The following is a 55727-nucleotide window of genomic DNA, read 5'->3' on the forward strand; positions in this document are numbered from 1 at the left end:
AGCCCTCAATCCCGAGACCCGCAAGGACTCCGCCGTCCACGTTTCTCTTTCTTCATCTTCACTTGTCAAACAGCCCGCACTTGTTAGTTCGCGAACTCAGTCGCTCCGAACTAATTAGTGCACCTTCTTCGGTCTCTTTCGCCGTCGAAGTCTCCGTTGCCGGGGCGCTTCAAATAGCTGATTTTTCGAGACCGTCAAGAGCTTTTCTGAAGAAAAACTCAAGAGCCAGTCGGAAGAAGAAACATCAAGGAAAACAACGTTGGTCCCGGAAGTTCGGGGGCCTCAGTCATCAGTGATGTCCGGCTGGCGTGGTGGTGAGATAGTGCGATGCCGCATCCCGTGCAAGAACTTTTTGCGACGGCTGTGAAGAAATGTGGACAGCGCGGTCGCACCCCGCTCTGCGCGCTGTCACACACGGCTTCCGTTCCATTTTGAAACGGAACGCGCGCGCAAGCTCAAAAATTGCTCGCCTTGGATTGCACCAGCGCGCGATACGAGTGCGGCATGCGCATGCAGACGAGATCTTTGCGCCGGACGACGTTGGTCGGATAGACGCTGTCGAGATTGCTGGTGTCGATCTCGAGCGTCGCAATCCCCTCCCCGCGCTCGACCATCGCCTCGCGACGCGGAAACGCAAACGTATCTGGACCGAACACGCCGCTCAGCCCGCGATCCTCATTCGCGGCGTCGCACACATTCGCGAATGCGAAGTAGGCGTTGTTCTCGCCACCGCGAACGCGGAAGTGATGCCAATGATGCGCGTCGGCCCCGGTCGGGATCGGCGCCGGCTGCATCACCTCGGTCCCTGCATGCGCCGCACTGAAAGTCCCCTTCACCGCCGAAGGACACACGATCAGGTCGCAGCCGCGCAAGGCGAGCACCCGGCCCGCTTCCGGAAACGCCGCGTCATGGCCGATCAGGATGCCGATCCGCCCCATCGGGGTATCGACAACGGTCCAGTCGTCTCCCGCCGTGGCCCAGCTGCGCTCGGCCGTGGTGAGGTGCGTCTTGCGGTAGGTGGTGATTTTACCGTCGGGTGTGACCAGGACGGCCGAATTATAGATGGTGTTCCCGTCTCGTTCTGCAAGACCGCAGACCAGCGTGAGCCCCTGCTCCGCGGCGATCCCGGTCAGCGTCCCCGTGATCCGGCCCGGGATCGGCTCGGCGGTTTCGGCCGGATCGGTCAGCCCCGTTGCCGCAAGTTCCGGGAAGACCACCAGCTCGGCGCCCTCTCCCTTCGCCGCAGCCGCCAGTTCGGCGATACGGGCGAGATTGGCCGCGACGTCGGAGCTCGGCGCGAATTGCGCCGCGCTGATCCGGGAGCGCTTGCCCACCGGCCATGGCTGATGGCCATAGAGCCCGAAGAAGTCGCGCGGGTTCCAGCTGTAGGTATTGGTGAGCAGCTCGGGATACAGCTCCGGCCGGCGCTGCGCGAACACCGGCTCGCCGAGCACCTTGCGTGCCCGTGCCCATGCGAGATCGATCTCGGCGAAGGCAACGCCGTCGCCCTTGTCGATCACGGCCGGCAGGCTGCCATCGGGCGCGATGACGCAGCTGCCGCCGGAGAACTGCACGGTGCGCTCCAGCCCCCAGCGGTTGCTCTCGATCACGTAGCAGGAGTTCTCGAAGGCGCGGCTGATCCAGTACGGCGCCGGCGTCCGCTCGGCGAGCCAGTTCGAGATGTGGCAGATGATGTCGGCGCCGCCGAGCGCCATCAGCCGCGCCGTCTCGACGAAATGGATGTCCATGCAGATCAGGAGCGCGATGCGGCCGATCGGCGTCTCGAACACCTGGTTGTGCAGGTCGCCCGCGGCGGCCCATTTCGGCTCGGAGATGTAAGGGTGGGTCTTGCGGTGCCGGCCGATCACGCCGTCGGGGCCGATCAGCACCGCGCTGTTGTAGTAGATGTCGTCGTCATCGACCTCCGGCATGCCGATGACGATGTAGCAATCATGCCGTCTGGCCAGCGCCGCGAAGCGGTGCGTGGTCGAACCCGGCACCTTTTCGACATAAGGCGCCACTTCCGCGCGGTCGTACCAGCAATAGCCTGTCGTTCCCATCTCGGGCGTCACGATCAGCTTCGCGCCGGAGGACGCCGCCTGCTCACACAGCGCGAGCAGGCCTTCGATGTTGCGCTCCTTCTCGCCCAGTGTGGGCTCGAACTGAACGGTGGCAACCTTGTAGGTCAACGACATTGTCTGCTGCCTCAGACCAGGAAGTGCTTCTTGATGGACGCGCCGAGCGTGTATTTTGGATCGACCATGTTGCCGAGCCGGACGCGCCCGGCCTGCGTCAGCAGCATGTAGGCGTCGATCTCGTCGAAACCGTAATCGGCGGCCATCCAGCGGCACAGCTCGCGATAGGCGATACGCGCCGCGTCCTCCATCGGCCGGGCCGAGCCGATGGTCATGATGACATCCTTGGTCTCCAGCCGCGGCCAGGCGATGCTCCAGTTCTTGATCAGGTCGACCTGCACCGTCGTCACGGTCGGATGCTCGATCGCGACGCCGCACAATTCGCCGTCGCCCTGCGCGGCGTGGCAATCGCCGAGATAGAGCAGCGCGCCCTTGGTATTCACCGGCAAATAGATGATCGCACCGGTGCCGACATCCGGCAGATCCATGTTGCCGCCGTAATAGTCCGGCACGAGCGAGGAGATCGCCTCGATCTCGGGCGAGGTGCCGATGGTGCCGATGAACGGCTCATAGGGCAGCGTGATCTTGTCGTTCCAGACCGTGCCCTTCTCGGCCGTGATCTCCAACTTCTTCACGCGCTCGGGCAGCGCCGGGTTGAGCAACGCGGTATTCCCCGTTCCGACCAGCCCGCCGAACTCCGGCATGATCACGGTGGTGCCGCGTGGCTGCGGCCCGCGCGGGACGATGCTCTCGATGTACACCGCGAGCGTGTCGCCCTTCTCGGCACCATTGACATAGATCGGTCCGTTCTGCGGGTTGAGGAACGGGAAATTCAGGATCTTCGACGGGCTGTCGGTCTCATGCTTGATCGCCCCCTCGAACGCGTCATGCGTTTCGGCCGAGACGACGGCGCCGGGGTCGATGATCAGCACCGGATCGACATAGGGGCCGTAGACGTAGTGATACTTGCCCTGGTCCTGTTCGGTGATGAGATGGTGCGCGCCGCGCTCGCCCTTGGCCACGCCCTTGCGGGCCATGATCGATTCCGACTGCCAGGCCATGCTCGTTCTCCTTGTGCTCGTTTCAAGTTTCTTCAGACTGCGAGGTGGCGGCGCATCTCGGCGGCGTCGTCGAGCGCCTCGCGCGCGAGGCTCGCTGTGATGCGGCCCTTGTCGATGACGTAGGCGCGCTGCGCCATGGCGCGGATCATGTCGAGATTCTGCTCGACGAGGATGATGGTGACGCCGGTCCGGCGGTTGAGCTCGACCATGTTGCGGGCAATGTCCTGGACGATGTTGGGCTGGATGCCTTCCGACGGCTCGTCGAGCAGGATGAGATTGGGATCGGCGATCAGCACGCGGCCGATCGCGAGCTGCTGCTGCTGGCCGCCGGACATCGTGCCGGCGCGCTGGCTCCAGCGCTCCTGCAGGATCGGAAACGCGCCGATCACGCGCTGCTTCCCTTCCTCCGGAATGCCGCCGCCCTTGATCGCAGCGCCGACCGCGATGTTCTCGCCGACGGTCAGCCGCGGAAACACGTCGCGGCCCTGCGGCACATAGCCCATGCCGAGCCGTGCGCGCTTGTGCGCCGGCAGGTGCTCGACGGCCTCGCCGCGATAGACGATCGAACCGGACATCGCAGGCACCAGCCCGATCAGGCTCTTCATCAGGGTCGACTTGCCGACGCCGTTGCGGCCGATCACGGCGACGATCTCGCCCTCGCGAACCTCGATCTCCAGACCCTGCAGCACCGGCTTGCCGCCATAGCCGGCGCGAAGCCCGACGGTGGTGAGGATGACTTCCTTACGCATGCGCCTGCCCCAGATAGATCGCCGCGACGCGCTCGTCGGCCACGATCTCGTCGATCGAGCCCTGCGCGAACACCTGTCCGAGATGCAGCACAGTGACGCGCTGCGCGACCTGGCGCACGAACGCCATGTCGTGCTCGATGGCGAGCACGGTCATCCCGGCCGCGTTCAGCCGCCGCACCATCTCGCCGGTCATGTGCGTCTCCTCCGGCGACATGCCGGCGGTCGGCTCGTCGAGCAGCAGCAGCCGCGGCTTCAGCGCGATTGCCATGCCGATCTCCAGCCACTGCTTCTGGCCATGGCTGAGATTGCCGGCGAGCTGCGCCTGCTCGGCTTCGAGGTTGAGGAAGGCGAGCAGCCGGTCGATCTCCTCGTCGAGCGCAGGACCATGCAGCCGGCTCTGCAAGGCAATCTCCAGGTTCTGTCGGACCGAGAGACCCTTGAACACGCCCGGCACCTGGAACTTGACCGAGAGACCGCGGCGGATGCGGGCGAAGGATTTCAGCGCGGTGATGTCTTCGCCGGCGAAATAAATCTGGCCGCTGCCGGGATGATGCTCGCCGAGGATCAGCCGGAACAAGGTGCTCTTGCCGGCGCCGTTCGGCCCGATCAGGCAGTGGATCTCGCCCTGCTCCAGCACGAGATTGACGGAATTCGTCACGTGCAGACCGCCGAAATGCTTGTTGACATCGCGCAATTGCAACAGCGCCATCACGCGGCCTCCTGCTTGCGCCGGGTGACGAGCTTGGTGATCCCCTTGATCACCCCGAGCACGAGGCCATTGGGCGCGATCAGCACGGTCAGCACCAGCAACACGCCCATGAACACCAGCGCATATTGGCTGCCGTAGATCGTCAGCGCCTGGAAGCCGGACAGCACGACCAGCGTGCCGATCACGGTCGCGGTGAGATCGCTGCGGCCGCCGACGGCGACCCAGATCAGCGGCAGCGAGGCCGCCGTCATGCCCATGCTGGAGGGCGTGATGTACTGGCCCCACACCGTGTAGAGCACGCCGGAGAGGCCGGCGAGCGCGGCACCGATGACGAAGGTGATCAGCTGATATTTGCGGATGTCGTAGCCCAGCATTTCCGCGCGCTCTGGATTTTCCCTGATAGCGACGATGACGTTGCCGAACGAGGAGTTCATCAGGATGCGCAAGCCGAGATAGACCAGGACGAGCATGCCGAGCACGACGTAATAGAGCCCGACATCGGCGAACAGCACGATCGGGCCGCCGAACCAGGGAATCGTCAGCGGCGGCATCGCGCTCATGCCGTTGAAGCCGTTCAGCCGGGCGGCCCCGATGCGCCATTCGGGGCCGGCCGTCTGCGCCATGAAGCGTTCGAGCATCAAGGTCACGGCCAAGGTGACGATGCCGAGGAAGACGCCGGCGATGCGGCCGAAGAACATGAAATAGCCGAGCAGCGCGGCCACCAGCGCCGCCATGCCGATGGCCAGCAGCAGCGCGATCCAGGTGAAGCCGTAGGACGCGCCGAAATTGATGGTGAGGATGCCGTAGCCATAGCCGGCGATGCCGAAGAACGCAGTCTGGCCGAACGACAGCGAGCCTCCATAGCCCCAGATCAGGCTGAGGCTGAGCGCGATGAACACCCAGACGAAGAAGTACACGGTGTTGCCGACCGTATAGCCGTCGCTGAACAACGGGTACGCCATCGCGCCGGCGAGCACGAGCGCGAACAGCGCCCAGAACGCAGGCCCGCGGCCGAGCGTCTGCGGTCCTTCGAGACGGCGGAACAAGGACAAGAAACCGGTCATCGCGGCGCTCCTCAGGTCCGCTCGCGCAGCACGAAGCCGGAGATGCCCTTCGGCAGCACCCGGACGACGATGATGACGGCGATCAGGAGGCCGATCTGGCCGAACAGCTGGCCCTGCCACGAGGTCATGCCGGACTTCACGATGGCGAGGATGCCGCCGGCCGGCGCGGTGCCGAGGAAGACGTCGGCACCGCCGATCACGACCGTGACGAATGCCTCCATGATGAAGGTCGCGCCCATGGTCGGCACCAGGGTCATGGTCGGCGCGTAGAGCCCGCCAGCAAGGCCGGCGAGCCCTGCCCCGCAGGCGAAGGTCAGGCTGTAGATCAGCCTGGTGTCGACGCCGAGCGCGGCCGCCATATGCGGCACCTGGATGGTGGCGCGCGCGAGCACGCCGAACCGTGTCCAGTTGAACAAGGCATAGAGCGCGCCGAGCACCGCGAGCGCGGCGACGAACAACACAATGCGGTAGATCGAATAGGAATAGGCGCCGACCTGAAAACTGCCGAATGGCGTGCCGACACCGGCCATGGTCGAGCCGACCAGGATCAGGGTGCCCTGCGTCGCGATCAGGCTGAGTCCCCAGGTGGCGACGATGGTGTCGAGCGGCCGCTCATAGAGATGGCGGATCACCAGCAGTTCGACGAGGACGCCGACGAAGGCCGAGGCCAAGGTGCCGCAGAGAATGCCGAGCGGCAGCGGCAGGCCGGCATGCACGGTCGCCGCCGTGACATAGGCGCCGCACATGATGAACTCGCCATGAGCGAGATTGATCACGCCCATCATGCCGAAGATGACCGCGAGCCCGCAGGCCGAGAGCACCAGGAAGGCGAACGCGTCGCCGAACTGGTAGAGCGCAGAGAATGCCAGGGTTGCGATGTCCATGTCTTCGATCGATGTGGGGTTCGGATGCGTGAGGGGATGAAACAACGGGCCGCTCCGGCGTGAGGGGACGCCGGAGCGGCCGCGGCCGCCGATCAGGGCTTCGGCGGCGGATTCGACGGCGTGTACTGCGCCATCGGATCCTTCTTGGTCAGGTCACAGCCGGCCTCGCCGAGCCAATACGGCTTGATGTCCTCCCAGACCTTCGGAAACGAGATCGAGTGGTCGGCGCCGACCTTGGCGAGGTAGATGGTGTGCGACATGTGCTGGCTCTTGGGGTCGATGCAGACCTTGCCTTCCGGCGCGTCCATGCAGACGTCGCCCATCGCGATCACCTTGCGGATCTCGTCGCGGTTGGTCGACTTCGCCCGCTCCACCATCTGCTTGTAGAGATAGAGCGCGAGATAGGAGTTCTCGGCCTCCTGGTTCACATAGGGCTCGTTGGGGAACTTGGCCTTGAACTTGGCCAGGAACTCCTTGCTCTTCGGCGTATCGATTTCCTCGATGTAGTTGGTGGTGACGTACATATCCTTCAGGCTCGGCGGCTTGAAGCGCTTGTGCTCGTAGCCCTGGCCGACGTTGACGGACGAGGCCATCGGCAGGTTGACGTTGGCGGACGCCGCCTGCTCGTAGTAGGAGGCCTGCGCGGTGCCGACCAGCAGGGTCACGACGAAGTCGGGCTTGGCCTTCTGGATGTTCTGGATGCTCTGCGAGAACTGCGACACGCCGAGCGGGATGAACTCCTCGCCGGCCATCTCGCCGCCGTTCTCCTTGACGATCTTGCGCACCCATTCGGCCGAGATCTGGCCGAAATTGTAGTCGGCGGCCAAGGTGTAGACCTTCTTGCCGTAGGTCTGCATCATGTACGGGATCAGCGTCGAGAACTGCTGCTCCGGCACCGCGCCCGTCACCACCATGTGGCCGTCGCAGACGCCGCCTTCATACTGGTTGTTGTAGAAGGCGAAGCCGTTGAACTGGTCGACGATCGGGCGGTAGGCCTCGCGGGAGGCCGAGGAGAAGCCGGCGAACACGACGTCGACCTTGTCCCGCTGCAGCACGCGGCGCATGAACTCCTGGTAGCGGGTGTTGTCCGACTGAGTGTCGTAGGTCACGAGCTCCAACGGACGACCCATGATGCCGCCGGCCTTGTTGATCTCCTCGGCCGCGAGCTGGATAGCGTGGACCTTGCCGATGGTCGCGGCGGCGAAATCGCCGGACTGGTCCTCCAGCACGCCGAGCTTGATCGGCGCCTCGGCGGCATATGCGCCTGCCGCGAAGACAAGCGTCCCCGTGAGGGCTGCGGCACGCAGCCCCCCGCATTCCAGATCTGGTCATGTGATGCTCCTACATCGCTTGCTTGTTGCCGCCTTGCAGCGTGATGCTGCTCGGGCGTTCCGGCGTATCGGGCGGCATCGCCCGTCTCTTCAGGAACTCCTCGCAATAGAGCTCCAGACTTTGCCGCGCCCGCATGCTGTCGCGGCGAAGCGCGGAATAGGCATCGTCGTCGTTGAGGCCGGTCTCCTGCATCAGCAGGACGACGGCGCGGATCACGGCGCGGCGGCCGCGGCGGCGGCTCTCCAGGTCCTGCAGCTTCTCGTACATGTCGGTGCGCAGCAGGAACTGGTTGATGCCGAGAAACAGCGCGGTGTAGACGGCGCCGCCATGCACGGGCTTGCGCAGGAACGAGGTGGCGCCGAGATTGACCAGCGCCTTGAGCCGGCTCGGCGCCTCGACGCCGACGAGGCCAATCACCGGCACCGGCGGCAGCTTCGAGGCGGGATTGACCTCGAGCGCCACAGCGCCTTCGAGGTCGCCATCAATGAACAGGATGTCGCGCTCGGGCAGTAGCGCGCTGACGTCGAGCTGCGCGCGGCCCTCGACGATCTCGGGATACTCGCAGGCAACGCCCAGCTTGGCGAGCGTCGACTCCAGAGTGGTTTCCCACCCTGCCCGCCGCGTGATCACCAGCGCGCGGCCACCCTTGAAGTTCTGCAGCAAGCGGAAGGTCATGACTTCACCATTCGGAGCAGCGGTGGACGCATGGAGGTCGCAAAGCGCGGCGACGACTGCACGAGATACGGATCGGGCGCGATCGGCTGGCGGGCTTCGAGCAGCAGTTCGAACTGGCCGCCGGCCGAGGAGCGGCCGATCCGCGGCGTGAGCCAGGCGTGATAGGTCTGCGGATCGATCCGCACCTCGCCCTGCGGCGCCAGCAGGCGCTGATTGGCGACGGCGCAGCGCACCAGGCGCGACTCGTCGCTGCCGGCCTGCGCCAACGTCGCGGCGAGCAGCTTGACGGCGATGTAGGAGGCTTCGGCGTCGGCCGAGACCACCGGACCATCGGGAAACGCGGCGGTATAGGCCTGCATGAAGGCGGCATTCTCCGGCGAGCTCAGCGAGGAGAAGTACACGCTCGACGACAGATGGCCGTCGACCGCCTCGGCGCCGATCTCCTGCAGCTCCGGCTCGGACAAGGTACAGCTCGCAACCGGAATCTCGTTCGGCTGATCGATGCCGGCGGAGCGGCAGGCGGCGCGGAAAGCGCGGAAGAAGGCGTAGGCACTGGTGCCGATCAGGTTGTTGAAGACGACGTCGGGACGCTGCTCCAGGATCGCCGCGATCACCTGGTCGAACTCGGTGTCGCCGACCGTGAGATAGCGCTCGGCCAGCACCGTGCCGCCGCGCGCGGTCAGCGCCTCGCGGAAGATGCGGTTGTTCTCCCAGGCCCAGATGTAGTTCGAGCCGACGCAGAAGGCGCGGGTGCCGACCCGCGAGGCAAGATACTCGACCAGCGGCAGCACGTGCTGGTTTGGCGCCGCCCCCGTGTAGATGACGTTGTCCGAGCTCTCGAACCCCTCGTAGTGCGAGGGATACCAGAGCAGGCCGTCGAACTTCTCGAAGCAGGGAATCACCTCCTTGCGGCTCGAGGAGGTGTAGCAGCCGACCACCTGGCGGATGCCGGAGCTCAACAGCTCCCGCGCCAGCACCCGATATTGCGCGAGGTCGCCGGACGGGTTCACCACGACCGGCTCCAGCGTGATCGGCCCATCGGCGGCGTTGACCTCGGCGAGCGCGAGCTGGGCGCCTTTGAGCATCGAGCGCGCGACGACGCTGTACGAGCCCGTCGTCGAGAACATCACCCCGATGCGAAACGTCGTCCGTGTCATCCCGCGTCCCAAAAACAAAAAAGCGCCCGTCGGCTGTCAAGCCGAGGGCGCCCTCGCCACCAACCAAACACGCTTGAAACAGCGCGGCGTTGGAAATGGTTTGATCGTGCTCGCGTCCAAAGGGCCGCTGTGCCCAACGCGTGGATGTTACGGTCTCTTAGAACACCTCACCTGTCAAGCGCGTTGTAGCAGCGATGCCTGCATCAAAACGTGCTCTTGTGCAGCAAATTGATGCAGGTGCGACATTGTCGACCGGCGATGCCGCAAGCCGAAGGCGACGACCGCGTCGCGCGTCGTCAGCTCCTCCGCGTCGGACTACTCCGCGCCGGCGCGGTGAGGAAGCGATCGAGCTCGACGATCGCCTCCGCCTCGCGCGCGCGGCGCAACTGCCTCGCCTGCTCGATGCCAGGCGGCAGTCGCTTGGCGAGATCACGCGCCTCGCGCGCCGTCTGCATCAGCCGCTCGCCAAGCGACATCGTCTGCTTGACGCGCCGCCGCCGTTTCTTCTCAACCTCTACGTCATCCATGCGATCCGGACCCGGTTCAAGTTCGACGTGTACGCAACCCTAGATGATCACGCCTTCACCGCACCCACATAGGTGAATCCGAAATGGCGGGATGCCCTGGGCTGCAGGACAGCTTTCCGCTACACGACATCCCGAAGGTTAGTCGCAATGCAGCGACCGCCACGTATCAAATGATCTGGATGGCGCCGGCTGCGCGGACAAAGGAACCAAGGTCGGCCGCAGCGGTTCAAAACCGGAATGAAAGGGGGTCCCATGAAGCAGAAGCAATTCGCCGCCCTGCCCTTTCGGATCAAAGCCGCGGAACTTCGCATTCTCCTGATCACAACCCGCCGCAAGCGGCGCTGGTCAGTGCCGAAGGGGTCGCCGATGCTGCGCAAGCGCGCGCACCGGGTGGCGGCGATCGAGGCCTATGAGGAGGCCGGCCTGCGCGGCAAGATCAGCCGCCATGCGCTCGGCCGTTTCAAGCACAGCAAGCGCAAGGGCAAGCGCAAGATCCAGTGCGAAGTGGCGCTGTTTCCCCTGGAAGTCACCAAGCAGCATCGGCGATGGCCCGAGCGCGGCGAGCGCAAGCTGCTGTGGCTGCCGGCGCCCGAGGCTGCGCGGCTCGTGCATCGGAGCAAGCTGCGGCAACTGATCGAAAGCTTTGCCGTCGCGCATGCGAGACGGCGCTGACGCCTCCGCCCTGCTCCGCTCAATCCTGCGCAAACCTGATCGTCGACACCGGCCAGCGCCCGTCATGGCCGCTGATCGAGATGCGCAGACCATGCAGCTCGTCGAGATGGACCTGCTCCACCGTTCCAGCCTTGCCGTCACTCAACGCCACGCACTTCCCGATCAGCTCGGTCTGAGCATGCTCGAACTCGTACAGGATGGTGAAGGCGCGAGTCTTGACGGCAACCATGAGGACACGAATGCGGGCCGATGGGACGCCGCGAAGGCGGGCCGGCGCTGGCCGGGAGATCGGGGCTCGCGCGCGGCACGTCAACCACCCATCAAGCGATCGTGCACGCCATGCGGACGACTTGCACGATCCGTTCAGCGGCACTCGAAATTGGCGGCGTCCTCGAGGCTGCCGCTGCCCTTGTAGGTCACAACCTTCGGAAACGCGCAGAGATCACGTGTACGCCCCGGCCATGGCACGTCCGGCGCACGCCGCGCCGTCGCGCGGATCGCCTCCGGTGCGGCCGCCTTGCCTTCCACCCATTGATCGAGCGCGCTCAACAGATCGAACTGGTCGGTTGCGGGTCCGCCGCCGCAATGGTTCATGCCGGGAACCAGGAACAGCCGCGCGAAGCCGTCGGCGTCGGCGTATTTCGTCTTGAGCTGGTCGACATAGTCGATCGTATCGAGCGCCGAGAAGATCGGATCGGCGACGCCGTGATAGAATAGCATCTTGCCGCCCTTCGACTTGAAGGCGTCGAGATCGGTCGAGGTCGCCGCCTCATATTCCATGCCGGCGTCGAAGCCATCCGCGCCCTTCATCACCTTCGGCGTGTCGCGGTCGAGATCGAAATTGCGCACCCAGGAGACGAGATCGTCGGGCGTTTGCGGCGGACTCATGAAGTCATAGGCGACGCCGCCGGGAATGAGCGTGAGATTGCGCGCGTTCGGCGGGCTGGCCTTCGGCGTCCCGAGCTTCCAGGCCCGCCAGCCCGGCGCGGCGAGGCCGGGATCGTAGGGCCAGCGCGCATAGATCAACCCGCCCATGGCATTGCGGATGCCGTCGAACATCAGCTTGACGGCCTTCAGCTTGGGCGGCGACAGGCACTGCGCGTTCTGCCCGTCCTTGCAGGCCAGCACCGCCGCATCGAAGCGGCAGGCCATGACGTCCTGCACCATGCCGTCCTTGGCACCGTCGGCGCCATCGCACGCCTCGGTCACGCCATCGGCGACCAGCTTCAGATCCTCGTCGGTGAGCGCGCTGCCGACATCGGCCTTGCCGTCGGGCCCGGGCGGCGCGATCGCTAGCAGCAGCTGCTCCTGCGCGATCACGTCGATTCCGGCGAGTGGCACGCGATAGGCCGGCGCCCCGGCGATGACGCCGTCGAACAGCTCGGGAAAGCGCTGCGTCACCGCCATCGCCTGCCGTCCGCCATTGGAGCAGCCGGCGAAGTAGGAGCGGCGCGGCGCGTTGCCGTAGAGCTTCTCGCTCGCCGCCTTGGCGGCGGCCGCCACCGGCGGAATCGAGCTGTAGCCCTTGTCGCGCCGCGCCTGCGGATCGAGGCCGAACAGATACGGCCCGAGCGGACCGGGCTCCTCGAGATGGCCGGCGTCCGTCGAGGCCGCGACATAGCCGTTGGAGAGCGCGTTCGGCGGCGTGGTGCCGGTCAACAGGCCGAGCGCCGGCCGCAGCACGCCGTCGACGCCGCCGCCGCCCTGGAAGACGAACTTGCCATTCCACGTCGCGGGCAATCGCAGCTCGTAGCCAACAGCGTAGGGCTTGCCATCGATCCCCGTGCGCTCGTTAATCTTGCCACGGATCAGGCAATGATCCGGCGCCGGGCTGGTGACCCCCGCAGGGGCCGGCGGCGCCAGTTGGACGCCGCCGGCCGCGACGAACTCCACCGTCACAATGCGGCCGCTGCCGGAAAAGCCCTGCGCCAGCGCCGCACAGCTCGCCTTGAAATCCTCGGCATGGGCGCATGACATTGCTGACCCCGTCAGCAAGACCGCGGCCAGCGCCGCCATCCGGATCTGCATCAGTCTCGTCCTCTCCCCACATCCGGGCCTTCGCCCGTCGCGCGCCATCATTGCTTCGCAGCGCGCTTGATCACATCGCGACCATAGCCCAGCCTGCGCGCGCCGCAAGCGGCCGTGCGCTCACGCGCAATTGAAAACATCGGCCGAAGCGTGCCATCTGTCGGCACCACACGATCGAGGGACATCATGGCTGCGGACATCCGGTTGAATGCGTTTGCGATGAACTGCGTCGGGCACCAGTCGCCCGGCCTGTGGCGACATCCGCGTGACCGCTCCTCCGATTACAACCGCTTGCCCTATTGGCTCGACCTCGCCAAGACCTTGGAGCGCGGCCGGTTCGACGGGCTGTTTCTCGCCGATGTGCTCGGCGTCTACGACGTCTATGGCGGCAATCCGGACGCCGCGCTGCGCCACGCCATCCAGGTGCCGGTCAACGACCCCATGATGCTGATCTCGGCGATGGCCGCCGTGACGGAGCATCTCGGCTTCGGCGTCACCTGCACTTTGTCCTACGAGCCGCCCTACCCGTTCGCGCGGCGGATGTCGACGCTCGATCATCTCACCGAGGGCCGCATCGGCTGGAACATCGTCACCGGCTACCTCGACAGCGCCGCGCGCGGCATGGGCAAGCAGCGCCAGACCGGCCACGATGATCGCTACGACATCGCCGACGAATACATGGAGGTGGTCTACAAGCTGTGGGAAGGCAGCTGGGAAGACGATGCCGTGAAGCGCGATCGTGCCAGCGGCATCTTCACCGATCCGGCGAAAGTCCACCGCGTCAGCCATCAGGGCGAGAACTACCAGCTCGACGCCATCCATCTGTCCGAGCCGTCGCCGCAACGGACGCCGGTGCTGTACCAGGCCGGCACCTCGCCACGCGGCCGCGTGTTCGCAGGCCGCCACGCCGAATGCGTGTTCATGTCGGGCCCATCGGCCAAGATCATCGCGCCGCGCGTCGCGGCGATCCGCCAGGCCGCGGTCGAGGCCGGCCGCGCGGCGGGCGACATCGTGATCTTCAGCATCGCGACCGTCGTGCTCGGCGAGACCGATGCAGAGGCCGAGGCCAAGTTCGCCGACTATCGCCGCTACATCGACCACGAGGCCTCGCTCACCTTGATGTCCGGCTGGACCGGCGTCGACTTCTCGACCTACGAGCTCGATCAGCAGGTCCGCCACGTCCTCAACGACGCCGGCCGCAGCGCGATGGACAACGTCACCCGCGCCGATCCAGACCGCGTGTGGACCGTGCGCGAGGTCGCCGAGCATATCGGCATCGGCGGCATCGGCCCGGTGTTCGTCGGCTCGCCGGGGAAGGTTGCAGACCTCATCGAGAGCTGGGTCGAGCAGACCGGTGTCGACGGCCTCAACCTCGCCTTTGCGTTGTCGCCGGAGAGCTTTGCCGATGTCGCCGACCTGCTGGTGCCGGAATTGACCAGGCGCGGCCGCTACAAGAAGGCGTACCAGCCGGGCACCTTGCGCGAAAAGATGTTCGGCCGCGCGCGGCTCGCCGCGCCCCATCCGGCGGCGGGCTATCGGCCGTAAATGGCCGCAGCACGGGGATGTGAATCTCTGGCTCTCGCCGCATTCGATCTAGCATGAGTTATTCGTCATGCCCGGGCTCGTCCCGGGCATCCACGTCGTGCCGCACACGCGGACGTGGATGGCCGGGGCAAGCCCGGCCATGACAGTGTAGACCTTCAGCGCCTTTCGAGCGGAAGGTCATGCGGAAGGCGCGCCCCACTCAGCGTGAGCTACTTTTCGCGCAGCCCCTTCTGGATCGGCGTCATGCCCGGCGAGCCCTGCTCGTCGGCCTGCTGCAGCGCCAGGAATTCGCCGAGCCGCTTGCGCGCGGGGCTGCCGAGCGCGCGCGCGACCTCGGAGATCAGGAGCTCGGTGAGCGCGAAGCCGCCGGCCATCGAATCGAACGGCTCGAGCCCCCTGGTGCTGCTGGTCAGCAAGGTCGTCGCATGCGAGGCGAGCGGCGACAGATATTGATCGGTCACCAGGATCAGATGCGCGCGGCGCTTGGCCGCCTCAAGGCCCCAATCGAGCGTGCTCTGCTGGTAGTGGCGGAAATCGAACAGCACCACGACCGTCTTCGGCCTGAGATCGACCAGGGCGGAGATGCGCTCCGTCCCATCGGAGGCGATGTGGACGACATCCTTGCGCAGCATCGAGAGATAGGTCGCAAGCTGCGTCGCCAGGATGGCGCTGATGCGGCCGCCCATCACCAGCACCGGCCGCGAGACGTCGGCGAGCGCCGTCACCGCCGCCTTCAGCTCCTTCGCATCGAGATGCGAGAAGGTCGAGCGGATGCAGTCGACATAGGCGGCCTGCGCGCGCGCCGCCGGCGTCTCTGCGGCCGGCTGCCGCTTCGCATCGGGATAGGCATCGACGGGCGAGAAGATGCGCTGGTGGATTTCGGCGCGCAAAGTTTCATGAAACGCGCCGTAGCCGTCGAAGCCGAGCTTGCCGACCAGCCGCAGCACCGTGGGCGCGCTGACCTCGGCGGCGGTCGCCAGTTGCACGATCGGCACCAGGCCTCCGGTCGGATAGTTCTCCAGGATCACCTTGGCGACCGCGAGCTCGGCGGGCGCCAGATGGTTGCGCACCACGCGGATGCGCTCGGCGACCGTGCCGTCGCTCGGGACCGGCGCGCTCACGACAGGCTGACCCGCGATTGGAGGAGCATGGTGATCATCATCACCACGCAGCTAGCATGAAAAGCCGATCCGCAAAAGCGAGCGCCTCAGAGCAGGAAGGTCATGTTGTGCTGGCTTCTCGCGGCGTCGAGCAGCGCCACGAGCTTGCGGTCGATCTTGAGCCGGCCGTCCTCCTCCTTGAGCACGTGGCCCATCCAGCCTGTGAGGGTCCGCACGGTATGACCTGCCCGCATCTCATGGACGATGAATTGCGAGCGGATCTTGACCTCGTCGCCCGCGGCGCTCGTAACCCGTACGAAGCCTGAATTGAGATGGCTGGTATAGGATGGCGGCAGCTGCGACGAGGCCACGCCGGTGCGCAGCCAGACGATGCGGTCGCCCATCCGCCGGCGATCATCGAACGCGATCGTCACCTGGCGCTGCGGATCGCCGCGCGCCGCATCCGGCATGCCACCGGCCGCCGGCACCCAGTACAAACACTGCCGCGTGTACAGCTGATACCAGCGCTCGAAGGCGCGGCGGTCGAGCAGCCAGTGCTCGTGCAGGATCAGCGCCTCGTAGCGCTGCCGCTCGGCCTCGGTGAGCGGCGTGCCGATCGCCTGCCATTCGCCGAGATCGGCGCGCAGCCGCGCGTAATAGTCATCGTCGACATAGGTCGATTCCAGGCTGTCGCGCAGGATGTCCTTGAGCGTGAAGCCGTCATCCATGTTGAGATCGAGCGGGGTCATGCGGCGGCCAATCGTGTCGTTGACGTCATCAGGCGCTTCCACTCGCGCCAGAACGCGCGCAGCGGCAGATCGTCGGTCACCGGCCCCGTGAGCATGCCCTTCGGGCCGATATATTCCTTGCCGGTGCCGAGATGTCGGTTGGTCAGCACCCATTCCATCTCGGGGATCGACAGGCCGGCCTGGCACTCCTCGAAATTGGCGAGATCGTCGGGCTCGCCGAAGCTCGGGAAATCCTCCTGCAGCCGCATCCTGAGCGCGTTGACCTCGTCGGGCAGATCGGGCGCCTCGAGCGCGGTCGCGTACCATGTGAGATGCGTGAGATCGACCTTCTGCGGCTCGATCACCTGGATCTGGTTGCCGATGATCAGGAGGTTCGGGAAGATGTTGAGGTTCATGCCCGAGCCCATCACGACGTCGAGCGCGGCATCGGCTTTGGCGCCGAGCTTGGCGCGGATCGCCTGCTCATAGCGGGTCTCGCCGGGCATCGGCGCCGCCTGCTCCCAATAGCGCGTGATCTCGGCGCGCTGGTCGATGAAGGTGTGGCCGTTGCCGACATCGGCGACCGTCTGCAAACCGTGATCGACATTGCCGATCGTCCACTGCATGTCGACGCCGGCACCGTAGCGATCCTTGCGCATGCGCAGCAGCGACATGTGCGAGAAGCCGGGATGATAGCCGTCGGCGGAATTGTCGTAGACCAGCTTCCAGTTGCCGAGGCAGATCATGCGATGGGTGCCGCGCTGCAGTTTCAGCGTGGCGCCCGGCCAGCGGTCGAGCCATTCGTCGATCAGCTGCGCGGCGGGACCGAGATGCGTGACGAGATCCGGCATCTCCGGATTCAATGTCGCGAAGATGAAGCCGCGATAGCTCGCGACCCGCGCGCGGCCGAGGCCGAGTTCGGCCTTGTCGAAGCCCGGCCCGTAGCCCTCCTCGATAGGCACGCCGACCAGCGCGCCGGCGCTGTCGAACGACCAGTTGTGATAGGGACAGGTGAATCGCCGCGCGGTGCCCTCGTCCTGGCGACACACGGTGGCGCCGCGATGGGTGCAGCGGTTGAGCAGCACATGCAGCGCGCCGTCGCGGTCGCGGCTGACGATCACGGGTCGGAGGCCGAGCTTGCGGCGCACGAAGCTGTGCGGCGCCGGCAGCTCGCTCTCATGGGCGAGGAAGGTCCAGGTGCTACCAAAGACGCGGTTCATCTCCTCGGCGAAGATGGCCTCGTCCGTGTACAGCGAGCGGTGCACGCGATGCTCCTGCACCAGCTCCTCGAACGGCAGATCAGCTCGATGGGTCATGCAATCTCCCCGCGCAGGACGCCGCGCCTCTGCGGCCAGCGCCCTGCGCCACGGTCAGTAGCGCGTGAAATACTCGCGGTGCTCCCAGGCGGTGACGTCGTCCGGCGTCGCCTGCCAGTTCGGCTCGGCAGCAAGGAAGCGGTTCACCTCGCTCTGCTTCATCCCGAGCAGCCAGTCGACGAAGACATCACTTAGTTGGCTGCGGAAATACGTGCTCGTCTTGAGCGCCTCGAGCGCCTCCATCAGATTGGTCGGCAGCAGCGGCCGGTGGGTGGCCGTATAGGGGCTGGTTTCCAAGGGACCCGGATCGAGCTTGCGGCGCAGGCCGTCGAGGCCCGCCAGCGCCTGCGAGGCGATGTACAGATACGGATTGGCGCCGGGCTCGCCGATGCGGTTCTCGATATGCGCCGATGGCTCGCCCGGCATGCCCTGCACCCGGATCATCGCCGCGCGGTTGTCGTAGCCCCAGGTGGCACGGTCCGGCGCCAGCGAGTTCGGCTTGCGGCGGCGATAGCCATTGACGGTCGGCGTCGTGAACACCGAGGCGGCCGCGGCGTGCTCGAGCAGGCCGCCGACGAAGTGGCGGCCGACGTCGGAGAGCAGCTCGCCCGAGCCAGGCTCCGAGGCGAAGGCGTTGCGGCCGTCGGCGGTGGCGAGGCTCTGATGCAGATGCCAGCCGCTGGCCACGTAGTTCGGCAGACCCGGCCGCGTCATGAAGGTCGCATGCAGCCCCATGCGGGTCGCGACCTGCTTCACCATCGAGCGGAACAGCGACATCGTGTCCGCGGTCTTCAGGCCCGTCTGGACGTCGAAGGTGAATTCGAGCTGGCCCGGGCCCATCTCGTTCTCCATCGTGCGCAGCGGCAGATTGAGCGCCACGCAATGGTCGGCGAGCGTGCAGATGAAGTCGTCCATGCGGTCGAGATTGTCCTCGACCTGGTAGGAGAAGCCGCGGGCGGCAGCCTCGACCTGCGGCGGCGTCGGCGGCACGCCGAGCGTGCCCATGTCCTCGGGCGCGAGCTTAGGATCGAGCACCTTGGTGACGTAGAACTCGATCTCGAGGCCGGTGATGAAGGTGTATTTCTCGCGCGTCAGTTCGGCGAGCGCGGCCTTCAGCTTATGGCGCGCATCGAACGGCACCGGGCGGCCGTCGCGGAAATAGAGATCGCCGAGCACCCAGCCGGTGCCGGGCGACCACGGCAGCACGCGGAAGGTCGTGGGATCGGGCACCAGGATGACGTTGGCAAAGCCCGCCATCTCGGCCATGCCGAAGCCGCCGCCGTCCATGAAAGGATTGTAGGCGATGCCCTCGGCTGAATCGAAGCCGTATTGCGCGTTGGTGAACTCGATGCCGTTCTTCAGCGCCGCATGAAACGGCCCCGGCATCAGCGTCTTGCTGCGCAGCTTGCCTTGCGGATCGGCGACCGACACGCGGATGCAGCGCAGGCCCTTTTCCTTGACGGCCGCCAGCGCCTCGCCCGCGGCCGCCTTCTGCTCGTCGCTCCAGAGGCCATGGGCCTCGATGAAACCCGCTGTCGTCACGTTGGCTCCTCCTCGCATGAACGCGCCGCATCGCGGGCATTCGTTGGATGGTCACCGGCGCGGAGAAATCTGTTTCATTACGCATAATCTTAAAAGCGTAAAATTTATTACTCATGCCGAAATTGTAAGCCGCGCCCTGCCCGCGCGCGAGCCAGCGCGCGGCGCGTCGCTTGGAATGATATGCAGGCGTTCAGACGCCGAGCGTCGCCAGCAGCTGCGTCACGGCCGCCGCGATCGGCTTGATGATCGGCACGGCGAATTGCGGCTGCAGCTGATCGGCGGCCTGGGCGAGCGGCCCGCCGCCGATGATGACGGCCTCGGCGCCATCCTGTTCGATACAGGCGCGCACGGCCTCGGCCAGGGCGGCAGCAAGCCGCGCGGGATCGGCGGCAAGTGCGGCGGGGTCGCCCGGCGTGAGGCGCGTTCCGGTGAACTGCGCCGACAACCCGATGCCCTCGGCCAGCGCCGCGATGCTCGCGACCAGGGCCGGCGTCACGGTGGCGATCCCGAAGCGCCGGCCGCCCAGCGCCGCCTCCCGCATCGACGCCTCGCCGATGCCGACCACCGGCACGGTCAGCGCGGCGCGGATCGCGGCGGCACCGGGATCACCGTAAGCGGCGACGATGATGCCGTCACACCCATCGAGCTGTCGCTGCGCGATCTCGACGACTTCAGCGGCCGAGGCAGTCAGGGCCTCGGCATCGACGATCATGCTCGGGGCCCGCGTCGCGGTCGCGCCGACCAATTCGGCCCGGCCGGTGCAGCACGCACGCGCAATCGACACCATCATCGCGGTGGTCGCCGCCGAGCTGTTCGGATTGATCAGCAGGATGCGCGGTAGAGGCCATGTCACGAGTTCAGTCGTCATGGCGCACAGCAGCCACGCCGAGATCCCTGAAGATCGCAGTCAGCTCGTCCATGTCCCCCTCGCCGTCGCGCGGCTGGATGCGGCGCTCGATGTCCTCGAGGTGATGCGTCATGGCCGCGACCGCCGCCGCCTTGTCGCGGGCCAGCACCAAATCACCGATGTCGGGATGGGAATCCGGCGAGCAGTCCGGCTCGCCCGGCTGCTCGAAGGTCGCGATCGCCAGCGACGTCCGCAGCATCAGCTCGCGCGCCATGTCGAGCAGCACGTGGTTGCCGGCCAATCGGGCGATCAGGATGTGGAAATCGGCCGTCAGCGACAGCGAGGCCCAGCGGTCGGAGCGATCGTCGGCCGCTTCGCGCGCCATGTGCGCCTTCAAGAGCGCCTTGCCCTGCTTGTCGAGCCGGTCGATCGCGGCCGCCACCGTCGCCGCCTCGATGACGCGGCGCGCGGCGAACATCTCGCGCGCCTCTTGCCAGGTCGGCCGCGAGACGAAGGCGCCGCGATTGGGAAACTGCACGACGATCTTGCGCGAGGCGAGATGCGCCAGCGCCTGGCGGACATGGATGCGCGTGGTGCCGAGGGCGTGCGCCAGCCGGTCCTCGCCGAGCTTGGTGCCCGGCTTGAGCCGCTTCTGGCTGATCGCCGTGAGAATGCCCTGCACGACGGGATCGTCGTCCATGCTGCGCGGATCGATCGCCTCGGGCTCCGGCTTGGCCGCAGGGCGCCGCTTCGCGGCTGCGGGCGGCCGCTTCCCGGCGCGGGCTTTGGCGCGAGTCCTTGTCATGCTCTTCATCTAGCGAATGAGCGCGGAATTGAAAACATCCCGGCTGCCGCTTCTTGCACCACAGGACGCATGTTTTGTCACCAATCTCACCAATAAATTGGCGCCAATTTTTGGCGCCATAAAAATACCCCCGCACTTTCATGAGCTTGAATAAACGCCATCACTGGCACGCCGCTTGCTGACATCCCCCGGCAATGGAGATGCGCGTGCCCGATCCCGCAATGATGATGCAGAATGTGACGTCGCCCCCGCAGGCGCGCGGCTGTGCGCTGGCGCTCCGCGGCATCGGCCACCGGTTCGGTACGACGGTGGCGCTCGACACCATCGATCTCGCCGTCGCGCCGGGTGAGCTGATCGCCCTGCTCGGTCCGTCCGGCTGCGGCAAGACCACCTTGCTGCAGATCATCGCCGGCTTCCTGCAGCCGAGCCGCGGCGCCGTCAGCTTCGACGGCGTGCGGGTCGATCACACCCCCGCCAATCGGCGGCGCATCGGCATGGTGTTCCAGAACTACGCGCTGTTTCCCCACCTCACCGTCGCCGAGAACGTCGCCTATGGCCTGCGCGCGCGGAAGGTGCCCGGCGCGCTGGTGACGCGCCGCGTCGGCGAGATGCTGGCGCGCGTGCAGATGTCGGGCTTCGCCGGCCGCTTCCCGCGCCAACTGTCCGGCGGCCAGCAGCAGCGCGTCGCGCTGGCGCGCGCGCTCGCGATCGATCCGGTGCTGGTGCTGCTCGACGAGCCGTTCTCGGCGCTCGACAAGAATCTCCGGCTCGACATGCAGATCGAGATCAAGAGCCTGCTCAAGAGCTGCGGCGTCACCTCGATCCTGGTGACGCACGATCAGGAGGAGGCGCTGTCGATGGCCGATCGCATCGTCGTGCTCAACAAGGGCCGCATCGAGCAGATCGACACGCCGGACGCGCTCTATGATGCTCCCGCCAGCCCGTTCGTGAACGGCTTCATCGGCCACGCCAATTTCCTCAAGGGCAGCCTCGGCGACCGGCCCGGTGTCGTGACGCTCGCCGCCGGCGGCGCGCTGGTGCTGCCGCAGGCCGAGCGCCGCGCGGGCAATGGCGGCGTCACCGTCTCGGTGCGCCCTGAGAATCTGACGCTGTCCGATCACGACGGCCCCGGAGCGATTCCCGTGACGATCCGCGTCGCGATGCCGCTTGGCGCGGTCAGCGTCATCGAATGCACCACCGCCGCGGGCGAAGCCATCAAGGTCAGCCAGTCCCGCGCCGCCTGGGCGGGACGACCGGGCCAGCCGGCGTGGCTCACGATCACCGACCCCGCCAAGGTGCACGTCTTCGACGCGCCGCCCCCTTCCATCGCTGCAGCCTGAGGAGTCCCGCCATGAACCTGTCCCGCCGCCGCCTGCTCGCCACCGGCGCTGCCGCACTCGCGGCGCCCCATCTCATGCTGCCGTCGCGCGCCCGCGCGGCCAGCTCGATCGTCGCCACCACCTATCCCGGCAGCTTCGACGAAGCGTTCCGCGCCGTCGTCGGGCCCGCCTTCCAGAAGAGCAGCGGCGCCGACGTCGCCTTCACGCCCCTGCTCGGCGTCGACCAGATCGGCAAGATCCAGGCCTCGCGCAACGCTCCCCCGTTCGACGTCGTGCTGTTCGACGAGGGACCGCTGATCCCGGCGATCAATAGCGGCGTGCTCGAGAAATTCCCGGCCGAGACGTCGAAGAGCTTCGCGCAGATCCCGCAGGCGTTCCGTCACCCCGACGGCTACGCCCCCGTCGTCACGGTGCAGCTGATCGGCATCGCCTACAATCCGAAGAAGATCGCGACGCCGCCAACCTCCTGGGAAGACCTGTGGAAGCCGGAATACAAGGGCCGCGTCGGCATCACCGGCATGGGCTCCTCCCTCGGCACCGCCTTCATGGTCGAGATCGCCAAGCTCAACGGCGGCTCGGAGACCAATCTGGAGCCGGCGTTCGAGGCGATGAAGAAGCTGCTGCCCAATGTCGGCGCCATCGCCAATTCGCCGGGCGCGCTGGCGGCGCTGTTCCAGCAGGGCGAGATCGATATCGCCTTCAACTACTGGAACAATGTCGCGCTGCTCGCCGCCAAGGGCGTCGACGTCGCCTTCGCCAAGCCGAAATCCGGCGCCGTCATCATCCGCTCCAGCGCGCAGATCGTGAAGAACAACCAGGATCCGAAGCTCGTGCTCGACTATCTCGACACCGTGATGTCGACGGAGGTGCAGAAGGGGCTGGAGGCCGCGCCCTGGGTGATGATGCCGACCAACAAGAACGTCGCGCTGACCGGCGCCAATCTGTCGGTCGCCAAGAGCGTCGACGATCTCATCGCGAGCAACGTGCTGCTGGACTGGACCAAGTTCCAGGGGCTCCGCGGCGAGTGGATCACGCGCTTCAACAAGGACGTCAAGATCTAGGCGTCCGTCCCGATGTCGCGCTCCTTCCTTGCGCACCGCGAACTCGCGCCGGCGCTGCCGCTGGCTGTGATCTTCCTCGGCGCCTTCGTCCTGCCGCTGATCGCGCTGCTCGCGATCAGCTGCTACCGCTCGCCGCAGTTCCTCGAGCTGTCGCCGGTGCAGTATCTGCGCTTCGTCACCGATCCGTTCAGCCTGCGCGTGCTGGCGGACACGGTGATGCTGGGGCTCGAAGTCGCGCTGTGCTCGCTCGTGCTCGCCTATCCGCTGGCGCTGGTCTACCTCGCCAGCGGCGCGCTGATCCGGACCGTTCTCACCTTCCTGATCCTGCTGCCGCTGCTGACCAGCACCGTGGTCCGCACCTTCGCCTGGATCGTCATCCTCGGCCGCGACGGCATCGTCAATGCGACGATGCTGTCGCTCGGCCTGTGGGACAGCCCGGCCCGCCTGCTCTACAGCTGGGGCGGCCTGGTGTTGGCGCTGACCCAGATCCAGTTGCCGCTGATGGCGCTGCCGATCATCAACAGCCTGCTGCGGCTCGACGGCAATCTCGCCAAGGCCGCCGAGGGCCTCGGCGCCGGCCGCTTCCGCGTGTTCTTCACCGTGATCCTGCCGCTGACGCTGCCCGGCGCGGTCGCGGGCGGCCTGCTGGTGTTCGCGGCGGCCGCGACCGCCTTCATCACGCAGACACTGGTCGGCGGCGGCCGCATCATCCTGATGCCGAGCTACATCTATCAGCAGTCGATGGGCGTTCAGGACTGGCCGTTCGCCGCGGCGCTGTCGCTGGCTTTCACCGCGGCGGTGATCGGCGTCGTCGCAATCATCGGCGCGACCGCGCGGCGGATGACGCGAGGCCTCGATGCAGCGTGACCTGACCGACCGGATCTATGGTGCGTCGATCGCCGTGATCGCGATCGCCTCCGCGCTGCTGCTGCTCGCCCCGACCCTCGTCGTGCTCATCATCTCGCTCACCTCGGGCATGACGCTGAAATTTCCGCCACCGAGCTGGTCGACGCGCTGGTATGTCGAGCTGCTGCGCTCCCCCGAGATCCTCGCGCCGGCGCTCACCAGCCTGAAGGTCGCGCTTTGCACCACGGTGCTGTCTGCCGTGCTCGGCAGCGCCGCCGCGCTGGGCATCGCACGCAGCAGGCTGCGGATCGCCCGCATGCTCGACGCGCTGTTCATGTCGCCGATGGTGCTGCCCGCGATGGCCTTCAGCCTGTCGCTGCTGCTGGTCTTCAATGTCATCGGCATCCGGCTGTCATTCTCCACGCTGGTGCTCGGCCACACCATCGTCTGCGTGCCGTTCGTGATCCGCATGGTCGGGGCCGCCGTCCAGGAGCTAGATCCGGTGCTCGTCACCTGCTCGCTCAGCCTCGGGGCCAGCCGCTGGTACACCTTCCGCCGCATCACCTTGCCGCTGATCCGCCGCGGCATCGTCGCAGGCAGCCTCGTTGCGTTTCTGTCCTCGTTCGACAACGTGCCGATCTCGCTGTTCCTGGCGGACGCGCGCACCGAGGTGCTGCCGATCAAGCTCTGGGCGATCCTCGAAGGCAGCCTCGACGTCCGCGTTGCCGCCGTCTCCGGCGTCATCGTGGTTCTCACCCTGATTGGCCTCGTCTGCGCCGAGGCGCTCGGCGGCGTCAGCCGCAGCTTCGGGACACCCGAGAGATGACCATCATCCGAGATCTCCGCGGCTATGGCCAGCAGCGCCCGGACATCGTCTGGCCCAACGGCGCCCGCCTTGCGGTATCGCTCGTGATCAATTTCGAGGAAGGCGCCGAGCTCGCCGTCGAACAGGGGGACGCCGAGACCGAACGCTACGGCGAGGTGCAGCCGACGCTGCCGTCCGGCGCGCGCGACCTCGTTCAGGAGCAGGTGTTCGATTACGGGATGCGCGTCGGTCTGTGGCGCTTCCTCGACGCCTTCACCGCGCGCGACATGCGCGCGACGCTGATGATGTGCGGCCGCGCCGTCGAGCGGGTGCCCGATCTGGCGCGCGTCGCGGTCGAGTGCGGCCACGAGCCGGCCGTGCATGGGTGGCGCTGGCTGCCGCACGCGCTCTATGCCGACGCGGCCACCGAGCGCCGCGACATCGAGCGCACGCGCGACATCATCACATCCGCGACCGGCGTGCGGCCCGTGGGCTTCATGACACGCGGCAGCCAGAGCCCGTGGACGCGCGACCTGCTGGCCGAGCTCGGCTTCGCCTATGACTGCAATGCGCTCGATGACGACCTGCCCTATTGGACCCGCGCGGCAGGCCGGCCGCTGCTCGTGCTCCCCTACGGCTTCGATACCAACGACATGAAGTTCTTCCATCCCAACGGCTTCGTGCAGCCCGAAGATTTCTCGAACTACGTGGCCTCGGCGCTGCGCACGCTGCTCGCCGAGGCCGGCCGTGGCGCGTCCTCGCTGCTGACGATCGGCTTCCACCTGCGCATCACCGGCCGGCCGGCGCGGTTCGCCGCCGTCGAGACAATTCTCGCCAGGCTCGCCGATCTCGGCGACCGCGTCTGGATCGCGCGCCGCGCCGACATCGCCGCACATTTCCAGGCTCTCGTCCCACCGGTGTGAACACCGCGGCGATCGGCTCGAGAATCGGCATTGCCAATCGCGGCCACAGTTGATCGGACGCCAGCGCCGGCGGCCGCCGATGATCACGGCCGCGGCGCTGATGCGGGCAATGCGCGCCTGCCCTCACCCGATCCGCATCGACAATTCGACCTCGTCGCCGAACGGCACCGAGAGATAGCCGTTCGCCGGCGAGCGGACATGAGCGAGATACTCCGGACAATAATCGGCGTTGTCGGCGACGATGAACGCGCCCGCGCTGAGCCGGCTCTCGAGCAGCGCAAGGATGTCGCCATACAGCGGCTTGGCGCCGTCGAGCAGCACCAGGTCGATGGTCTCCGGCAGATCGGCGCGCAGCGTCTGCAACGCATCGCCCTGTCGGATCTCGACAAGGTCGGCCAAGCCGCCTTCGGCCAGGTTGGCGCGGGCCCGCGCAACCTTCGATGCTTCGAACTCGGTGGTGATCAGCCGGCCGCCGCCATTGTCGCGCAACGCCGCGGCCAGGAACAACGTCGAGATCCCGAACGAGGTGCCGAATTCGACGATCGATTTCGCGGCGAAGCTGCGCGCCAGCATGTAGAGCAGCGTGCCGGTGTGACGCGAGACCGGCAGCGGAAAGTCCTTCAGTTGCGCGTAGAGCTCGACATGGCCGGACTTGCTGCGCATCAGCTCTTCGCCGCGCTCGGCCATGCCGGCGAAGACCGGGCTGGTCTCCGGGCGCAGCCGCGCGGCCTCGGCCAGCAGGCGATCCAGCAGCGGCGCCACGGGCCCGGTGGTGAGGGTGATCATGATCATCTCCGTGTTTCGCGTGGGTGTTTGCCTCCCCGTCAAAATACGACTAATCATTCGCGTTCGCTAATCGCATTCCGGAACGTGTCATGGCGCCAGCTCGAAAAGCCTCGATTGCCGCGAGAAAACAGCCGCAACAGGCGCGCTCCGCGGATCTCGTGTCGGCCATTCTGCAGGCCGCTGTTCAGATTTTGACGAGCGAGGGCGCGCAGCGTTTCACCACCGCCCGCGTCGCCGAAAAGGCCGGCGTCAGCGTCGGCTCGCTGTATCAGTACTTCCCCAACAAGGCGGCGATCCTGTTCCGGCTGCAGAGCGACGAGTGGCGGCAGACGGCCGCGCTGCTCACCGGCCTCCTCGAGGACACCAGCCGTCCACCGCTCGTGCGGCTGCGCGCGCTGGTCCACGCCTTCCTGCAATCGGAATGCGACGAGGCGGCCATTCGCGGCGCGCTCGACGACGCCGCGCCACTGTATCGCGATGCGCCGGAATCGAAAGCCGCCCAGGCGAGCGGCCGCCGCGCCATGCTGGCGTTCATGCGCGAGGCGCTGCCACACGCCCAGCCGGCTGAGCGGGCGCGCGCCACCGATTTGATCAAGACGACGCTCGCCCAAGTCGGCAAGCACTTCTCGGAGACGCCCCGCAGCCGCGCCGAGATATCGGCCTATGCCGATGCGATGGCGGACATGTTCAGCGCGTACCTCACCACCGCAAACAAGCCCGGGCGGCGTAAGGCCAGGTAGTCCCGCAACCGGCGCGTCTCCGACAGGCGCGGGCTCGCCCCGCGGATCCACCGGGGGTCAGTGCCTGATAAGCAGCATATGACCGAGCCAACGTCCGCAAACACGCCGCGCCAGCAGGCCCGGCGTCGCAAAGTGGATTGCGGCATGACCCTGCGCCTCATATCAAATGAGAGAGAAGATGCGGCACCCTGCTTGCCGGGGCTCTCCGTGCGGTCACCTGCCAAGCAAGACCGCAAAGACCGATACCGAGAGGCCGTCAGACCCGACAGACGGTTGGATCTGGCGGGATGATACGCCGGTGCGGCAGCACCGACATGCGCGCGGAGACGACGGACCACGTCGTCGCCATTGTCGCCGCGAGGCGCGTCTGGAGCGAGCAGGTTCAAATCTGGGGGAGACGTTTTTCACATGACGGATATCAGCCTTTCCGGTCAGCCGCTCTGGCAGCGCATTCTGCAGTTTCCGCTGACCCGCCTCATCGTCCTGGGAGCTGCCCTGTTCTACTTCATGGGATGGGCCCAGGCCCGTCTCGAGCAATTCCACGAGTCACCCGTGCTGAACGCGGTCATCCAGATCGTGCTGGGTGTTGCTGCGATCGGCGTGTACGTGGCCTATCAGACATTCATCGACCGACGCGAGGCGACCGAGCTTTCGACGCCCGGACTCGGCCGCGAATGGGCCATCGGCGCGCTGTGTGGCGCGGGCCTTTACACCGCGAGCGCAACAGTCCTGATGCTGCTCGGCATCTACAAGGTCGAGGGATTCAATCCCGTGCTGTTCCTGCTTCCCAACCTTTCGATGGCGATCAAGTCGGGCGTGTTCGAAGAGCTGCTGTTCCGCGGCGTCCTGTTCCGATCGGTCGAGGACATGTTCGGAAGCTGGGTCGGAATCCTGGTCTCATCGCTCGCGTTCGGGCTCCTTCATCTGACGAACCCGGGGGCGACGCTGGGCGGTGCCATCTACATCAGCATCGAGGCCGGGCTGCTCCTGTCCGCGGCCTATCTCGTGACCCGCCGCCTATGGATCTGCATGGGCTTCCATATGGCGTGGAACTACTTCCAGTCGGCGGTCTTCTCCGGCGTTGTCTCCGGCGCCGTCAGCGATCCCGGCCTGCTGAAGGCCACCATCGAAGGACCGGAGCTGCTGACCGGCGGCGCGTTCGGCATGGAGCATTCGGTGGTCGCGCTGGTGTTCTGCACCACCGCTGGCGTCATCCTTCTCCTCCTCGCCATCCGCCGGGGCCACCTGAGGCCGCCGATGTGGCAGCGCCGCTTAACGACATCGTTTGCCAGGTAGGAACGCGCGTTTGCCGTCTTCCTACCTCGCAATCCACGCCATTTCGGCTCGTGCGGTGTGCTCCCTCTCCCCGTTCTTCACGGGGAGAGGGTTGGGGTGAGGGGCAGCCACGCGGACGGTGCTGCGTCTCTGCACCCGGCTCACCTTCCGAGGCCTGCTCTCTATCATTCACAGCAAGTCTCACATCGACATACCCGTCCGATGGACTCGCGATCGGGGCTACGGATGTGCCATGCCCCTCATCCGGATTGCTGCGCAATCCGACCTCTCCCCACAAAGGGCGGGGAGCTCGTAGGGCGATTTTGTGACTCAGTCGTACTGATCCGCCCTACGCGCTTTTCCGGGTTACGCGTTTTCAGATCCCTTCTTCGCGAAGAATTTGCTTCGCCTCTTCGTCATTGAGCGCAGCAGCTTTCCTCACCCAATAGATAGCCCGCTCTGGATCCTTTGCGGCACCATTGAGGCCATGGGCGTAGTTTACGATCATTTCCCGAATGGCCGCCAGATGACCCGCTTCCGCCACTCGCTCCTTCAAGTCGAAAGCTCGAAAATAGCGCTCCCGGGCAGTCCCGGCTCCAAGTCCGCGCCGAAGAGCTCCCGAAAGATAGAGAAGCGAATCGAAGTCCTCGGGGCGGATTGTCCGTTCGGCCTTTTCCATCCAGCGCAAACTAGAAGAGCTGTCGCCCCTATCTTGCAAATACTCAGCCATCTCGATCATGGCCAGAATAGAGCCTTTTGCTATGAACCGCTCCAAATAGGCAACAGCGCCTTCCTCTTCACCTTGTCTAAGAAGGTCCCGAGCTTCTCCCACATCAAAGCCGATCGAGTCCGAGAAGATGCGCATGGTCTATTCCGTCGGCTTTTTTGACTAGCTCGTAGGGCGGATGAGTGGAGCGCAATGCGCCTGACAGAATTCTAGCAAACGTGTTGTCCTGACAAAAGCGGCGGATTACGCCTTCGGCGAATCCGCCCTACGCGCTGGCCGCAGCAAACGCGGTCGCCGATGACTGCGCCCTCGCCGCTCGTGGGAGAGGGCACTGCATTGCGCAGCGGTGGGGAGGCGACGGCATGACAAGCATTCCCGCACCCGCATGCGCGAACACCCGATAATCCCCAGCAATCTCAAGCTGATTTGCCCTGTCCAGTCCCGCGGCGAAAAATATTCTTGTTTCTTTTTTACCGAAATCATGATCATATCCGCGCATCCCGTCCGATCGAGGGGCGCTGTCGCGAACGTCACGAAGCGTTGGGTGGGATGCGGTGGCCGGTTCTCGTCGCAGCGTGCGTCAAGCGCGCCGACGTACGATGGGAGCCGGACGGCGAAGTCGCGTGGTCCTGATACTCCGACGCTAGTATCACGCGCTGATGCGCAAGCATCATGCGCAACGGTGGCCAGAAAGCCCGGCGCACCGGGGAGATCGCGTATAAGCCGTAAGCCCATCGCGCAGGGAAGGCCGGATGTCCGGCTGATCCTGTGGTGACCGCCGCGTGCTTTTTTGTTGCACGTGGGCCATGGGTGTCAGTCGACGCCCGGCCTTCCCTGCGCCCTCTCCTTCCGAGAGGGACGAACGGCAGACATAGCTCGGGCGCCAAGCACGCCGCGAGGCTGCGAGCGGCTACCTGGGGATGCGAAACAGCAACAGATTTCTCGCATTGGCATCGAATGAAGAATGTTCGCCTCCATTCCGGCCGATCTGCAAAATTGCAAGGGATAAACGATCCTGCGATTGATCCGATCAGACCCGCATCGATGACTGTCAGGAGATTTCCGCACATGATCCCCTCTTCCGCTCCCCGGCTTCCGCACGCGCGGCCATGGCAGCTTGCCCGTCGCGCCCTGCTGGCGGCCAGCGTGGCCCTGCTCGGCGCGCTCACGATCACACCGGCCGGAGCCGCCGAGACGCTGCGCATCGGCTACCAGAAATCCTCGACCCTGATCGCGCTGTTGAAGACCAATGGCGAGCTGGAGAAGGCGCTGGCGCCGCTCGACATCAAGATCTCCTGGCACGAATTCTCCAGCGGCCTGCCGCTGCTGGAGGCCATCAACATCGGCAGCATCGATGTCGGCGCCGATGTCGCCGACACCGTTCCGGTGTTCGCGCAAGCTGCCGGTGCCAAGCTCGCTTATGTCGCGGAGGAAGCCGCGTCGCCGTCGGCACAGGCGATCCTCGTGGCGACCGCCTCGCCGGTGAAGACTCTCGCCGACCTCAAGGGCAAGAAGATTGCCGTGACCAAGGGCGCCGGCAGTCATTATCTGCTGCTGTCGGCGCTCGCCAAGGCGGGCCTGTCCATCAAGGACATCACGCCGGCCTATCTGCCGCCGGCCGACGGCCGCACCGCCTTCGTCAGCAACAATGTCGACGCCTGGGTCGCCTGGGATCCGTTCCTGACCAGCACGATCCGCCAGTCCGGCGCGCGCGTGCTCGCCGACGGCAGCGACGGGCTCGCCAGCTACAAGCGCTACTACCTCGCTTCCGCCGACTACGCCGCCAAACACGGCGATGCGCTCAACGTCATCTATGGCAAGCTCGTCGAGACCGGCAAATGGGTGAAAGCCAATCCGGCCGCGGCGGCGGGCCAGCTCGCCGCGCTCTGGGGGATCGATGCGGCCACCGTCGAGGAGGCCAACAGCCACCGCTCCTACCAGGTCGGCGCCGTGACCCCGGCCGGCCTGTCGGAGCAGCAGAAGATCGCCGACGCTTTTCTCGCCGAGCGGGTTCTTCCTGCGAAGGTCGATACCTCGGCGCTGGCGATCTGGACTCCGAAGGCGCCGTGAGCCAAAGATGCGACGGAACCGTGCGCCGCAACGAAGCGGCGCACGCAGCCCGACGGCGGGCCTGACTGCAAGGAGACGACTGTGACTGCCCATCTTCCCGCGCCGACCGACCGCACCACCGAGCATCCGGCACATCGCATCTTCGTCGACCGCTGGTCGCCGCGCGGCTTCACCGACGAGGCGCTGCCGGAGAGCGCGCTGCTTACCTTCATCGAGGCGGCGCGCTGGGCGCCCTCTTCCTATAATTCACAGCCCTGGCGCTTCCTCTACGCGCTGCGCGGCTCGGCTGAATTCGACACCTTCCTGGCGCCGCTGATCGAATTCAACCGCGGCTGGGCGCAGCACGCCGCCGCGCTGGTCTACGTGATCTCCAAGAAAACCTTCATTCCGGCCGGCAAGACCGAGCCGGCGCCGACCCGCACGCATTCCTTCGATGCCGGCGCCGCCTGGGCCAACTTCGCCAACCAGGCCGCGTTGTCGGGCTGGGCCACCCACGGCATGAGCGGCTTCGACGTCGCCGCCGCGCAGACCGCGCTCGGCGTGCCCGACGGCTTCGCCGTGGAGATCGCGATCGCGGTGGGACGCAAGGGCGACGGCGAGAAGCTTCCGGCCGGGCTCAAGGACCGCGAGAAGCCGAGCCCGCGACTCGCCATTGCCGAGATCGCCGCGGCGGGCCTGTTCCCGAAGAGCTTCGGCTGACGACGCGACGCGTTCAGGGACGGCGTGATGCGCCGCCCCTGACGCCCGGTGAAATCTGTGGCAGAAAGCGGGACCATCGTCAGACGAGAGCCGAGATCCGCATGCCGCCGCCGAAACCGCCTGCCTTCGAGACACTGAGCCTGCATGCGGGCCAGCATCCGGATCCCGCGACCGGCGCCCGTGCGGTGCCGATCTATCAGACCACATCCTACGTGTTCGACGATACCGAGCACGCGGCAGCTCTGTTCAATCTCGAACGCGCCGGCCACATCTACACCCGCATCTCCAACCCGACCACGGCGGTGCTCGAGGAGCGCCTTGCGGCGCTGGAAGGCGGCGTCGGCGCGGTCTGCACCGCGAGCGGCCAGGCGGCGCTGCATCTGGCGATCGCCACCATCCTCAATGCCGGCGACCACATCGTCGCCTCGTCCTCGCTCTATGGCGGCACCATAAACCTGCTGGCGCACACGCTGCCGCGGTTCGGCATCACCACGAGCTTCGTCAAGCCGCGCGACCTCGATGGCTTCAGCGCCGCGATCAAGCCGAACACGCGCCTCGTCATCGGCGAGACGCTGGGCAATCCCGGCCTCGAGGTGCTGGATATTCCCAAGGTCTCGGCGATCGCGCACGCCGCCGGCATCCCGCTGCTGATCGACAACACCTTCGCCACCCCCTATCTCAGCCAGCCGATCGCGCAAGGCGCGGACATCGTGATGCATTCGGCGACCAAATGGCTCGGCGGCCATGGCATCGCGATCGGCGGCGCCCTCATCGATGGCGGCCGCTTCGACTGGCGGGCGTCGGGCAAGTTTCCGCAGCTCACCGAGCCCTATGCCGGCTATCACGGCATCGTCTTCGACGAGCAGTTCGGAACCGCCGCCTTCATCATGCGCGCGCGCACCGAGGGCCTGCGCGATTTCGGCGCCTGCCTGTCGCCCACCAACGCCTTTCATCTGCTGCAGGGCGTCGAGACCCTGCATCTGCGCATGGAGCGCCATGTCGCCAACACGGCCGCGGTGCTTTCCGCGCTCACCGCAAACAAGGCCGTCGACTGGGTGCTGCATCCCTCGCTGGAGACGCATCCGGACCACGCGCTCGCCAGGGAGCTCTTGCCGCGCGGCGCCGGCTCGATTGTCTCGTTCGGCATCAAGGGCGGCCGCCCCGCGGGCCGCAAGTTCATCGAGAGCCTGAAGCTGATCAGCCATCTCGCCAATGTCGGCGACGCCAAGACGCTGGTGATTCATCCGGCCTCCACCACGCATCAGCAGATGGACGCGGCGCAGCTCGCGGCGGCGGGAATCGGCGAGGAGCTGATCCGGCTGTCGGTCGGCATCGAGGCGGCCTCTGACATCATCGACGATCTCGGACAGGCGCTGCGCGCCTCGCAGAAGGTGTGAGCCATGCAACTGTCCATCCAGGACCGCGAGGTGTTCGTGGCGACCGGCGGCCGCGCGTTCGATGCCGCCCTCCCCGCCGTCGTCTTCGTGCATGGTGCCGGCTTCGACCATTCGGTCTGGGCGCTGCACAGCCGCTGGTTCGCCCATCACGGCTTTGCCGTGCTGGCCCCCGACCTGCCCGGCCATGGCCGCTCCGCCGGCCCGGCGCTGCCGACGATCGCCGCGATGGCTGACTGGATCGTCGCGCTGTTGCAGGCGGTGGACGCGAAGCCGGCGCATCTGATCGGCCACTCGATGGGCTCGCTGATCGCGCTCGACGCCGCCGCGCGCCATCCGGATCGCGTCTCGGCGCTGAGTCTGATCGGCACCGCAGCCGCGATGACCGTCGGGCCGGATCTGCTGAAGGCCGCGGTAGCCAATGATCACAGCGCGATCGACATGGTCTCGATCTGGGGTCTCGGCTTTGCAGCCGAGCTCGGCGGCAGCCGCGCGCCCGGCCTGTGGATGCATGGCGGCGCGCAGGCGACGCTGGAGCGCTGTGCGCCGGGCGTGCTGTTCAACGATCTCTCCGCCTGCAACAACTATCAGGATGCGCTGGCAGCGGCGGCCAGGATCACGGTGCCGACGCGTCTCATCCTCGGCGAGAAGGACATGATGACGCCGGTGAAGGCCGGCAAGGCGCTGGCCGCGGCGATCGCGCAGTCGCGCACGATCGTGCTGCCGGGTGCGGGACATACGATGATGGCGGAATGTCCGGACGCGCTGCTCGACGCATTGATCGATTAGTTGCGCCTGGTTGTTCCGTCGCGGAACGAAGGCGATCTGGGGCGCACCTTTGCGCCCGTGAGAATTAGGAACGCGGTGTAACGCGCTCGATTGGTGGTTGGTGAAACCTCAAGGAGCGCAACAATGCGAAAGACAATTCTCACGCTGCTCGCCGCGACCGTGATCGCGGCCGGCTCGGTCGGTGCGGCCTTCGCGCAAGGCGGCGGCGGTGGCGGCGGATCGGGCGGCGGCGCAGGTGGAGGATCCGGCGGTGCCGGAGCGGGCGCCGGCGGATCCGGCGCAGGTGGTTCTGGCGCCGGCGGAGCAGGCGCTGGCGGATCTGGAGCCGGCGGCGCCGGCTCGGGCGGGGCCGGTGGCGCGGGTGCCGGTGCAGCGGGATCATCGGGCGCCGGCTCCGGTTCGGGCAGCTCCGCCGGCGGCGGTGGTCCGAGCCACGTGGAGCGTGGCGGCCAGGGCGCGTCGAGCCCGCCCGGCATGCGCAACGAGCGGACCCCGTCGACCAACGGCGTCGTTCCGCCGCGTTGACGCAAGCAACACATCGCAGCGGCTCGTCGAGCCGCTGCGACCTTATGGCAACGATGCGACGTCGTGCCACCGATTGAGGCGACGCGGTGACGCAGAGCGGGCCGTTGTGGCAAAACCTGGCTTCTCCTATCTCGGTCGCAGAAAGGAGCAACGCAGATGAACCTGCGAAAACTTGCGGCCGCAGCGACCGTCGGAACTCTCGCGCTGTCCGTCGCAACATCCGCGACCGCGGCGCCGATGCTGCCGACTCATCCGGCCCCGGCAGCCGGAATCGCCGAGACCGGTGGAGTTCAGACCATCGCGTACCGGCACTGGCGCGGCGGACATGACTGGCACCCCGGTCTCGGACGTCGTCACGGCTATCAATACGGCTACCGGCCCCATCACGAACCCAAGGGCGCCGCCGTCGCCGCGAGCGCGACGCTCGGCAGTGCCATCGCCAACAGCCGCGCGCAGGCGAGCCGCGCGGAGATTGCCTGCTCGCAACGCTATCGGTCCTACGACCCGCGCTCGGGCACCTATCTCGGCAAGGATGGCCGCCGTCACCTCTGCCGCTAGCAAGATGTCCGGCGGATGCTGCAGGCGCGTCTACGACAAACGTGGCGCGACAATCGGTCCGCCGCGAGAACTGAAACCAAGCTTCTGTCGTTCGGATTGAGCAAGACCCATCACCACGGGAGAAATCAGAATGATGACTTTCAAGGCCGCCGCGACCCTGGCCATCGCCGGCGCGATCTCTTTGTCCACCCTGCAATCGGCCTCCGCAGCGCCGCTGACATCGCTCTCCGCGGCAGCAAAGCCGGCTGAGACATCGCACGCCGTTCAGGTCGGCTATCGCGGCTGGCACCATCACGGCGGCTGGGGCGGCGGTGCGGCGATCGGAGCCGGGCTTCTGGCCGGTGCCGTGATCGGATCGGCGATCGCCGCACCGAGCTACGGCTACGCGCCCTACCCGTCCTACGGCTATGGCGGCTATCGCTACGCGAGTTCCCCGTATTACGGCTACGGCGGCGGCTACTACCCGGTGAGCTCCTACCGCCCGTATTATGGCGGCTATGGCTACAGCTATGCCCCGCGTCCGGTCTATCGCAGCTATGGCTACTACAACCACCATCGCCCCTGGCGGCACAGCTATGGCTACTACCGCGGTCCCGGGTTTGGCCATCATCACGGCTGGCACGGCGGCCGGCATTTCGGACACCGCCATGGCCATGGCGTGATCCGCACGCACCATCGCTGGTGATGGTTCACGTCCCGGTGCGATCGGCCACCCGCTCGCACCGGGACGACCTCTTCACGCTTCGGCCGCTGCTGCCGGCCGCTGTCGCGCTTCGATGAGGTGCCGATCGATCCGTGCCACCTCGGCCGCCGGGATGACGTACTCATCGTGGTCGCGCCAGGCGAACACGACAAACGTCGCGAACGCCCCCATTGCACCGAGCGCGACCATCCACCAGATGTGCCAGATCAGCGCAAAGCCCATGACCGTGGCGAAGAACGCGCAGACGAACCCGGTAGGAGAGTTTTTCGGCAGTTCGATGTCCTGATAGTCCGTCTTCCTGGTGTGAAGCTGCTGGTCCTTGGTGTTTTCCTTGATCCGCCAATACGCATCCTGCCCCGTCACATTGGGGAGCACCGCAAAGTTGAACACCGGCGGCGGCGAGGACGTGGCCCATTCCAGCGAGCGGCCGTCCCAGGGATCGCCGGTCGTATCGCGCAGCCATTCGCGGTCGCGGATGCTGAACACGAGCTGGAGGATCTGGAGGATGACGCCGATCGCGAGCAGCGCCGTGCCGACGGTCGCCGCCGCCAGCCAGGGGCGCCATTCGGCGACGTCGTAATGCTGCATGCGCCGGGTCATGCCGAGCAGTCCTACCACATAGAGCGGCATGAACGTGACGTAGAAACCGATCAGCGTGAACCAGAACGCCGCCTTGCCCCAGCTCTCGTAGAGGCGGAAGCCAAAGGCCTTCGGAAACCAGTAGGTGATGCCCGCGAACACGCCGAACAGCACCCCGCCGATGATCACGTTGTGGAAATGCGCCACCAGGAACAGGCTGTTGTGCAGCAGAAAATCCGCCGGCGGCACCGCGACCAGCACGCCCGTCAGCCCACCGATCATGAAGGTGATCATGAAGCCGATGGACCACAGCATGGGGGTCGTAAAACGCACTCGGCCGCCGTACATCGTGAACAGCCAGTTGTAGATCTTCACGCCCGTGGGCACCGCGATGATCATGCTGGCGATCCCGAAGATCGCGTTCACGTTGGGCCCCGCCCCCATCGTGAAGAAATGATGCAGCCAGACCATGAAGGAGACGACGCAGATCGCCATCGTCGCCAGCACCATCGAGCGATAGCCGAACAGCGACTTGCTCGAGAACGTAGCGACGACCTCGGAATAGATGCCGAAGGCCGGCAGAACCAGGATGTAAACCTCGGGATGGCCCCAGGCCCAGATCAGGTTCATGAACATCATCATGTTGCCGCCGGCCTCGTTGGTGAAGAAGTGGAAACCGAAATAGCGGTCGAGCATAAGCATCGTCAGCGTCGCCGTCAGGATCGGAAAGGCTGCGACGATCAGAAGATTGGAGGCAAGCGTGGTCCAGCAGAACATCGGCATGCGCAGATAGCTCATGCCCCTCGTGCGCAGCTTGAGCACGGTCGTGACCAGGTTGATGCCGGCGACCAGCGTTCCGATCCCGGAGATTTCCAGCGCCCAGATGTAATAGTCGACGCCCACGCCGGGCGAATAAGTCATCTCGGAGAGCGGCGGAAACGGCAGCCAGCCGGTGCGCGCGAATTCGCCGACCACGAGCGAGACATTGACCAGCAGCGCGCCGGACGCGGTCAGCCAGAAGCCGACCGAATTGAGCGTCGGAAATGCGACATCACGGACGCCGAGCTGCAAAGGCACCACCAGATTCATCAGTCCGATCACGAACGGCATCGCCACGAAGAAGATCATGATGGTGCCGTGGGCGGAGAAGATCTGGTTGTAGTGCTCAGGCGGCAGATAGCCGTTCGAATGGAACGCGACCGCCTGCTGCGTCCGCATCATGATCGCATCAGTCCCGCCACGCAGCAGCATCACGAACGCCAGCAGGATGTACATGACGCCGATCCGCTTGTGATCGACGCTGGTGATCCATTCGCGCCAGAGATAGGGAAAGTATCCCTTCGCGAACACCCAGCCGAGGATGCCGAGGATCGCGACCAGCACCAGCCCGGCGGCAGCGAGCGGAATGGGCTGGCCGAACGGAATGGCCGACCAATCGAGCTTGCCGAGCATGCAGCCTCCGGTTCAGTGATGCGAGCGGACACTCGGCGTGGCGCGCGGGCGGCGTCCCCGTGCAATCATCACCAACGCCAGGCCGCCGAGCCCGACCGCGAGACCGATCTTGCTGAGCTGGCCCGCAGGCGGCAGCTTCTTGCGACCGAGCCATCCGCCGCTCACCGCCGTGCCCGCTGCAATCGGAGCCAGCACGGCTCCGGAACTGCGCGGCGCCATGTGGGCTCGCGACAGCAGGAAGCGGAAGGCCGAGCTCATCAGTCGCTCCGTCGGCCGCCGCGCCAAGGCGTAGGAGACCTGTCCGAGCCGGGCCGGCCAACCGACGGCGATCTCGTCGCGCGGCGCGCGAATGAGCTGCACGAACGTCTCTGCCACGTCCTCGGGCCGATACAGCAGCGGACCGGGGTCGAGGTTGCGGCCGGACATGTTGGCGCCATGAACGAAGCCGGGCGTATCCACCATCGCAGGGAACACGCTGCAGACGTGAATGTCCTTGTGAGCCGCGAGCTCCTGGCGCAGACTGGCCGAGAAGCCGCGCAAGCCGAACTTGCTCGCCGTGTAGGCCGCTGCGAACGGCGTCGGCGCCCAGCCACCCAGCGAGATGTTGTTGATCAACGTGCCCCGTCGCTGCCGCAGGAAGATCGGCAGCACCGCATAGGCGCCGTTCATCGTGCCAAGGAGATTGACCTCGATCGTCTTGCGGTGAAGCGCGATATCGGCATCCTGATAGGCGCCGAACACCCCGGTCCCGGCATTGTTGATCCAGATGTCGATGCCGCCGAAGGTCTGCACGGCCTGCTCGGCCAGCCGCTTGACCTGCTCAGCGTCGGTCACATCGGTGCCGACCGCCAGGGCGCGTCCGCCGAGCGTCTCGCATTCGGCGGCAACATCCTTCAGCACGTCCTCGCGCCGCGCGGCGAGCACGATGCTCGCCCCTTCCCGCGCAAGCGCGAGCGCCGTTGCCCGGCCGATGCCGCTGGAGGCGCCGGTAACGACGACGCGGGTTCCTCGCAGATCGCGCATCAGCCGTCGCGCCTCCGGCGAGGCATCGATCAGCCAGCCGAGCGAGCGACGCAGTTGCTGCGTCCCGCCGCTGTCGAACCACCGACCATGCGCGAAGATGACTCGCTCAGGCGACAGCGCGATCAGGCGCGCCGCAGCAAGGCGCACGGCGCGACCTCCCAGCCGCAACAGCATCCGCAAATAGGCCGGCGCCTTGCCATCCGGTGCCGTGATGCCAAGCAGCTTCGCAGCCGGGCGCGACAGGAGACCCAAGCTCTCCGGCGCGAGATTCTGCACGAGATCGGTCAGGATCAGGGTCCGGCTCGGCCGATGAAATACTTCGACCTCGGTGAAGAACGGGGCCGAGACCAAGACCAGCTGCAGATCTTCGGACCATTCGTCCGGGGTGACATCGGTAAGCTCGCGATCGATGCGCAGGCGGCTGCGCCGCACCTGCTGACGCTCGGCAAGACCGGGCGCCGCATAGACGCGAACGTGAGGAAGCGCGGCCTGCCAGTCCGGCAGGAACATCCAATGCGCGACGTTCGGAGCGAGCAGATATTTGATCGGACCGAGCCGTTCCAGCTCCTCGCGCAGCGCGAGGGAATAGCGCGTGGGCGAATGCAACAGCAGATCTCCGCTCGACAGGCGGATCACGGTCATGCGGATCGGGAGCGGCAGACCGGCCGCGCTGATGCGCCCGGCATCGACGATCCAGACATTCTCTGCGACGGCGCGCAAACCGTGGCTGAAGCTTCGAGATGTTTGATCCATGCGAGGTCCGCCGATGAGATGCCCGTCAACAAACCTCCGGAGCGGCTCATGGTTTCAATCGCCGTGACCCGCTGCGCCGGAACCGCCCGCCTGCAGCCTCTCTCGGAGCCTCGTGACTACCGCCGGAGCGGCGCAAGCACGCTTGGCGCAAGCCGCGTTTCCCAGCCGTGACGGTCGAGTTCGGGATCGTCGTGCTCCTCCTGCGGCCAACCGATACAGAGATAAGCGATCAGGCTCCACTCCGGCGGCAAATCGAGATCCCGGCACAGCGCCGCGGGATCGACGATCGACACCCAGCCGACACCGAGTCCCTCGGCGCGCGCGGCGAGCCAGAAGGTCTGGATCGCCGCGACCACCGAATAGCGCAGCGTTTCCGGCATCGAGACGCGGCCGAGACGATGACCGGTCGCAGCGCCCTCGTCGGCACAGACCGCGAGATGCACGGGTGCCTGTGTGAGACCCTCCAGCTTGAGGCTCGCATACAGCGCACGCCGCTCGCCGTCATAGCCGGCCAGTGCCGCCTCATTGCTGCGCTTAAAATTTGCGATGACGGCTGCGCGCCGCTGCGCACTTTCGACCAGCACGAAGCGCCAGGGCTGGCAGAAGCCCACCGACGGCGCATGGGATGCGAGGGTCAGAAGCTGCTGGATCAGTTCCGAGGATACGGCATCGCTGCGGAAGCGGCGCACGTCGCGGCGCCAGCGAACCAGCTCGGCGAAGCGCGCCCTGAACGAGGCATCGAATTGCGGCGGCACCTGCTTGGCAGAGCTCATGCGGCCTCTCCGCTCAGGACATGCAGAAACGATCCCGTCACGGAGCCGCGCCGCGAGCCACGCTCGGCGATCGCTCGGCCCGAGGCGTCTCGACAGGCGATCAGCGGATCGTCCGCTTCGCTCAGGATCGTCGCGTAGTGGAACTCGTGACCGTGAACGGAAGCTCCCTTCACACCGAGGCTACAGTCGGCCAGCAAGGTGGCATGACGGTAGCCAAGATGGAGCCGGCGGCTGACGAACGATGTTTCCAGCCCGAGCAATCCGGCCATCGCGTGCCGCGTACCCTTTGCATCTTTGAGCCCCGCACCGAGCGTCATATAGCCACCGCACTCGCCATGGATCGGCACACCACGCGCCGCCATCGCGCGGAGGCCGGCGAGAAAAGCCTGAGCGGCCGCAAGTCGCCCGGCATGGAGTTCGGGATAGCCGCCGGGCAGCCACACCGCATCGGCGGCCGCATCGGGCGCGTCGTCGTTGAGCGGCGAGAACGGCACGATGTCGGCGCCCGCAGCGCGCCAATGTCGCAACAGGTGTGGATAGCTGAAGGAGAACGCGGCATCGGAGGCCAGCGCGATGCGCTGACCCGGCGGCCGGATCCCGAAGCCGGCGTCGCCGGCCTGCTCGCGGCTATGCCCAATGCGCGCGCGCGCCAACAATGCGTCCAGATCGACCGATCGGGAGATCTGGTCGGCGAGATTGTCGAGATGGCTCTCGATCGCCGTGATCTCCTGCGCCTGGACCAGGCCGAGGTGGCGCTCCGGCAGCGTGAGCGTCTCGTTGCGGGCCAGCGCGCCGAGCACATCGAGGCCGATGGTCTTGAAGCCGGGATCGATCAGGGCGCGGTGCCGTTCGCTCGCGACCCGGTTCAGGATGACGCCGGCAATCTGCACGTCGGCGCGGAACTTCGCGCAGCCAAGCGCGATGGCCGCGGCCGTCTCGGTCTGTCCGCTCACGTCGAGCACGAGCAGGACAGGCCAGCCGAGCAGCGCGGCGATATCAGCGGCCGAGCCCCGGCCCGCCCGGCCGGGTTGCGGCGCGCCGTCGAACAGGCCCATGACGCCCTCGACGACGGCGATGTCAGCGTCTGCGGTGACGGCGGACACGAGCCCCTGCAGCTGAGCCGCCGACATCGCCCAGCCGTCGAGATTGAAGCTCGTGCGCCGCGCCGCCACTGTGTGAAAGGCGAGGTCGATGTAGTCGGGCCCGCATTTGAACGGCTGCACCCGCATGCCCCGCCGGGCCAGCGCCCGCAGCAGTCCGAGCGTCACCGTGGTCTTGCCGGCGCCCGAGCGCGGCGCCGCGATGATGATCCCCCTTGGCGCCGTGATGGTCATGGCTGGAGCACCGCCACGTCGCAACGAAATGTGCTATGCGCTGCGGGATGACGGGAACGAGCGAGGCGCCGAACCGACCGCTGAAGCGTGGCTGGACCACCGGCAGCTGCGCCACGGCCGCCGCGCGCGCGGCGTATGAGCTGCTGATCACCGGCAGCTGTCCCGCCATGGTCGAGATCGCCCTGCCCGGCGGACGCCGCGTCAGCTTCGCCGTGGCGATGCACGAGAGCGACGGCACGCGCGCCACGGCCGGCGTCATCAAGGATGCCGGCGACGATCCCGACGTGACGCATGGCGCCTTGGTCAAGGCCACGGTGCAGCATGGCATTGCCGGCACCGGTGTCACGTTCCGCGCCGGCCCCGGCGTTGGCACGGTCACGAGGCCGGGCCTGCCGCTGCCGCCGGGTGAGCCGGCGATCAATCCGGTGCCGCGCGAGATGATGATCGCAGCCCTCGACGAGGCTGCCGGTGCGCTCGGCGCCACGCGGGATGTCGTCGTCGAGATCTCGATCCCAGGCGGCGAGGAGCTGGCGAAGAAGACGCTGAACCCGCGGCTCGGCATCGTCGGCGGGCTGTCGATCCTGGGCACCACGGGCATCGTCGTGCCCTTCAGCTGCGCCGCGTGGATCCACTCGATCTATCGCGGCATCGACGTCGCCCGTGCCGCCGGCCTGCCGCACATCGCCGGCGCGACCGGGAGCACATCGGAGAAGGCCGTGCAGCAGCTGTTCGGCCTGCCGGAGGCCGCGCTGATCGACATGGGCGACTTCGCCGGCGGCATGCTGAAATATCTGCGCCACCACCCGGTGGCGCGCGTCACCCTGGCCGGCGGCTTCGCCAAGATGACCAAGCTCGGCCAGGGACTCCTGGACCTGCATTCGCGCGCGGGCGAGGTCGATCTCGGCTGGCTGGCCGAGACGCTGCACAAGGCGGGCGCTCCCGACGAACTGGTCGCGCGCGCGCGCAGCACCAACACCGCGCTGCAGGTGTTGCAGGACTCCGAGCGTGCGGGCTTCCCCGCGGGAGCGATCGTGGCGGACGCGGCGTGGCAGACGGCGCATCGTGCGCTCGGCCATACGGGAATCGCGCTCGATGTCGCCGTGTTCGACCGTGACGGGCGGCTCGTCGGTCAGAGCAGCGGACCGGCTCATTCGCCTCTCCCGCGGAAACGCCGCTGATAGTCGGCGTCGTACAGCGCGCTGTTACGAAAATCCTCCGAGCCGAGCGCGCGACCAACGAGAATCAGCGCGGTGCGCTCCATCGCTTCGGTCGCGACCTGGTCCACGATCGTCGCAAGCGTGCCGGTCACGACGCGCTGATCCGGCCAGCTCGCGCGATAGACGATCGCGACCGGACAATCGTCGCCATAATGCGGGCGTAGCTCGTCGACGACTTTGTCGAGAACATGGATCGACAGATGAATGGCGAGCGTGGCGCGCGACTGCGCGAACAGCGACAATTGCTCCGTCTCCGGCATCGCCGAGGCGCGGCCGGAGGTGCGTGTCAGCACCACGGACTGCGCAAGCCCCGGCAGCGTCAGCTCGCGCCCGAGCGCCGCTGCGGCCGCCGCGAACGAGGGTACGCCGGGCGTGATCGTATAGGCGATGTTCATGGCATCGAGCCGCCGCAGCTGCTCGCCGAGCGCGCTCCAGATCGAGAGATCACCGGAATGCAGCCGCGCGACGTCTTGACCGGCTTCCGTCGCCCGCGCCATTTCGGCGATGATCTCGTCGAGCGACAGCGGCGCCGTATCGACGATGCGCGCGGCGGGCGGACAATGATCGAGCAGCGCCTTCGGGACCAGCGAGCCAGCATAGAGACAGACCGGACAGCGCGCGATCAAATCGCGGCCGCGCACGGTGATTAGGTCTGCCGCGCCAGGGCCGGCGCCGATGAAATGGACCGTCATGACATCAGCTCCGCAGGGCCCTCACCTTCCGCGATGGCGCAGGTCGCGGAGGCATGAGCGAGCCGCGGCAGGATCAGTCGCGCATTGCGGCCGGCCGCGGCGAGCGCCGCAGTTTCCGCGACCGACGGTACGCCCTTGAGACGCTGCACGCGATCGCTGCGGGTGACCGTGAGATCGGCGACCGCCGAAAGCTCGGCCGCGACAATGCCGAGCAGCGGCCGCTGCAGGCGCTTTGCGGTCTCGATGATGCCGGGCTCGTCCTGTTTGTCGGTGGCCGTTGCGATCACGGTGATCTCGCCGGTCGAAAGCCGCGCAACGGTCAGAGCTTGAGCCACCACCGCCTCGATCGCATCGGCGCTTGCGTCGCGGCGGCAGCCGATCCCGAGCGCGATCATGACTTCGTCACCCGCCACTGCGTCACCGGCATGGCCTGCCGCCAGCCATGCATGCGGCCGACCGGCTCGATACGCGAGACGGCGATGCGGACAAGATCGCCGCCGTGTCTGCCGAACAGATCGGTGACCCGCGCCTCGCCTTCGAGCGAAATCACGTTGGCCACGAGGCGGCCGCCCGGCTTCAGCTTCGCCCATGCCGTCTCGAACACACCCTGCTCCGAAATGCCGCCGCCGATGAAGATCGCGTCCGGCGGCTCGATATCCGCGAGCACCGCCGGTGCGCGCCCCAGCACGATCCTGAGGTCGGGCGCACCGAGCGCGAGCGCGTTGCGCATCGCGCGGTCGGCCCGCTCCTGCCGCGCCTCGATGCCGATCGCGCGCAGCGCGCCATGGCGCAGCAGCCACTCGATCGCGACCGAGCCGGAGCCCAGGCCCACATCCCACAGCAGCTCGCCTGGCTGCGGCGCAAGAGCCGAGAGCGTGACTGCACGCACATCGCGCTTGGTGAGCTGGCCATCATGTTCGAACAGATCGTCAGCGAGGCCCGAGGTCAGTGGGATCACCGGCGCGTCGGGCTCGGCAATCACCTCCAAGGCGATCGTCGTCAACGAGTTGATGTCCGAGAGGTCAAAGGCGCTGGCCGTCGCGCTTCGCACCCGCTCGTGCGGACCGCCGATGGCCTCGAGCACCGTCAGGCGCGAGCGCCCCATCCTCCGCGAGGTCAACAGCGCGGCGAGCTTTGCGGGCGTTGAACCGTCCCAGGCCAGCGCGAGAATACGCGCGCCCGGCGCGAGATGGCGAATGATGCCTTCGAGCGGGCGGCCGTGCAGCGTCACCTGGGCGGTGTCCTGCAGCGACCAGCCAAGACGCGCCGCCGCCAGGCTGAACGCCGAAGGCTGCGGAACGCAAAGCATGTCAGCCGCCTGGAAGCGCTGCATCAGCTGCTTGCCGACGCCGTAGTTGAAGGGGTCACCACTGGCGAGCACGGCCACGGGCTCTCCTCGCCGCGCCGCGATCTGGTCGAAGGCCAGATGGAGCGGGCTCGGCCACGCCAGACGCTCGCCAGCAATCAGGGGCGATGCGAGCTCCAGATGACGCGCGCCGCCGACAACCAGGGCCGCCTGCGCAATGAGACGACGCGCGGGCGCCGAGAGCCCCTCGACGCCATCCTCGCCGAGGCCGATGATGGACAGCCAGCGCGCCGCGTTGCAAGTTGCGCCCGGATTTACCATGGACCCTGCCCCGCATGCGCGTTCTCATTCTCGGCGGCACGACCGAAGCATCGGAGCTGGCGCGGCTGCTGGCGGACGACGGCCGCTTCGCGGCGACGCTCTCGCTCGCCGGCCGCACGGTCTCGCCACGGCCGCAGCCGCTGCCGACACGCATCGGCGGCTTCGGCGGCACCGCCGGTCTGGAGGCGTGGCTGCGCGATCATGCGATCGACGCGGTGATCGACGCGACGCACCCTTATGCCGACCAGATCTCGCGCAACGTCGTTGCGGCCTGCGCTGCGCTGGCGAAGCCGCTGGCGTCGATCCGGCGCGCGGCCTGGCCGCGCGAAGACGGTGACCGCTGGATCGAGGTCGACAGTTCCGAGGCGGCGGCCGAAGCGCTCGGCGCAATTGCTGTCCGCGTGTTCCTCAGCCTCGGCCGGCTGGAGCTGACGGCCTTTGCCGCGGCTCCGCAGCATCACTACATCGCCCGCACGATCGATCCGCCAGGCGACATCCTGCTGCCGCCGGACATCAGCTTCATCTCCGACCGCGGCCCGTTCGATGCTGCGAAAGAGCATGACTTCCTGGTCCAGGAGCGCATCGCCATCGTCGTCTCGAAAAATTCCGGCGGCGTTGCGACTTACCCGAAGATCGCGGCGGCGCGCCGGCTCGGCATTCCCGTGGTGATGATCGCGCGGCCCGATAAGCCGCATGGCGTTGCGCTGGAGAGCGCAACTGCGGCCGTGCGCTGGCTCGAGGATCAGCTCGCTCATGCGCCGCCCTCGACTTCGCGGCGGAGCGTGTAGACAAAGGGCGACTTGCCCTCGCGCGCGATGAGGCGTGTCGCCGCCGATCCGATCAGGACCAGCGTGCGCATGTCGGCTTTCGCAGGATCGACCTCGCCGAGCGTCGTGATGATCCGGCTGACATCGCCGCTCCCTGCGGCGCGGACCATCACGACCACGGTCGATGGCGGCTTGAGCTGGCGCAGCACTGCAAACGCCTCGCCGAGTTGATGCGGACGCGCCTTGGAGAGCGGGTTGTAGAGCGCGACGACGAAGTCGGCGGCGGCGGCCGCCTCCAGTCTTCGCCTGATCGTGGTCCAGCTCTTGAGATTGTCGGACAGCGAGATCGCGCAGAAATCGCCGCCGAGCGGCGCGCCGACTTCGGCTGCGGCGGCCAGCATCGCCGTGACACCAGGCTCGACGCGGATATCCAGATCACGCCAGGCCCGCGGTCCCGCCTCGACCGCTTCGAACACCGCCGCCGCCATCGCGAACACGCCGGGATCGCCGCCGGATACGACCGCGACCCGCCTGCCTTCACTGGCGAGCGTCAGCGCGTGGCGCGCACGATCGAGCTCGACGCGATTGTCGCTGGCGTGGCGGATCTGGCCCGGACGGCTCGTCGTGACGCGATCGAGATAGGGTCCGTAGCCGATCAGATCGCTCGCCGCAGCGATCGCAGCAGATGCCGCAGGCGTCATCAGCCCGGCCCGGCCGGGACCGACGCCGACGATGGTGAGCGTTCCCGTCACAGCCGGCGCCCCTGCCCCGGGATCAGGATCATGGAGAAATAAGGCCCGCGATCCTGATCGATCTCCGCCAGCGGCGCCACGCGCTCCGCCTCCATCGTCCCGCGCTCGACATAGACGGCGCGGTCGAGCAGCCCGGCGCCGGCAATCGCCCGCTTCACCTTGGTCAGGTTGCGCCCGACCTTCATGATCACGGCGGCCTCGCAGCGCGTCAGTCGATCGCAAAGAACCTCTTCGGTCAGCGTGCCCGGCAGCACCGAGAGGATGTCGTCACCCCAGGTGATCGGGACATTGGCCTTGGTCCAGCAGCCGGACATGCCGGTCACGCCAGGTACGACCTCGACGCGATGATCCTGCTCAAGGCGGCGCCACATATGCATGAACGAGCCGTAGAAGAAGGGATCGCCCTCCGACAGCAGCCCCACCGAGCGGCCGGCCACGAGATGCGCCGCGATGCTGTCGGCGGCGCGGTGATAGAAGTCGCCGATCTGCGCCTGGTAGCTGGGATCGGCAACCGGCACTTCCTCGGTGACCGGATATTCGAGGCGCAATTCGTGCCGAGCAGCATCCATTAGCGGCGCCACGATCCGGCGCGCATTGCCCTCCATGCCGCGCTTGGCGAAGAACGCCACCACATCGACGGAGCGGATCAGACCGGCGGCGCGCAAGGTCAAATAGCGCACGTCGCCGGGACCGACGCCGACGCCATACAGCGTGCCGGCCTCGGCGGTACCGGCAATGGTGTCGAGCAGACTCATTCGACATCGCTCGCGATGGCGTTCACCGCCGCGACCGCCATCGCGCTGCCGCCCTTGCGTCCCCGGACGATCAGATAGGGCACGCGGCCATCGGCTGCGAGCGCCTCCTTCGACTCGCGCGCGCCGACAAAGCCGACCGCCGTGCCGATCACGGCCGCAGGGCGCGGGGCGTCCTGGTCGAGCATGTCGAGCAGATGAAACAGCGAGGTCGGCGCATTGCCGATCGCCACCAGCGCGCCGTCGAGATGCGGCCGCCACAGCTCAAGCGCCGCGGCCGAACGCGTCGTGCCGAGCTTTGCGGCCAGCGCCGGCACCTGCGGGTGATCGAGCGTGCAGATGATCTCGTTCCTGGCCGGAAGGCGCGCGCGCGTGATGCCCTGCGCCACCATCTTGGCATCGCACAGGATCGGCGCCCCGCGATCGAGCGCGGCGCGCGCCGCGGCGGCGAACTGATCCGACATCTCGATATCCGAGGTGATCTCGACCATGCCGCAGGCATGGATGATGCGCACGGCGATCTTCTCTTCCAATCCGTGGAAGCGCGACAGGTCGGCTTCGGCGCGAATGGTGGCGAAGGAGCGACGATAGATCTCCGCGCCATCCTTGATGTAGTCGCGCAGGTCAGACATCGGCCTTCTCTCTTGCCTTGAACAGCGCAACCGCCCCCGGGTCGAGATCAGCCGGATCGACGATGCCGCAGGGCTCGCTTCTCACGGTGCCGTTGCGCACGATGCGATAGTGGTCGCCCTCGCCGATCAGCACGACGTCGGCAGACGCCGAGCGCGCGCACCCCTTGGCGCAGCCGGAGACATGCAGCGAGCCTTGAAACCTGGTGCGAGCCATCACGTCAGCGAGCACGCGCGCATGCTGCCGCGTGGCGAGCGCGGTCGATGAACAGCAGCCGACGCCGGAACAGGCATCGATCCGCATCATCGGATCTGCGTCGTCGACGATCAGGCCGAGGCGTGCCGCATCGGCGGCGATCTGCCCGGCCACCGCGCGGCCGGCAGCGACATAGAGCGTGCGCCACGGCGACAGTCGGACCTCACCGACAGCATGGGCGGAGAGGATCTCTGCAAGATGCGCAAGCGTGTCGCTGTCGAGACGGCCGAACGGCACACCTATTCCCGTGGCGCTGAGCTCATCCGTCAACGCAATCAGCCCGCAGCGCTGCGATGGCGACGGCGACTCCGGGGGGACAGTGCCGGAGATATCGAGGCCGAGTTCGGCGCTGATGGACGCGACCGCGGCACGCGGCAGCGTGGCGGCGCGACGCGTGGGGCCGAGTTGCAGCACCAGGCGCGCGAGATGCACGGCCTTGGCTGCGGCGCCAGCCATCACGGTCGTGCCGAGCCATGTCACGCCGTCGGCGGCGGCAAGTCCGATCGCGATACGATTACTGCCCGCAGGGCCACAGGCGACGAGACGCACGTCCGCGGCGAGACCGGACAGCGGCAGTCTGCCGCCGCCGTCGAGCGCAAAGCTGAACTTGGCCGGCAGCGCCTGCAGTTCCGGCTCCGTGGCCAGCAGAGTCTCCAGCTCGGCCGCAATCGGGCGCATGTCAGCAACCTCCGCCGGGTCCCGTCCCGCAAGCGGACTAACGACGATGTTGCGGATCGCCTCCAGCTCGGCGCTGTCGTCGAGCAGTTGGAGCGAGGCCATGACGTCCCACAACGGCGCCAAGGTTTGCGGCGAGACGCCTCGGATCTGCAGATTGGCGCGGCGGGTCAGGTCGATCTGGCCATTGCCGAAGCGCCTGGAGGCATCGGCCAGCGCATGCAGCGCCGCGACCGGCAGCGCGCCGCCATGCGGCCGGACGCGGACGATGAGGCCGTCGCCGCTCGGCATCGGCCGACGCGCGCCCGGACACCAGCCCTTGATCTCGGCGGCGGTCACGAGACACTCTCCCTCTGGGTCAGACGCTCGCGGGCCGACGCGAGTTCGTCAGCGACAGCGTTGCGGCGCGGCACCCAGCGCTGCCGGCGCAGCAGATCCTCGAAGCGCGACACGATCGACGCGACCGCTGCCGGGTTGCGCGCGATCATCGCGTCCAACACTGCCTCGTCGCGCAGGAGCGCCCCATGCGCCAGATCAAACAGGTGCTCGGGAACGGTGTCCGAGGTCGCCGCGAAGGCATAGAGCGCGTCGACTCCTTGCGCAATCTCGGCGACACCGCGGTAGCCGTGGCCGAGCATGCCCGAGATCCAGCGCGGATTGGTGAGGCGGCCGCGCACGACGCGGGCGATCTCCTCGCTGAAGGTGCGCGCCTTCGGCGCCTCGGGCCGGCTGGTGTCGAGATGCAGCAGCGCCGGCGTGGCGCCGAGCGCGGCGGCCGCCGCGGCGAAGCCGCCGGCGAAGTCGGCGACCTCCTCGCCATCGAGCAGGTCGCGCTCGCGATCGTCCTGCGGATGCACCAGCGCATCGGCGCCGCGGACCCGGGCCCGAAACGTCTCGGCGGCCGACAGGCCGTCATGCGCGCCGCCGAAGCTGAAGCCGGTGGCGTCGAGATAAGCCTCGCCGAGCTCAGCCCGGGTCTCCCAGGCCATGCCGAGCGCGAGATCGGCGGCCACGGCGCCGTAGCTGCCGGGCGCGCCGCCGAACACGCGTGCGAGGCTTTCGCCGCGCCGCCGCGCCGCCGCCAGCGGATTATCGGCATCGTCCTCGTCGAGCGCCGCGACCTTCTGCACGGCGAGATCGAACAGCGCGATCTGCGCTTCGAACAGGTCGCGAAACAGCCCGGAGATCCGCAGCGTCGCATCGATGCGCGGACGATCGAGCATCGCGAGTGGCAGCACGTCGACGCCGGTGACGCGGTTGGAATTGAGATCCCAGCGCGGACGCACGCCGAGATAGGCCATCGCCTGGGCGAGATCGTCGCCGCCGGTGCGCAGCGAGGCGGACGCCCAGAGATCGAGCATCAGCGCGCGCGGATAGTCGCCATGGTCCTGAAGATAGCGCCGGATCACCTCGTCGGCGGCGCGCGCGCCGACCAGCGCGGCCGTGCGCGTCGGGATCGCGCGCGGATCGACCGCAGTGAGATTGCGCCCCGTCGGCAGCACGTCGAGCCGGCCGCGGCTGGGCGCGCCGGCCGGACCTGCCGCCACACGGCGGCCGTCGAGGGCCGCGACCAGCGCGCTCTGCTCCGATGCCGCGCTGGCGGCGATGCGGCCGCCGATCTCGACCCGGTCGATCGTGCTGCCCGCGGCGGTGATCGCATCGCTGAGCAAAGCACTCGCCGCGGCATCGGGCGCCTGCCCGAACACGTGCAGGCGATCGCGCACTGTCAGCTCCTTGATGTCACAGAGCTGCGCGTCGAGCTGCGCGATCGCCTCGCGCCCGTTCATAGTACGGTCCAGTCCGCAATCGGCGGCCAGGCCGCTCTGCCAGGCGCGCGCGACGATCTCGTCTTCCAAAAGCTTCAGGCGGCGTTTGTCGAGCCCGTCGGCCTCGGCATATTCCTCGACCAGCCCCTCCAGCTCGAGCAGCGGACCATGCAGGCCGGCCTGCGACAGCGGCGGCGTCAGATGCCCGAGCGTCAGCGCCGACAGCCGCCGCTTGGCCTGCATCGCCTCGCCGGGGTTGTTGACGATGAAGGGGTAGATCACGGGCAGCGGACCCAGCACGGCCTCGGGCCAGCACGCGTTCGACAGCGCCAGCGCCTTGCCGGGCAGCCATTCCAACGTGCCGTGGGCGCCGAGATGGATCAGCGCGTCGATGCGCTCGGCATCGCGCAGATGCGCGTAGAGCGCGACAAAAGCGTGCCGCGGCGGCACGCTGGTGTCGTGATAGCCAACCTTGCGATCGCCGCGGCTGCCGCGATCCGGTTGCAGCAGGATCGTGAGCCTTCCTGCGCGCAGCACGGGAAAGCGAAAGGCGCCGTCGCGGAAGGCCGGATCGGCATCGATCCCGCCCCAACTCTCGTGCAGTCCGCGCTGCAGATCGTCCGGCAGCCGGCCGAGCGCCCGCTGGTAGTCGGCGAGCAGCACGATCAGCTCATCCGCCTCGTCGCGCAGCAGTGCTTCCACCTGCTGCGCCGAGGGAGCATTGCCGCCGAGATCATATCTGGCTTCTGCCAGGTGCCTTGCGATGGCGGCGGCGCTCGCGGGCGTGTCAAGACCGACGGCGTAGCCGCGCCGGCCACCGCGCGCCGGATAGTCCGACAGGACCAATGCAATCCGGCGCTCGCCTGCCGGTGTCGCTCGCAGCCGCGCCCAATTCGCAGCGAGCCGCGCGACATAGGCGATGCGATCGGGCTGCGGCACGTAGCGCACCGCGCCGAACTGCAGCCGCTCGTCCACCGCGGCCTCGCCCTTGAACGCGATCGGGCGGGCCAGCAGCCGGCCGTCCAGCTCCGGCAGCACGACGTTCATGGCGAGGTCGGTCGGCGACAGCCCGCGCGACGACGACGTCCATGCCTCCTCGGTGCTCTGCGCCTGGATGACCTGAAGCACCGGCGCGTCGGCCATATCCAGCACGGTCGAGCCATCGTCGCGCAACGCCGAGAACGCGGTGGCATTCAGCACCACGGCGGGACGGCGCGCCGCGACCAATCGCTCGACCGTGTCGCGGATGCTCGGGTCCTTCAGGCTCGTCACCGCGACGGCCAAGGCAGCGAGCCCGTCGCGCTCGACTGCCTGCATCAGCGCGGCGATTGCAGCGGTATCCGCGGCGAGCAGACTCGCACGATAGAACACGATCAGCGCGGCTGCTCGGGAATCATCCTGGCGGCAGAGATCGTCAACCGCGACGGCGCCGCGCTCCGGTACGAAGCCGACGATCGATCCGATGGCGACCGGCTCCGCGAATGCTCCGTCGCCTCCGAGCAGCACCGCGAGATAGCGCAGCGCCTCGCGCGTGTTGCCGACGCCGCCCTCGTGGAGATAGCCATACAGCCGCGAGGTCGTCTCCTGCGGCAGGGTCGAGAGCGCATCAAGACGGTCGTCGGCGCGATCGTCGCCCGGCAACGCCGCGAACAGAATGTGACGGCTAAGGCAGACCGCGGCGATCCGCTCCATTCCATAGCGCCAGTAGTCGAGTCCACCGAGGCAACGCACGACGACGGCGCGCGCGCCGGTGATCACACGCTCGATATAGAAATCGACCGACATCGGGTGCTTCAGCCGCTTCAGGCTGGCGAGGCGCAGGCTTGGCAGTTCGTCCGCATGCGCCGTCCACGCTGCTGCGAGCGCCGACAGGTCGCTGTCGGAGAACGACAGCACGACGATCTCGGCCGGCGACTGCGCGAGATCGACGGCCTGTTCGAGGTCGTCGAGATCAGCGCCTGTGGTCGCCAGGAGATGCATGTCCCCCGCCTAGCCCGCGATCAGGCTCTTGATGGCAGCCGCGTCGAGACCGCGCTCGCCGATGACCACGAGCCGTCCCTGCCGCGCCTCGCCCGCACGCCACGGGCGCTCGAACTGATGCTGGATGCGGTTGCCGACAGCCTGCACCAGGAGGCGCAGCGGCTTGCCGGCGACTTCGACGAAGCCTTTCACGCGCAGCACGTCATGCGCATCGACGGCGGCCGCAATGCGATCGACGAGCACATCCGGTGAGGCCTGCGCGGGCACGTCGAGAACGAAGCTCTCGAAGTCCTCATGATCGTGCTCGGCCTCGTTGTCATGATGCGACGGCCGCGCCGCGAGATCGGCTTCCGCCGCCGCGCCAAGCCCGAGCAGAATGGAGGCCGACAGCCTGCCATGCTCGGTCGCGATCACCTTGACGGAGCGCTGGACCGTGGCAGCGATCTCGGAGGCGACGCTCTTGCGTTCCTCATCGTTCATCAGGTCGCTCTTGTTCATCACGACGAGATCGGCGCAGAGCAGCTGATCCTCGTAGACCTCCTCGAGCGGGTTGTCGTGGTCGAGCGAATCGTCGGCCGCGCGTTGGGCGGCCAGGGCCTCCGGATCGTCGGCGAAACGGCCGGCCATCACGGCGGGGCCATCGACCACAGCGACGACGCCGTCGACGGTGACGCGGGTCGCGATCTCAGGCCAGTTGAAGGCCTGCACCAGCGGCTTCGGCAGCGCCAGGCCGGAGGTCTCGATCACGATATGCTCCGGCGGCTCCTTCTGGTCGAGCAGGCTCTTCAGCGCCGGCACGAAATCATCGGCCACGGTGCAGCACAGGCAGCCGTTGGAGAGCTCGACGATGCGGTCTTCCGGACAGTCCGGCACGCCGCAGCCCTTCAGAATGTCGCCGTCGATGCCGACATCGCCGAACTCGTTGACGATGATCGCGAGCCGCCGGCCGTTGGCGGTCTCGATCAGGTTGCGCACCAGCGTGGTCTTGCCGGCTCCCAGGAAGCCGGTGACGATGGTGCAAGGCGTCTTCGCGAACGACTTGGTCATGAGGATCGGATCTCTCGTGTTCAGGACATCGCCGGCAGCGCGGGCACGCGCGCGACGGTGTTCTTGCGGATGTATTCGGGACGCTCGCGCCAGGCCGGCAGACCCGCCTCGTGGCGCTGATGCAGTTGCGCGAATGTCAAAACATCCCGCGCATGAACGTCCGGATCGAGCGCGCCGAGCACATAGGTCCATTTGCCCGGCGCCGTCACGGCCACCGTACAGGCCCGATTGCAGTTCGACAGGCATTCGACGCCGACCACCGTGACACCGTCCCGCTGTTCGGGCGGCACGGCTTCGATCGCGGCGAGCAGGCGTGCTCCCGCGCGCGGCTGCTCAGGCGGCGTGACGTCAGCCGCCTGCGTGCGGCAGGTGATGCAGACGAACAGCGTCGTCTGCCCAGTCTCTGAAGCGGTCATCAATCAGCCGATCACGCCCGCGGCGGTCGCCGCGGCGATACCGCCCACCAGCACGATGGCCGCGCCGGCCACGCGCAGCGCCATCGGTGCAAGTGTATCAGCCTTCGCCGACAGCAGCCGGGTGGCGACAAACGCGCCGGCTGCGATCAAGGTCTGGATCACGAGCAGGCCGGCGAAATAGGCGCCGAGCGGCGTATTCTCGGCACCGACGATCGACTCGCCCAGCGCATAGCCATGCACGAGGCCGGTCAGCGCGAACAGGGCCGCGACGGGTAGCACGCCGAACCGGCCGCGCATCACCACGACTAGGCCGACCACGGCGGTCGAGAGACCGACCAGCAGCTCGGCAGCGGGAATGTTGGCCTTGGCCAGATGCAGCCCGACGCCCGCGATCATCGCCGTGGTGAAGGCGAGCACCGGCGCGAAACCGCGGCCGAGCAGCGCCGCGACGATGCCGGCACCGATGATGGCGGCAAAATGATCGAGCCCGATCACGGGATGGCCGAGGCCGGAGAGCAGGCCCTGCGCAAAGGTCTGCGGCAGCTTGCCGTCCATCATGTGATGCGCAAACGCGGGCTGGGCCGCGAGCAGGACGAAGCTCGCGACGGCAAAAGTGGTGCTACGGGTGAATCTCATGGCCGTCTCCGTCGCTTGCCGGCTCCCCCAGAGGACCGGACGATGCGCTGCATCCGACGGCATCCCGCCGAATCCTCGGCAGGATCAAAACCAGCATCGCGACGCCCCGCGCGACGGGTCGGCCAACAGCAATGTCGACGGCAGGTCTCCTGGCTCTCGGGTCGCTGCGTGAAACCACCTTCCCGGTTTCCCAGTGGTGTCTTGGCCTCACACTCGCCGATTACAGTTGCGGGGGCAGCCGCGGCCTGGGGTCCGAAGGACCCGCACCGTGTTCCCTAAATCTCTCCTTTCGGAGAACCGTCATCTGTTAGATACGGGGCGGGCCAAAGCCCGTCAATCGGAATCGTCCCCATGCCCCCTGCCCCGCCGTTCCCCGCCCTGCCGCGCCTCACTTTGGTGCTCGGCGGCGCGCGCTCGGGCAAGAGCCGGTACGCCGAGGCGCTGATCACCGCGAATCCGCCACCCTGGATCTATGTTGCGACCG

The 55727-nt window shown here is 67.1% G+C and carries 54 protein-coding genes and 1 riboswitch (1 of these 55 running past the window's edge); of the genes, 19 read left to right on the top strand and 35 right to left on the bottom strand.

The window, feature by feature from the left end; all coding sequences use genetic code 11:
• Positions 1–455: 455 nt before the first annotated feature.
• The 10 genes from ACQR1Y_RS22580 to ACQR1Y_RS22625 form a co-directional block, all read right to left on the bottom strand.
• Positions 456–2195, bottom strand: a complete 1740-nt coding sequence (locus tag ACQR1Y_RS22580) for a nitrilase-related carbon-nitrogen hydrolase (RefSeq protein ID WP_434862382.1) — start codon at positions 2193–2195, stop codon at positions 456–458.
• Positions 2196–2206: 11 nt separating this feature from the next.
• Positions 2207–3196: an acetamidase/formamidase family protein gene (locus tag ACQR1Y_RS22585; protein ID WP_434862383.1), complete on the bottom strand. Its 990-nt coding sequence runs from the start codon at positions 3194–3196 to the stop codon at positions 2207–2209.
• Positions 3197–3228: 32 nt separating this feature from the next.
• Positions 3229–3945, bottom strand: coding sequence for an ABC transporter ATP-binding protein (locus ACQR1Y_RS22590; RefSeq protein WP_434878249.1), 717 nt, complete (start codon positions 3943–3945; stop codon positions 3229–3231).
• A complete protein-coding gene (locus tag ACQR1Y_RS22595) occupies positions 3938–4654 on the bottom strand; it encodes an ABC transporter ATP-binding protein (protein ID WP_434878250.1) in 717 nt (238 codons plus the stop codon). Before ACQR1Y_RS22595 ends, ACQR1Y_RS22590 begins: the two co-directional genes overlap by 8 nt.
• Positions 4654–5718, bottom strand: coding sequence for a branched-chain amino acid ABC transporter permease (locus ACQR1Y_RS22600; RefSeq protein ID WP_434862386.1), 1065 nt, complete (start codon positions 5716–5718; stop codon positions 4654–4656). The genes ACQR1Y_RS22595 and ACQR1Y_RS22600 overlap by 1 nt, the downstream gene beginning before the upstream one ends.
• Before the next feature lie 11 nt (positions 5719–5729).
• On the bottom strand, positions 5730–6602 hold the full coding sequence (locus tag ACQR1Y_RS22605) for an ABC transporter permease subunit (RefSeq protein ID WP_315720909.1): 873 nt from the start codon (positions 6600–6602) through the stop codon (positions 5730–5732).
• A gap of 92 nt (positions 6603–6694) precedes the next feature.
• Entirely contained in the window at positions 6695–7924 is a 1230-nt protein-coding gene (locus tag ACQR1Y_RS22610) for an urea ABC transporter substrate-binding protein (RefSeq protein WP_434878389.1), read from the bottom strand.
• A 19-nt stretch (positions 7925–7943) separates the two neighbouring features.
• Positions 7944–8609 carry an ANTAR domain-containing response regulator gene (locus tag ACQR1Y_RS22615; RefSeq protein ID WP_434862388.1) on the bottom strand — a complete coding sequence of 222 codons (666 nt, stop codon included), beginning with the start codon at positions 8607–8609 and terminating at the stop codon, positions 7944–7946.
• Entirely contained in the window at positions 8606–9766 is a 1161-nt protein-coding gene (locus ACQR1Y_RS22620; RefSeq protein WP_434878251.1) for a transporter substrate-binding domain-containing protein, read from the bottom strand. Before ACQR1Y_RS22620 ends, ACQR1Y_RS22615 begins: the two co-directional genes overlap by 4 nt.
• A 296-nt stretch (positions 9767–10062) precedes the next feature.
• Positions 10063–10293 (bottom strand): hypothetical protein, encoded by a 231-nt coding sequence (locus ACQR1Y_RS22625; RefSeq protein ID WP_434878252.1) that lies wholly within the window; start codon positions 10291–10293, stop codon positions 10063–10065.
• 252 nt (positions 10294–10545) lie between these two features.
• Here ACQR1Y_RS22625 and ACQR1Y_RS22630 point away from each other — a divergent pair, with 252 nt between their 5' ends.
• Positions 10546–10965 carry an NUDIX hydrolase gene (locus tag ACQR1Y_RS22630; protein ID WP_434862391.1) on the top strand — a complete coding sequence of 140 codons (420 nt, stop codon included), beginning with the start codon at positions 10546–10548 and terminating at the stop codon, positions 10963–10965.
• 19 nt (positions 10966–10984) lie between these two features.
• Here the strand turns inward: ACQR1Y_RS22630 and ACQR1Y_RS22635 are convergent, their stop codons facing one another.
• Together ACQR1Y_RS22635 and ACQR1Y_RS22640 are read right to left on the bottom strand one after the other, a co-directional pair.
• Entirely contained in the window at positions 10985–11194 is a 210-nt protein-coding gene (locus ACQR1Y_RS22635; protein WP_434862392.1) for a PRC-barrel domain containing protein, read from the bottom strand.
• Positions 11195–11328: 134 nt separating this feature from the next.
• Positions 11329–12993 carry a tannase/feruloyl esterase family alpha/beta hydrolase gene (locus ACQR1Y_RS22640; RefSeq protein ID WP_434878253.1) on the bottom strand — a complete coding sequence of 555 codons (1665 nt, stop codon included), beginning with the start codon at positions 12991–12993 and terminating at the stop codon, positions 11329–11331.
• 186 nt (positions 12994–13179) lie between these two features.
• On the opposite strand from ACQR1Y_RS22640, the gene ACQR1Y_RS22645 reads away from it, so the two are divergent.
• Positions 13180–14538, top strand: a complete 1359-nt coding sequence (locus tag ACQR1Y_RS22645; RefSeq protein WP_434878254.1) for an LLM class flavin-dependent oxidoreductase — start codon at positions 13180–13182, stop codon at positions 14536–14538.
• A gap of 209 nt (positions 14539–14747) precedes the next feature.
• Here ACQR1Y_RS22645 and ACQR1Y_RS22650 read toward each other — a convergent pair whose 3' ends face one another.
• From ACQR1Y_RS22650 to ACQR1Y_RS22675, 6 genes are all read right to left on the bottom strand, one after another.
• Complete coding sequence (locus ACQR1Y_RS22650) at positions 14748–15659, bottom strand: MurR/RpiR family transcriptional regulator (protein ID WP_434878255.1); 912 nt, start codon at positions 15657–15659, stop codon at positions 14748–14750.
• A gap of 86 nt (positions 15660–15745) precedes the next feature.
• Positions 15746–16387, bottom strand: a complete 642-nt coding sequence (locus ACQR1Y_RS22655; RefSeq protein ID WP_434878256.1) for an aromatic-ring-hydroxylating dioxygenase subunit beta — start codon at positions 16385–16387, stop codon at positions 15746–15748.
• The gene (locus tag ACQR1Y_RS22660; RefSeq protein WP_434878257.1) at positions 16384–17682 is read right to left on the bottom strand and encodes an aromatic ring-hydroxylating oxygenase subunit alpha; all 1299 of its coding nucleotides are present in this window, start codon (positions 17680–17682) and stop codon (positions 16384–16386) included. The genes ACQR1Y_RS22655 and ACQR1Y_RS22660 overlap by 4 nt, the downstream gene beginning before the upstream one ends.
• 54 nt (positions 17683–17736) lie before the next feature.
• Complete coding sequence (locus tag ACQR1Y_RS22665; protein ID WP_434878258.1) at positions 17737–19242, bottom strand: glutamine synthetase family protein; 1506 nt, start codon at positions 19240–19242, stop codon at positions 17737–17739.
• Positions 19243–19414: 172 nt separating this feature from the next.
• On the bottom strand, positions 19415–20077 hold the full coding sequence (locus tag ACQR1Y_RS22670; protein ID WP_434878259.1) for an aspartate/glutamate racemase family protein: 663 nt from the start codon (positions 20075–20077) through the stop codon (positions 19415–19417).
• Positions 20078–20081: 4 nt separating this feature from the next.
• A complete protein-coding gene (locus tag ACQR1Y_RS22675) occupies positions 20082–20876 on the bottom strand; it encodes a GntR family transcriptional regulator (RefSeq protein WP_434878260.1) in 795 nt (264 codons plus the stop codon).
• A 227-nt stretch (positions 20877–21103) separates the two neighbouring features.
• Here ACQR1Y_RS22675 and ACQR1Y_RS22680 point away from each other — a divergent pair, with 227 nt between their 5' ends.
• Genes ACQR1Y_RS22680 through ACQR1Y_RS22700 form a run of 5 tightly spaced genes read left to right on the top strand, consistent with a single transcriptional unit; the run spans position 21104 to position 25851 of the window.
• On the top strand, positions 21104–22216 hold the full coding sequence (locus tag ACQR1Y_RS22680; RefSeq protein WP_434878390.1) for an ABC transporter ATP-binding protein: 1113 nt from the start codon (positions 21104–21106) through the stop codon (positions 22214–22216).
• An 11-nt stretch (positions 22217–22227) separates the two neighbouring features.
• Positions 22228–23277, top strand: a complete 1050-nt coding sequence (locus tag ACQR1Y_RS22685; protein ID WP_434878261.1) for an ABC transporter substrate-binding protein — start codon at positions 22228–22230, stop codon at positions 23275–23277.
• A 12-nt stretch (positions 23278–23289) separates the two neighbouring features.
• Positions 23290–24144, top strand: coding sequence for an ABC transporter permease (locus tag ACQR1Y_RS22690; RefSeq protein WP_434878262.1), 855 nt, complete (start codon positions 23290–23292; stop codon positions 24142–24144).
• The gene (locus tag ACQR1Y_RS22695) at positions 24134–24949 is read left to right on the top strand and encodes an ABC transporter permease (protein ID WP_434878263.1); all 816 of its coding nucleotides are present in this window, start codon (positions 24134–24136) and stop codon (positions 24947–24949) included. The genes ACQR1Y_RS22690 and ACQR1Y_RS22695 overlap by 11 nt, the downstream gene beginning before the upstream one ends.
• Complete coding sequence (locus ACQR1Y_RS22700) at positions 24946–25851, top strand: polysaccharide deacetylase family protein (protein ID WP_434878264.1); 906 nt, start codon at positions 24946–24948, stop codon at positions 25849–25851. Before ACQR1Y_RS22695 ends, ACQR1Y_RS22700 begins: the two co-directional genes overlap by 4 nt.
• 123 nt (positions 25852–25974) lie before the next feature.
• Here the strand turns inward: ACQR1Y_RS22700 and ACQR1Y_RS22705 are convergent, their stop codons facing one another.
• Positions 25975–26637 carry an O-methyltransferase gene (locus tag ACQR1Y_RS22705; RefSeq protein ID WP_434878265.1) on the bottom strand — a complete coding sequence of 221 codons (663 nt, stop codon included), beginning with the start codon at positions 26635–26637 and terminating at the stop codon, positions 25975–25977.
• A gap of 89 nt (positions 26638–26726) precedes the next feature.
• Here ACQR1Y_RS22705 and ACQR1Y_RS22710 point away from each other — a divergent pair, with 89 nt between their 5' ends.
• On the top strand, positions 26727–27377 hold the full coding sequence (locus ACQR1Y_RS22710) for a TetR family transcriptional regulator (protein ID WP_434878266.1): 651 nt from the start codon (positions 26727–26729) through the stop codon (positions 27375–27377).
• Positions 27378–27785: 408 nt separating this feature from the next.
• Entirely contained in the window at positions 27786–28673 is an 888-nt protein-coding gene (locus ACQR1Y_RS22715; protein ID WP_434878267.1) for a CPBP family intramembrane glutamic endopeptidase, read from the top strand.
• A 355-nt stretch (positions 28674–29028) separates the two neighbouring features.
• On the opposite strand, the gene ACQR1Y_RS22720 is transcribed toward ACQR1Y_RS22715, so the two are convergent.
• Entirely contained in the window at positions 29029–29517 is a 489-nt protein-coding gene (locus ACQR1Y_RS22720; protein WP_434878268.1) for a hypothetical protein, read from the bottom strand.
• Positions 29518–30447: 930 nt separating this feature from the next.
• Between ACQR1Y_RS22720 and ACQR1Y_RS22725 the strand changes: the two genes are divergently transcribed.
• From ACQR1Y_RS22725 to ACQR1Y_RS22755, 7 genes are all read left to right on the top strand, one after another.
• Positions 30448–31449, top strand: a complete 1002-nt coding sequence (locus ACQR1Y_RS22725) for an aliphatic sulfonate ABC transporter substrate-binding protein (RefSeq protein ID WP_434878269.1) — start codon at positions 30448–30450, stop codon at positions 31447–31449.
• An 81-nt stretch (positions 31450–31530) separates the two neighbouring features.
• A complete protein-coding gene (locus ACQR1Y_RS22730) occupies positions 31531–32148 on the top strand; it encodes a nitroreductase family protein (RefSeq protein ID WP_434878270.1) in 618 nt (205 codons plus the stop codon).
• 101 nt (positions 32149–32249) lie between these two features.
• The gene (locus ACQR1Y_RS22735) at positions 32250–33545 is read left to right on the top strand and encodes an O-acetylhomoserine aminocarboxypropyltransferase (protein ID WP_434878271.1); all 1296 of its coding nucleotides are present in this window, start codon (positions 32250–32252) and stop codon (positions 33543–33545) included.
• Positions 33546–33548: 3 nt separating this feature from the next.
• The gene (locus ACQR1Y_RS22740; RefSeq protein WP_434878272.1) at positions 33549–34331 is read left to right on the top strand and encodes an alpha/beta fold hydrolase; all 783 of its coding nucleotides are present in this window, start codon (positions 33549–33551) and stop codon (positions 34329–34331) included.
• Positions 34332–34454: 123 nt separating this feature from the next.
• On the top strand, positions 34455–34856 hold the full coding sequence (locus ACQR1Y_RS22745; RefSeq protein WP_434861963.1) for a hypothetical protein: 402 nt from the start codon (positions 34455–34457) through the stop codon (positions 34854–34856).
• 156 nt (positions 34857–35012) lie between these two features.
• Positions 35013–35414, top strand: a complete 402-nt coding sequence (locus tag ACQR1Y_RS22750) for a BA14K family protein (RefSeq protein WP_434878273.1) — start codon at positions 35013–35015, stop codon at positions 35412–35414.
• A 130-nt stretch (positions 35415–35544) separates the two neighbouring features.
• Positions 35545–36099, top strand: coding sequence for a hypothetical protein (locus ACQR1Y_RS22755; RefSeq protein ID WP_434878274.1), 555 nt, complete (start codon positions 35545–35547; stop codon positions 36097–36099).
• 51 nt (positions 36100–36150) lie between these two features.
• Here ACQR1Y_RS22755 and cyoB read toward each other — a convergent pair whose 3' ends face one another.
• The 4 genes from cyoB to ACQR1Y_RS22775 form a co-directional block, all read right to left on the bottom strand.
• Positions 36151–38148 carry a cytochrome o ubiquinol oxidase subunit I gene (cyoB, locus tag ACQR1Y_RS22760; protein WP_434878275.1) on the bottom strand — a complete coding sequence of 666 codons (1998 nt, stop codon included), beginning with the start codon at positions 38146–38148 and terminating at the stop codon, positions 36151–36153.
• A gap of 12 nt (positions 38149–38160) precedes the next feature.
• Entirely contained in the window at positions 38161–39924 is a 1764-nt protein-coding gene (locus tag ACQR1Y_RS22765) for an SDR family oxidoreductase (protein ID WP_434878276.1), read from the bottom strand.
• A 116-nt stretch (positions 39925–40040) separates the two neighbouring features.
• Positions 40041–40697: a 5,6-dimethylbenzimidazole synthase gene (gene bluB, locus ACQR1Y_RS22770; protein ID WP_434878277.1), complete on the bottom strand. Its 657-nt coding sequence runs from the start codon at positions 40695–40697 to the stop codon at positions 40041–40043.
• A complete protein-coding gene (locus tag ACQR1Y_RS22775; RefSeq protein ID WP_434878278.1) occupies positions 40694–42031 on the bottom strand; it encodes a cobyrinate a,c-diamide synthase in 1338 nt (445 codons plus the stop codon). The genes bluB and ACQR1Y_RS22775 overlap by 4 nt, the downstream gene beginning before the upstream one ends.
• Before the next feature lie 35 nt (positions 42032–42066).
• Between ACQR1Y_RS22775 and ACQR1Y_RS22780 the strand changes: the two genes are divergently transcribed.
• Positions 42067–43209, top strand: coding sequence for a cobalt-precorrin-5B (C(1))-methyltransferase (locus ACQR1Y_RS22780; protein ID WP_434878279.1), 1143 nt, complete (start codon positions 42067–42069; stop codon positions 43207–43209).
• On the opposite strand, the gene cobM is transcribed toward ACQR1Y_RS22780, so the two are convergent.
• Genes cobM through cbiE form a run of 3 tightly spaced genes read right to left on the bottom strand, consistent with a single transcriptional unit; the run spans position 43179 to position 45567 of the window.
• A complete protein-coding gene (cobM, locus tag ACQR1Y_RS22785; protein WP_434878280.1) occupies positions 43179–43940 on the bottom strand; it encodes a precorrin-4 C(11)-methyltransferase in 762 nt (253 codons plus the stop codon). The genes ACQR1Y_RS22780 and cobM overlap by 31 nt on opposite strands.
• On the bottom strand, positions 43937–44335 hold the full coding sequence (locus ACQR1Y_RS22790) for a cobalamin biosynthesis protein (RefSeq protein ID WP_434878281.1): 399 nt from the start codon (positions 44333–44335) through the stop codon (positions 43937–43939). The genes cobM and ACQR1Y_RS22790 overlap by 4 nt, the downstream gene beginning before the upstream one ends.
• Positions 44332–45567, bottom strand: coding sequence for a precorrin-6y C5,15-methyltransferase (decarboxylating) subunit CbiE (gene cbiE, locus ACQR1Y_RS22795; protein ID WP_434878282.1), 1236 nt, complete (start codon positions 45565–45567; stop codon positions 44332–44334). Before cbiE ends, ACQR1Y_RS22790 begins: the two co-directional genes overlap by 4 nt.
• Before the next feature lie 14 nt (positions 45568–45581).
• Between cbiE and ACQR1Y_RS22800 the strand changes: the two genes are divergently transcribed.
• Positions 45582–46355, top strand: coding sequence for a cobalt-precorrin-6A reductase (locus ACQR1Y_RS22800; protein ID WP_434878283.1), 774 nt, complete (start codon positions 45582–45584; stop codon positions 46353–46355).
• Here the strand turns inward: ACQR1Y_RS22800 and cobJ are convergent.
• From cobJ to ACQR1Y_RS22840, 8 genes are read right to left on the bottom strand one after another with little or no spacing between them, the layout of a single operon-like run.
• Positions 46319–47086, bottom strand: a complete 768-nt coding sequence (cobJ, locus tag ACQR1Y_RS22805) for a precorrin-3B C(17)-methyltransferase (protein WP_434878284.1) — start codon at positions 47084–47086, stop codon at positions 46319–46321. The genes ACQR1Y_RS22800 and cobJ overlap by 37 nt on opposite strands.
• Positions 47083–47841: a precorrin-2 C(20)-methyltransferase gene (locus ACQR1Y_RS22810; RefSeq protein WP_434878285.1), complete on the bottom strand. Its 759-nt coding sequence runs from the start codon at positions 47839–47841 to the stop codon at positions 47083–47085. Before ACQR1Y_RS22810 ends, cobJ begins: the two co-directional genes overlap by 4 nt.
• Entirely contained in the window at positions 47838–48470 is a 633-nt protein-coding gene (locus ACQR1Y_RS22815) for a precorrin-8X methylmutase (RefSeq protein WP_434878286.1), read from the bottom strand. The genes ACQR1Y_RS22810 and ACQR1Y_RS22815 overlap by 4 nt, the downstream gene beginning before the upstream one ends.
• Complete coding sequence (gene cobG, locus ACQR1Y_RS22820; RefSeq protein ID WP_434878287.1) at positions 48463–49737, bottom strand: precorrin-3B synthase; 1275 nt, start codon at positions 49735–49737, stop codon at positions 48463–48465. Before cobG ends, ACQR1Y_RS22815 begins: the two co-directional genes overlap by 8 nt.
• On the bottom strand, positions 49734–53144 hold the full coding sequence (gene cobN / locus ACQR1Y_RS22825) for a cobaltochelatase subunit CobN (RefSeq protein WP_434878288.1): 3411 nt from the start codon (positions 53142–53144) through the stop codon (positions 49734–49736). Before cobN ends, cobG begins: the two co-directional genes overlap by 4 nt.
• Positions 53145–53153: 9 nt before the next feature.
• Positions 53154–54191 carry a cobalamin biosynthesis protein CobW gene (gene cobW / locus ACQR1Y_RS22830; RefSeq protein ID WP_434878289.1) on the bottom strand — a complete coding sequence of 346 codons (1038 nt, stop codon included), beginning with the start codon at positions 54189–54191 and terminating at the stop codon, positions 53154–53156.
• Positions 54192–54211: 20 nt separating this feature from the next.
• Positions 54212–54607 (bottom strand): DUF1636 domain-containing protein, encoded by a 396-nt coding sequence (locus tag ACQR1Y_RS22835; RefSeq protein WP_434861945.1) that lies wholly within the window; start codon positions 54605–54607, stop codon positions 54212–54214.
• 3 nt (positions 54608–54610) lie between these two features.
• Positions 54611–55243, bottom strand: a complete 633-nt coding sequence (locus ACQR1Y_RS22840; protein ID WP_434861944.1) for a HupE/UreJ family protein — start codon at positions 55241–55243, stop codon at positions 54611–54613.
• A gap of 122 nt (positions 55244–55365) precedes the next feature.
• A riboswitch (cobalamin riboswitch) is annotated at positions 55366–55560 on the bottom strand.
• Between the two features lie 34 nt (positions 55561–55594).
• Here ACQR1Y_RS22840 and cobU point away from each other — a divergent pair.
• Positions 55595–55727, top strand: partial view of a bifunctional adenosylcobinamide kinase/adenosylcobinamide-phosphate guanylyltransferase gene (cobU, locus tag ACQR1Y_RS22845; protein WP_434878290.1) — the start only. Its footprint extends 404 nt past the window's final position; only the first 133 of its 537 coding nucleotides appear in the window; it begins with the start codon at positions 55595–55597; its stop codon lies beyond the right edge, outside the window.

This window comes from Bradyrhizobium sp. HKCCYLRH3099 (genome assembly GCF_051167855.1).
Classification (GTDB): Bacteria; Pseudomonadota; Alphaproteobacteria; order Rhizobiales; family Xanthobacteraceae; genus Bradyrhizobium.

Bases quoted from the DNA above. Each gene is read 5' to 3' on its own strand.
- ACQR1Y_RS22580 (WP_434862382.1), bottom strand. From the start codon at position 2,195: ATGTCGTTGACCTACAAGGTTGCCACCGTTCAGTTCGAGCCCACACTG.
- ACQR1Y_RS22585 (WP_434862383.1), bottom strand. From the start codon at position 3,196: ATGGCCTGGCAGTCGGAATCGATCATGGCCCGCAAGGGCGTGGCCAAG.
- ACQR1Y_RS22590 (WP_434878249.1), bottom strand. From the start codon at position 3,945: ATGCGTAAGGAAGTCATCCTCACCACCGTCGGGCTTCGCGCCGGCTAT.
- ACQR1Y_RS22595 (WP_434878250.1), bottom strand. From the start codon at position 4,654: ATGGCGCTGTTGCAATTGCGCGATGTCAACAAGCATTTCGGCGGTCTG.
- ACQR1Y_RS22600 (WP_434862386.1), bottom strand. From the start codon at position 5,718: ATGACCGGTTTCTTGTCCTTGTTCCGCCGTCTCGAAGGACCGCAGACG.
- ACQR1Y_RS22605 (WP_315720909.1), bottom strand. From the start codon at position 6,602: ATGGACATCGCAACCCTGGCATTCTCTGCGCTCTACCAGTTCGGCGAC.
- ACQR1Y_RS22615 (WP_434862388.1), bottom strand. From the start codon at position 8,609: ATGACCTTCCGCTTGCTGCAGAACTTCAAGGGTGGCCGCGCGCTGGTG.
- ACQR1Y_RS22620 (WP_434878251.1), bottom strand. From the start codon at position 9,766: ATGACACGGACGACGTTTCGCATCGGGGTGATGTTCTCGACGACGGGC.
- ACQR1Y_RS22625 (WP_434878252.1), bottom strand. From the start codon at position 10,293: ATGGATGACGTAGAGGTTGAGAAGAAACGGCGGCGGCGCGTCAAGCAG.
- ACQR1Y_RS22630 (WP_434862391.1), top strand. From the start codon at position 10,546: ATGAAGCAGAAGCAATTCGCCGCCCTGCCCTTTCGGATCAAAGCCGCG.
- ACQR1Y_RS22635 (WP_434862392.1), bottom strand. From the start codon at position 11,194: ATGGTTGCCGTCAAGACTCGCGCCTTCACCATCCTGTACGAGTTCGAG.
- ACQR1Y_RS22640 (WP_434878253.1), bottom strand. From the start codon at position 12,993: ATGCAGATCCGGATGGCGGCGCTGGCCGCGGTCTTGCTGACGGGGTCA.
- ACQR1Y_RS22645 (WP_434878254.1), top strand. From the start codon at position 13,180: ATGGCTGCGGACATCCGGTTGAATGCGTTTGCGATGAACTGCGTCGGG.
- ACQR1Y_RS22655 (WP_434878256.1), bottom strand. From the start codon at position 16,387: ATGACCCCGCTCGATCTCAACATGGATGACGGCTTCACGCTCAAGGAC.
- ACQR1Y_RS22660 (WP_434878257.1), bottom strand. From the start codon at position 17,682: ATGACCCATCGAGCTGATCTGCCGTTCGAGGAGCTGGTGCAGGAGCAT.
- ACQR1Y_RS22665 (WP_434878258.1), bottom strand. From the start codon at position 19,242: ATGCGAGGAGGAGCCAACGTGACGACAGCGGGTTTCATCGAGGCCCAT.
- ACQR1Y_RS22675 (WP_434878260.1), bottom strand. From the start codon at position 20,876: ATGACAAGGACTCGCGCCAAAGCCCGCGCCGGGAAGCGGCCGCCCGCA.
- ACQR1Y_RS22680 (WP_434878390.1), top strand. From the start codon at position 21,104: ATGCAGAATGTGACGTCGCCCCCGCAGGCGCGCGGCTGTGCGCTGGCG.
- ACQR1Y_RS22685 (WP_434878261.1), top strand. From the start codon at position 22,228: ATGAACCTGTCCCGCCGCCGCCTGCTCGCCACCGGCGCTGCCGCACTC.
- ACQR1Y_RS22690 (WP_434878262.1), top strand. From the start codon at position 23,290: ATGTCGCGCTCCTTCCTTGCGCACCGCGAACTCGCGCCGGCGCTGCCG.
- ACQR1Y_RS22695 (WP_434878263.1), top strand. From the start codon at position 24,134: ATGCAGCGTGACCTGACCGACCGGATCTATGGTGCGTCGATCGCCGTG.
- ACQR1Y_RS22700 (WP_434878264.1), top strand. From the start codon at position 24,946: ATGACCATCATCCGAGATCTCCGCGGCTATGGCCAGCAGCGCCCGGAC.
- ACQR1Y_RS22705 (WP_434878265.1), bottom strand. From the start codon at position 26,637: ATGATCACCCTCACCACCGGGCCCGTGGCGCCGCTGCTGGATCGCCTG.
- ACQR1Y_RS22710 (WP_434878266.1), top strand. From the start codon at position 26,727: ATGGCGCCAGCTCGAAAAGCCTCGATTGCCGCGAGAAAACAGCCGCAA.
- ACQR1Y_RS22715 (WP_434878267.1), top strand. From the start codon at position 27,786: ATGACGGATATCAGCCTTTCCGGTCAGCCGCTCTGGCAGCGCATTCTG.
- ACQR1Y_RS22720 (WP_434878268.1), bottom strand. From the start codon at position 29,517: ATGCGCATCTTCTCGGACTCGATCGGCTTTGATGTGGGAGAAGCTCGG.
- ACQR1Y_RS22725 (WP_434878269.1), top strand. From the start codon at position 30,448: ATGATCCCCTCTTCCGCTCCCCGGCTTCCGCACGCGCGGCCATGGCAG.
- ACQR1Y_RS22735 (WP_434878271.1), top strand. From the start codon at position 32,250: ATGCCGCCGCCGAAACCGCCTGCCTTCGAGACACTGAGCCTGCATGCG.
- ACQR1Y_RS22740 (WP_434878272.1), top strand. From the start codon at position 33,549: ATGCAACTGTCCATCCAGGACCGCGAGGTGTTCGTGGCGACCGGCGGC.
- ACQR1Y_RS22745 (WP_434861963.1), top strand. From the start codon at position 34,455: ATGCGAAAGACAATTCTCACGCTGCTCGCCGCGACCGTGATCGCGGCC.
- ACQR1Y_RS22750 (WP_434878273.1), top strand. From the start codon at position 35,013: ATGAACCTGCGAAAACTTGCGGCCGCAGCGACCGTCGGAACTCTCGCG.
- ACQR1Y_RS22755 (WP_434878274.1), top strand. From the start codon at position 35,545: ATGATGACTTTCAAGGCCGCCGCGACCCTGGCCATCGCCGGCGCGATC.
- cyoB (WP_434878275.1), bottom strand. From the start codon at position 38,148: ATGCTCGGCAAGCTCGATTGGTCGGCCATTCCGTTCGGCCAGCCCATT.
- ACQR1Y_RS22765 (WP_434878276.1), bottom strand. From the start codon at position 39,924: ATGGATCAAACATCTCGAAGCTTCAGCCACGGTTTGCGCGCCGTCGCA.
- bluB (WP_434878277.1), bottom strand. From the start codon at position 40,697: ATGAGCTCTGCCAAGCAGGTGCCGCCGCAATTCGATGCCTCGTTCAGG.
- ACQR1Y_RS22775 (WP_434878278.1), bottom strand. From the start codon at position 42,031: ATGACCATCACGGCGCCAAGGGGGATCATCATCGCGGCGCCGCGCTCG.
- ACQR1Y_RS22780 (WP_434878279.1), top strand. From the start codon at position 42,067: ATGCGCTGCGGGATGACGGGAACGAGCGAGGCGCCGAACCGACCGCTG.
- cobM (WP_434878280.1), bottom strand. From the start codon at position 43,940: ATGACGGTCCATTTCATCGGCGCCGGCCCTGGCGCGGCAGACCTAATC.
- ACQR1Y_RS22790 (WP_434878281.1), bottom strand. From the start codon at position 44,335: ATGATCGCGCTCGGGATCGGCTGCCGCCGCGACGCAAGCGCCGATGCG.
- cbiE (WP_434878282.1), bottom strand. From the start codon at position 45,567: ATGGTAAATCCGGGCGCAACTTGCAACGCGGCGCGCTGGCTGTCCATC.
- ACQR1Y_RS22800 (WP_434878283.1), top strand. From the start codon at position 45,582: ATGCGCGTTCTCATTCTCGGCGGCACGACCGAAGCATCGGAGCTGGCG.
- ACQR1Y_RS22810 (WP_434878285.1), bottom strand. From the start codon at position 47,841: ATGAGTCTGCTCGACACCATTGCCGGTACCGCCGAGGCCGGCACGCTG.
- ACQR1Y_RS22815 (WP_434878286.1), bottom strand. From the start codon at position 48,470: ATGTCTGACCTGCGCGACTACATCAAGGATGGCGCGGAGATCTATCGT.
- cobN (WP_434878288.1), bottom strand. From the start codon at position 53,144: ATGCATCTCCTGGCGACCACAGGCGCTGATCTCGACGACCTCGAACAG.
- cobW (WP_434878289.1), bottom strand. From the start codon at position 54,191: ATGACCAAGTCGTTCGCGAAGACGCCTTGCACCATCGTCACCGGCTTC.
- ACQR1Y_RS22835 (WP_434861945.1), bottom strand. From the start codon at position 54,607: ATGACCGCTTCAGAGACTGGGCAGACGACGCTGTTCGTCTGCATCACC.
- ACQR1Y_RS22840 (WP_434861944.1), bottom strand. From the start codon at position 55,243: ATGAGATTCACCCGTAGCACCACTTTTGCCGTCGCGAGCTTCGTCCTG.